The organism is Salinibacterium sp. NYA9b, from assembly GCF_976973725.1.
The window spans coordinates 2,730,456-2,784,937 of record NZ_OZ333476.1 but is presented as its reverse complement, the minus strand read 5'-3'; the positions used below and the strand labels follow the sequence as shown (position 1 = coordinate 2,784,937).

The window sequence follows — 54,482 nt, the reverse complement described above, 5'->3', positions numbered from 1 at the left end:
ACGGTGTCGTCATCGACCCCGAGGTGCTTTTCGAAGAGCTCGACGCTCTCATCGCCCGCGGAGTCGACGTCTCCAAGCTGCTGGTGAGTGCCAACGCGCACATCATCACCAACTACCACCGCACCCTCGACAAGGTGACGGAACGCTTCCTCGGCAAGCGTCAGATCGGCACAACCGGTCGCGGAATTGGTCCGGCGTATGCCGACAAGATCAACCGCGTCGGCATCCGAGTTCAAGACCTTTTTGACGAGAACATTCTTCGCCAAAAGGTTGAGGGCGCTCTCGACCAGAAGAACCACCTGCTCGTGAAGGTCTACAACCGTCGCGCGATCGAGGTTGAAGAGATCGTCACCGAGCTGCTCAGCTATGCCGACCGTCTGCGCCCCATGGTCGCCGACACCGGTCTGCTGCTGAACAAGGCACTCGACGATGGCGAGATTGTGCTCTTCGAGGGCGGCCAGGCCACGATGCTGGATGTTGACCACGGCACGTACCCGTTCGTCACGTCCTCCAACTCCACCTCGGGTGGCGCGGCTACCGGTTCGGGTGTTGCCCCCAACCGCCTCGAGCGCATCATCGGAATCGTCAAGGCCTATACAACTCGCGTTGGTGCCGGCCCGTTCCCGACCGAACTGCACGACGAGTCGGGCGAGTTCTTGCGCGCCAACGGTTTCGAGTTCGGAACCACCACCGGGCGCCCGCGTCGCTGTGGTTGGTACGACGCCCCCATCGCCCGCTACACAGCGCGCGTCAACGGCGTCACCGACTTCGTGCTCACCAAGCTCGACGTGCTCACCGGCCTCAAGACGATCCCCGTCTGTGTCGCGTATGACGTTGACGGTGTGCGCTTCGACGAGATGCCTGTCTCACAGTCCGACTTCCACCACTCGGTGCCGATCTACGAAGAGTTCCCCGGCTGGGACGAAGACATCACCGGCGCACGCACCTTCGAAGACCTGCCCAAGAACGCGCAAGACTACGTGCTCGCCATTGAAGCAATGAGCGGCGCCCGCATGTCAGCCATCGGCGTTGGCCCCGGCCGCGACGAAATCATCGTTCGTCACGACCTCGTCGACTAAGCACTTCTGCAGTTAGCTCGCAGCCAAGCGGCACGCACCGGAGAGATCTGGGGCGTGCCGCTTCTGCGTGGGCGGGCGGAGCGTATGACGTGCCGATGGGGAGCCAATCGGGGATTGCTGGACTGAACGGCCGTAATCGGTGGGTGAAAGTCCGAAAAGCGCGGGTGTGGGGACTCCGCAGGGTGGGAGTATTTGTGAGTGACCGTAACGCGCCCGCAGCCCCGCATCCTTCGGGGAACCTTCGTCTCCGTTGAACCCCTGACCGAAGCGCACCTCGCTGACCTCTGGCCCGCCCTCGGTGTGCCCGCGGTCTTCGCGGGTGGCTACGGTGGCGGCCCTGCCGGGTTGCCTGCCGACGAAGCATCCTTCATCGAATGGATGCGCGCCGGCTACTTCGGGTACGCCGACCGGATGCCGTTCGCGGTGCGCTTGAATTCTGCGGCTGGTGTCGAAGGCGGCCCCGACGCCGGCCGTCTTGTCGGCGTGAGCACCCTCGGAGACCTCGACGAGAAGAATTCCAACGCTCACCTTGGCTGGACCGCCTACGCACCGAGCGTCTGGGGCACCGCGGTGAACCCTGAAACGAAACTTCTGCTGCTTGGCTTCGCCTTCGACAGCGGCTACAACCGCGTGCGGCTCCAAGCTGACTCGATCAATGCCCGTTCGCGCGCCGCCATTCTCAAGCTCGACGCCACCTTCGAAGGCATCCAGCGCCAACACCTGCTGCGGGCCGACGGCTCGTGGCGCGACACTGCCGTGTACTCCGTAATCGACACCGACTGGCCTCGCGTGAAGGCCGGGCTACTCGCGCGCCTCGAGCAGGAGCCGCGCGCGTGAGCGCCCCCGTTGCTTCCGCTGGCCGGGTCGAAAAGCATGACACGGCATCCCCGCTCGGAACCTGGTTGCGGTTTGCCGCAGCCGGACTGGTCTGGGGCTCCAGCTTTCTCTTCATGAAAGTGGCGCTGGATGGCGTCAGCTTTGGGCAGGTCGCCTGGAGCCGCGCGGTACTCGGTGCGCTCGCGCTCGTGGTCGTGTTTGCGGTCAGCCGCCGTAGACTCCCGCGCCAGCCCATCGTCTGGGCGCACTTCACAGTGCTCGCATTCCTCTTCGCCGTGTTCCCGTACTTGCTGTTCGTGTGGGCTGAGCAGTACGTGAGCTCGGGCCTCGCCAGCATCTACAACGCCACAACGCCCATCATGACCGCGATCTTTGCGACCCTCGTGTTCCGGGTAGAGAAGCTCACGCGCTCGCAGATTGCGGGCGTTACCCTGGGCATCTTTGGCGTGCTCGTGATCATCGCGCCGTGGCAAGCCGGCGACATCAGCGGCAGCCTGCTGGGCCAGCTCGCGTGCCTCGGCGCAGCACTCTGCTACGGCGCCGCGATGAGTTACCAGCGCAAATTTGTGGCGCCCTACAAGGTGCCCGGCGTCACCTCCGCAACCATGAACATCGGCATTGCCGCCGTCATCTACCTTCTGCTGACTCCGCTCGTCGCGACCGGCCCGGTGAACCTCACCCTCCCCGTGGTGGCCAGCCTGCTCGCCCTCGGGGTGCTCGGCACCGGCATGGCCTACGTCTGGAACTACCGGGTGCTCGCCGAATGGGGACCAACCCGCACCTCGACCGTCACCTACATCACGCCCGTGATCGGCGTCATCCTCGGCTTCGTCATCCTCAACGAAACGATGTCGTGGCATGAGCCCGTCGGCGCCGTGATCGTGCTGGTCGGAGTGCTGTTGGCGCAGGGGCGGATCGCGCTGCCCGGGGCGCGAGCTCGCGCGGTATAGAGCGCGGGGAAGGCGGGCGGCCGCGCATAAAGTTTTCCTATGAATCCGGTAGGCAAGGGCTGTTTCAGCGCGGTCTGGCAGTGGGGGTCTGGGAAACTTGAGCCGTGTCTTCCCCCTATCTCGTGCGCCGTATCGGCGTCGGTGCAGCAGCCCTCGGCGTTGTAGCGGCCATCACCGCGTTCGTCATCATGGCCTCCCCGGTAGCCGAAACAGCTTCGTCGGCCGCTGAGGATGTCGCTGCCGCCGTCGCAGAAACCCCCGAGGTCCACGCGGTCAGTGCCACTACCGGCACTCTTGTTGGTGGGGAATCGATCACCATCACGGGGGCAGCCCTCGACGATGTCACCGACGTTACCTTTGGCGGAGTCGCCGCCACCGACGTCGTCATTTCGGACAGCGGAACTCTCACCGCGACAGTGCCCTCGGCTGTCGACTTTCAGCCCACGACAGTCGCCATCGAAGTAATGGCGGATACCGTGCCGGTTGCCGCTGCAGCCGCCCTCGACTACACCTACGAAGCATCCACCCCGGTCGACAACCAGATGCAGTACTTGATGGAGCACTGGGAAGACTACAACGTCGACGAATACGGCGACCTCAACTCGGTCGGTGGTGACTGCGCCAACTTCGCGAGCCAATCCTTGCTGATGCGCGGGTGGACCATGACCGCCGACTGGTTCAACTACGACGCCGCTGCCGACTGGAGCGGAGCCTGGGGTTATGTGCCCACCATGGAGAACTGGTTGATCTCCAACCCCGAGCTCGGGGCAACCCAGTTGAGCTTCGACGAGCGCGACCAAGTGAAGGTCGGAGATCTCGTTGTCTTCGACTGGAACGACAACGACTTCCTCGACCACATTCAGGTCGTCTCCTCAGTGGAGACCGTCGACGGCAAAAACGTCATCAAGATGGTCGGCCACAACCTCGACACCAACTACCGCGACCTCGACGAAACCATCACCGTCGACCACCCCGGCGCTACCGGACACTTCTGGAGCATCCCGTAACGAGCGGCGGTCTAGCGTTCCTGCTCGCTACCCGTTCAGGGCAGCGTCGACGATCGCTTTGGCTTCGGCCTGCACGAGTCGCAAGTGCTCGGCGCCCTTGAACGATTCGCCATAGATCTTGTAGACGTCTTCGGTGCCACTCGGGCGGGCGGCGAACCACGCAAACTCCGTGGTCACCTTCACCCCGCCGATCGCAGCGCCATTACCCGGAGCCTCCGAGAGCTTCGCCGTGATCGGGTCACCGGCGAGTGCGGTGGCCGCGATCGCAGCCCCACTCAGCTTGCCCAGCTTGGCCTTCTGCTCTTTGGTAGCCACGGCATCCACACGTTCGTAGGCCGGGTCGCCAAATTCTTCCACGAGCTCGGCGTAGAGAACGGATGGCGTCTTGCCCGTGACTGCCAGAATCTCGGCGGCCAGCAGGGCGAGCAAAATCCCGTCTTTGTCGGTCGTCCAGACGGAGCCGTCTTTGCGCAGGAAGCTCGCGCCAGCGCTCTCTTCGCCACCGAACGCGACAGATCCATCGACGAGTCCCGGGACAAACCACTTGAAGCCGACGGGCACCTCGATGAGGTCGCGGCCCATGGCGGCAGCAACCCGGTCGATCATGGAACTCGAGACGAGGGTCTTGCCGACCGCGGCATCCGGGTTCCAGCCCTCGCGGTGCGTGTAGAGATACTGGATGGCAACGGCCAAGTAGTGGTTGGGGTTCATGAGGCCGCCGTCGGGCGTCACGATGCCGTGGCGGTCTGCATCGGCGTCGTTGCCGGTGAGGATGTCGAACTCGTCACGGCGAGCAACGACCGAGGCCATGGCCGACTTCGACGACGGATCCATGCGAATCTTGCCGTCCCAGTCGAGCGTCATGAAGGCCCACGTGGGGTCAACGTCGGGGTTCACGACCGTGAGATTGAGGTCGTACTTTTCCGCGATGAGCTTCCAATAGTTGACGCTCGCACCACCCAGCGGGTCTGCCCCGATGCGGATGCCGGCTGTGCGAATCGCATCGATGTCGATGATGTTCTCGAGATCGTCAACGTAGCGCCCGCGGAAGTCGTAGCTGCCCGCTGCCGTGTTCTCAGCCCCGGCGTCGCCCACATGTTTCACGGCCGTGTTGCCGTCGGCGATGATTGCGTTCGCGCGGTCCGCGATCCAGCCGGTCGCGTCGCTGTCGGCGGGGCCACCGTGGGGCGGGTTGTACTTGAAGCCGCCATCGCGCGGCGGGTTGTGGCTCGGGGTGATGATGATGCCGTCGGCAACATCGCCGTTGTCGGCAGCGTTGTACGCGATGATTGCGTGGCTCAGCGCAGGCGTGGGCACGAAGTCGTCGAACTCGTCTTTTAGTGCGAGCACACCGTTAGCGGCGAGCACATCGAGCGCCGTGGTCTCGGCGGGCTGCGAGAGCGCATGGGTATCGCGTCCGATGAACAGCGGCCCCGTGATGCCCTGGCTGGCACGGTATTCCACGATCGCCTGCGTGATGGCAGCGATGTGCACTTCGTTGAAGGCGGTGTCGAGCGCGGAGCCACGATGGCCGCTCGTGCCGAACACGACGCGCTGCTCGACGATCGAGACATCCGGAACCAGCGCGTAATACGCCGCCACCAACTCGGTCACATCAATGAGGTCGGATGCCTGGGCTGTCGTGCCTGCGCGATCGTTCATGCGTTCCAGTCTTTCACCTTCGCTCGGCGGTGCGCGCGTCATGTGGCAAACACGCAGCCTTCAGAACCCCTAAAGTCGTTGTATGGCAGCAGGAGATCAGGCCCACAACGACAACGTCGACCCCGAAGTGCGCGAGCAACTTTTGGGCGCTCGCCGCAGCATTGACAACATTGATGCGGCCCTCATCCATTTGCTGGCCGAGCGCTTCAAATACACGCAACAGGTCGGTCGTCTCAAGGCCACCAAGGGCCTGCCCGCGTCAGACCCGAACCGCGAGCGCGACCAGATCGCCCGCCTCAAGTCGCTCGCCGAAGAGTCGCACCTCGACCCGGCGTTCGCCGAGAAGTGGTTCAACTTCGTCGTTGCCGAGGTCATTCATCACCACGAGCAGCTCGCGTCGGGCAGCGAGCCCGACTCGAGCAAGTAGCGCGCCTAAGGCGAGCAGCCCCGCTACTCGCTGAGGTTGTCGCTCAGCACATCAAGCACGAGCGCTCGCGTCTGATCGGCCGTCTCGCCCAGCTCTGAGGCGACAAGCCCGACGAGCGACTCCAGCAGAATCGTGTGCGACACCCGCGAGGTGTGCTCCAGCTCATGACGGAACGACCCGGTCGCCGGCGCAATCACGATCGCGTTGTCGGCAAGTTCCACGAGCGGCGACTGCGCAAACGACGTCACCGCAATCAGGTGTGCTCCCGAGGCGCGAACGGCGCGAGCGGAACGCAGCGTTGCCTCATTTGCGCCACTACCGCTGATCACCACACAAGCATCCTCGGTGGCAAGGCCGCGGGCAGCAATCTGCTGGCCAATCGCATCCGCCACATACTCCGACGGTCGACCGACCGCCGTCAGCCGCATGGCCAGATCGCTGGCTTGGGCCGACGAGAGTCCATTAGCGATCACGAGCAGGCGTCGAGCGGTGGCGATGCGTGTGATCGCCGCATCGAGGCCGTCACTATCCAACGCGGCTGTGATGTGCGGCAGGGCAGCGGCGAGAGCATCCACTTCGGCTCGGATGCGGCCAAGCGCACCCTTCTCGTAGGTGACATCGCGCGCCTCGGTTTGGGCAAGCTCGCGCGTGAGGGCAACCCGCAACTGCGGGTACCCGCGGTAGCCGAGACGTTGGCAGGCACGGATGACGGTGGACCGAGCAACGCCGGCCCGGTCGGCGATCTCTTGAGCCGTGTTTTCGACCGCGGCTGCCGGATCATCGAGCAACAGTTGAATGAACTTGTCTTCACTCGGAACGAGCGCGTTACGCACCGTCGCGATGCGCGCGGTGGGCGATGCGTCAGAGTTTCCTGTCCAATTCATGCCAGGCGTGCTCCTTCGGTGATGCGGCGGCGGATGCGACCCGAAATGGCGTCGATGGTCATCGTGACGACCACGACAACAATCAACAGCATCCCGACAGTCGACCATTCTCGGTACTGAGTGTAGGAGGTAAGCATGTCACCGATGCCGCCGACACCAATCAAACCGAGCACGGCTGACGAGCGAACATTGATCTCGAAGCGGTAGAGCCAGAACGACATGAACTCGGGGCTGGCCGATGGCCACACTCCCCAGCGCACCACCTGTGCCCACGAACCACCCGCAGCGCGAGTTGATTCGATCGGGCCGCGGGGCACTCCTTCGATGGATTCGTAGCCCCACTTGCCCAGGGTGCCAATGCCATTGATGCCGAGCGCGATTGCCCCGGTGAGGGGAGTGAGCCCCGTGACCGAGAGGATCACAATCGCGATGATGATCTCGGGCACCGCACGAATGAGGGAGAACCCGACGCGCAGCACGGCGCGCACGGGCGCTGGCCCGAAGTCGCGGGCGGCCACGAAGCTCAGTGGGGTGGCGAGCAGGATGCCGATGACCGTGCCGACCCACGCCATTGCGACCGAGCGCCAGGTCTGAAACAGTGCTTCGGGCAGCTTCGTCCAGTCGGGGCTTGCGAACATCAGCCACGTGTAGCGGGCGATCTCGGCGGGCAGATCGAGCAGGCGATCCCATTGGATGTCGACCGACCAGAAGGCGGCAACCACAATTGCGGTCGTCACTAGCCAGAGCGCGTTGCGCAGGGTGCGGCGTGGCCGCGGGGGAGCCGTGAGAGTCACACGAGCCTCTTTCGAATCGATGACGACACCACGTCGATGACGACGACCACCACCAAGATTTCCAGGATGATGAGCGACAGTTGGTCGTAGCGGTAGAAGGTGCGCACGGCGTCAATCAGCAGGCCGAGACCACCGGCACCAACAAGGCCGAGAACCGTGGATGCTCGCACATTGAGTTCGAGCACATACAGGCTCTGGTTGGCGAAGGCCGGCCACACGTCGGGCAGCGCTGCGGCCCGGTTCACTTGCGCTCCTGTGCCACCGGCAGCGCGCGCGGCTTCGAGCGGGCCAGCATCGTTGCTTTCGATCGCTTCAGACACCAGCTTGACGATGATGCCGACGTTGAAGAGCACGAGCGCGATGATGCCGGGCAGGGCGCCGACGCCGACCATCGCGACAAGAATGGCGGCATAGAGCAGTTCGGGCACCGCTCGGATGACGTTCAAGATTGTGCGCACAATCCCGCGCAACACCGGGTGCGGGTTCGTGAGCCGCGCCGCCCACAGGCTCAGCGGGAGCGAGATCAAGGCTCCCACTGCGGTCGCGATCACCGCCACCTGCAGGGTTTCGAGCAGCGGCGCGAGAGTGCGCGGAAAGAACGACCAGTCAGGAACGAGCAACTGGGCAATCTTGCCTGCACCGTTCTGCCAATTGCGAGCAATCGCATCAAAGGAGAAGGCGACTCCCCACTGCGGGCTGAAGGTAATGATCGTGATCACGAGCACGACAGCCACGGCAACCCAGGGCTTCCAGCGTCCTCGCGGGCGCGGCGGCACGGTCAACGCGGCGTGCGCTGAGCCTGCTGCGGGAACGGATGCCGGGGTGGGACCGGGCGTCGGCGTTGCGGTCGTCATTCGCCCAGCACATCCTCCGGCGCGATGCTGCGCCCGTAGATGGCCTCAAAGTCGGCGTCGGTGGCGCTCGCCGCAGGGCCGTCGTAGACGACCTCGCCAGCCCGAAGGCCGATCATCCGCGTCGTATAGGTGCGGGCAAGATCCATGAGGTGCACGTTCGTGATGACGGTGATGCCGAGAGTGCGGTTGATGCGCCGCAGGTCGTTCATCACCGCGTGGGCCGTTGGTGGGTCAAGGCTGGCGACCGGTTCATCGGCCAACATGAGGTGCGGTTGTTGGGTGAGGGCGCGCGCAATGGCAACCCGCTGCTGCTGACCGCCCGAGAGGCTGGATGCCCGGTCCCAACACTTGCCCAGAATGCCGACGCTCTCGAGCGCTTCGAACGCGAGCTGCTTGTCGGAGGCGTGATGCAAGCCGAGCAGGGTGCGCCAGGTCGGAGTGTGAGCGAGCCGCCCGACAAGCACGTTGTCGAGAACACTCGCGCGACCGGCCAAGTTGAAGCTCTGGAAGATCATGCCGATTCCGCCGCGCAGGGTGCGCAAGTCGCGACCTCGAGTCGTCGCGAGGTCACGGTCGCCGACCGTGAGGCTGCCCGATGTGACGGGTACCAGGCCGTTGATGGTGCGGATCAGGCTCGACTTGCCCGAACCCGACAGGCCAACGACAGAGACCATTTCGCCGGCGGCAATATCGAGGGAGACATTCTTGAGCGCGGTCACACCGTTGCCGTAGCGCACGGTGAGATCGCGCATGCTGATTGCCCACGACGCAGCGGCCGGAGTGGTGGCTCCGGCCGCTGCGCTGGGTGCGGGAATGCTCAATTACTGAAGACCAAGCTTCTCGGCGGCACGAGCCACAACATCAAGCGAGGCCGGGTCAGCCGGAGCAAGCTTGGTGATCGAGTAGATCGACTGCAGAACCTCCGAACCGTCTTCGGTGTTCGAGTAGTCCGCAAGCGCATCCGTGATCTTCTGCTGAAGCTCAGGAGAGAGGCTGCTCGTGAGAGCGACACCATCGTTGGGGATCTCCTCGCTCAGGGCGAAGACAACGACCTCTTGGCCAACATCCGGAACGTCACTCGTGACGATGTCGCGGGCATCCCAGAAGCTGAAGCCCACTTCGGCATCACCGTTGTAGACGGCGAGAACGCTCGCGTCGTTGGCAGTGACGGGAACCTGCTCGATGTCGGTGTCAGTGTTGATGCCGGCCTCTTGCAGAGCAAGAATGGGGTAGATGTAGCCAGCGGGCGAGCCGGGTCCGAGAAGGGCAACGGTGGTTCCCACGTCAATCTTGGTGATGCTGTCGAGACCGGCAGGGCCTACGAGAGCGTCGGCGCCGTTGCAGAACAACTTGCCATCGCGCTCAACGGGCTCGTCGTCGCAGTACTTGTCTGGATTGTTCGTCATGAACTGAGCCGGGTAGCTGATGTTGCCATTACGTTCGGTCTGCAACACAACGCTCGCGTCATACATGTCGTTGGCCTGCCAGAGCTGCAGCGACGGCAAGAAACCGATCTGCGCCTGATCGGCACCCATTGCTTCGACGGCGGCCTGGTAGTCCTTCGAGACAACACCGGTGACCTCCATGCCGAGGGCTTCGGTCAAGTAGTCGGTGAGGGGTTCGGCGGTGGTGACAAGTTCGCCCTGGTCTTGCGAGGGAACGAGAGCGAGCACGAGCGACGTCGGGTCGTTGGCTTCAGTGCCTTCGGCACTGTCGGCACTCGTGCTGCACGCGGACAGTGTGAGAGCAGTTGCGGTGAGAGCAACGCCGGCAACCAGTGCGCGAGATTTTTTGCTGAGGGTAATCACGGGTGTTTCCTTTCGAATAGCTAGTTGAGAACTGCGGGTGGTGCGGTGGTGGAGGGTTATGCAGTGGTGGGTGGTGCGGCCTGCGTTTCACGGTGGGTTCCGTGAATCCAGGAGTTGAGGGCCTCGTACAGTTCGCCGAGGGTCGCAGCCGTGAAGTCGGCGAGCGGGTGTGGAGCGTCAGAGAGGAAGGCGGTAGTGGCTCCGCGGCGGTAGGCGGGCTCAAGGTCGTTGGCCCAGATGTCGCCGATGCTGAGAAGCGGGCCGGCGGGCATCCATTCGTCGAGCACTGCGTCGAGGCCAGCTGGTTTGCCGACGCTCGTGTAGATGTGGTCGAAGTAGTCGGTGAGGCCGAGCGCGTCGAGCGTCTCAGCGATGCGGATGTCGGGGGCGTTCGTGGCGAGCACGATGGTGGCGTGCTCGCGAGCGGTGCGGAGAAACTCAGCGAGACCGGCGGGAGCGGTGACGGGCGCGGCGTCAGTGGCGAGCAGTTCGCGGCTCGCGAGGTAGGCCGCGTTGTGGGCGTCGGGGGCGACGGGCAGCGACTCTGAGGCGAGGCGAACGAGTTCGTAACCGTCAGATGCTTCGGCGAGAGGATGCCCGGGCTCGCGCAGAAGAGCGGTGCTGACGGCGCTCAGAAACTCATCGGCCGCAGCGGGAGTGAGGCTCGAGGCGATAGCGCGGGCGTAGGCGATGATCGGGCCATCGCCGAGGGCGATGGTGCCATCGAAGTCGAAAACGATGGTGTGTGTGCGGGGGTGAGTGGCTGCGGTGGACATTGCGTCCAAGATATAAGACAGTCAGTGACGATTGGGCCATTTCAGGTGAACGGGAGGTAAATCATTCCCGGGACATGCCCCGACGAGCCTACGATCAAGGAGTGGACGAACAGCACCTCACCCTCGCCGAACTCGATGCGAGCGCTCGCCGCATCGCCGCCGTGACCGGCGAGCGGGCGGCATCTCGAGCGCGCATTCACGCGATCATTACCGGGGCACTACCGTGGCTTGCTGACCAGATCTGGGCCGACCGTGCCGAGGGGCGATTCGCCGAATGGGCGCTGTCGACGGCGATCGACGAAAACACCGGCGAGGCCGTCGTCTCCCGCGAACTGTTCGAGGTGCTGCACGATCTCGCCGGGCTTGAGGCACAGTGGCCGATCGGCAACGCCGGCCTGCTGCACTGCTACGGCTACCTGCTTTCGACGGCAGCCACCCCTTATGGGCTCAAGCGCGACCGCTGGGTCACGAGCGAGTTGGCCACCGCGTTCGGTCTCGTACCCGACGCATTCAGTCCGTGGACGGGCAGCGAATCGTTGCTGAGCCGGGTCGCGCACGTGATTGTTCCCGTGCTCACTAACCCGCCTGCCGAAGCGCTTGCCGTGCATACTGCGATCACCCAACCGGATGCCGCAGGCGTCTCCCACGCGACACGAACGGTGGTCGTGCAGCGGCACGGTGTCGCAGCTCTGGCCTATGGATTCGTGGTGCAGCACGCAGGGGTTCGCGTGCTTCGGCCTGTGACGGTGTTCCCGGTTTCGGCATCCTCCGACTGGCTCGCGGAGCTCGCCGCCGACGTCTCTCAGTTGCGCTTCAACGCCGTGGGGGCGGGCTAGCGCGCGGCAAGCAGTAAGCAGTGCGCGGCAGGCTAGACCGCGCGGATGCCGTGCTGGTCGAGCACGTCGAGGAACGTTGTCGGTTCTGGCCGCACCCGGTGGTTGTCGGTGTGTTCAGCCCACAGCACTGTTCCGGTGGCGTCGGTGATGATGACGGTTGGTACGACGGTGTCGCCGTTGGCTGGGGCTCCCGCGCTGAACATGACGGGGGTTCCGCCGGACTGCACGATGTCGAGCACGGCGGCGGCCGAGGCATCCGCATCGATGTAATAAGTAACCGGGATGTCGAAGCGTTCGGAAAGTTCGACGGTGTCTTCGGGCTTTTGCGGGCTGATGATCGCGACAGCGACGCCGCGGCGGTCGAGCTCGCGATACTGGTCGGCGATTTGGGCGACCTGGGCCATGCAGAACGGGCACCAGTTGCCGCGAATGAACATGATCACGTGCGGTTGGTGGGTAAGTACGCTGCTGTCGATGACAGTGCCATCCACGGTGGTGAGCGGGAACGACGGCAGTGGTTGCCCGACCGTGACGGGGCCTGCGGAGGTGTGCTGCCCCGAGTACCAGTAGTTGTAGCCGAGAATCACGGCGAGCCCGAGAACGGCCACGAGTACGGCGAGCGGCCCGGCGAGGATGGCGGCAAATATTGCCACCGCGGAGACAGCAAGCTGAACCCACGGATGCCGGCGCTGCACGACAACGACGCGCGTCATCAACAGTGCCAAATAGAGCGCGTACGCAACCCACGGCAGGGCGGCGGCGAGCCACCACGGTTGTGCCTCCGTGATGGCGCGCAGGATGACGAGCGTGATCACCCCGAGGGCGAGCGCGGCGGTGACTTCTCCGTAAACCCTCTTGATGGTCTGCACGCTAGGCGCCGAAAGCCTTCGCAAGCGTTCCTTGGTGAGCGGTGAGCAGTTCTTCGAGGGTCAGGGTGAACTGGTCCTGGATTTCGAGGGCGGGGGAGGCGGCATCCGTGACTCCGATGCGCACGGCAGGGTAGCCGCGGCCTTCGCAGAGTCCGCGGAATTTCACGTCGTCTTCGCGCGGGATCGAGACGACCATGCGGCCGGTTGATTCGCTGAAGAGTGCGGTGGCGGCGTCGATTTCGTCACGCTCGAGCAGTTCGCCCAACCAGACGCGAGCGCCAACGCCGAAGCGCATGACAGATTCGGCGAGAGTTTGAGCGAGCCCGCCGTCGGCGAGGTCGTGGGCGCTGGCGATGATGTTTTGCTCGTTGCCGGCCTTGATGAGGTCGGCGAGGCGACGCTCGGCAGCGAGGTCAACCTTGGGCGGCAGACCACCGAGGTGGTCGTGAATGGTGCCAGCCCAGGCTGAACCGTCGAGCTCGAGCGAGGTCGTGCCGAGCAGGTAGATGTTGTTGCCTTCGTCTTGCCAGCCGCTCGGGATGCGCTCAGCAACGTCGCGGATCAGGCCGAGTACTGCGACCACAGGGGTCGGGTGGATGGGCACATCGCCGGTCTGGTTGTAGAAGGAGACGTTTCCGCCGGTGACGGGGATTTCCATCTCGAGGCAACCGTCGGCGAGACCTTCAACGGCGCGGCTGAACTGCCACATCACTTCGGGGTTCTCGGGGCTACCAAAGTTGAGGCAGTCGCTGACGGCGACCGGGTTGGCGCCGGTGGCGGCAACGTTGCGGAAGGCTTCAGCGAGAGCGATTTGGGCTCCGGCGTAAGGGTCGAGCTGGCAGAAGCGACCATTGGCATCGGTCGCGACGGAGAAACCAAGGCCACTCTCTTCGTCGATGCGCACCATGCCGGCGTCATCCGGGAAGCTCAAGGCGGTGTTGCCGAGCACGTAGCGGTCGTACTGGTCGGTGATCCAGCTCTTGTCGGCCAAGTTCGGGCTCGCAAGCAGCTGCAGCATTTGGTCGCGCAGTTCGATGCCGTCCTTGGGGCGGGCGAGGCCGGATGCGGTGTCGGCCTGAAGCTTGTCAATCCACTTGGGGTAGACGACGGGGCGGTCGTAGACGGGGCCATCGATGGCGACGGTGCGCGGCTCGACGTTCACGATTTCTTCGTCGTGCCAGTTGATGATGAGGCGGCCGGTGTCGGTGACTTCACCGAGCACGCTGGTTTCGACATCCCACTTTTCAACAACCTTGAGGAAGCCTTCGAGCTTCTCGGGCTTCACGATGGCCATCATGCGTTCTTGGCTCTCGGACATCAGAATTTCTTCTGCCGTGAGGGTGGGGTCGCGCAGCAAGACCTTTTCGAGTTCGATGAACATGCCACCGTCACCGTTGGAGGCGAGCTCGCTGGTTGCACAGCTGATGCCGGCGGCACCGAGGTCTTGGATGCCCTCAACGAGGTCGCCCTGGAAGAGTTCGAGGCAGCACTCGATGAGTACCTTTTCGGCGAAGGGGTCGCCGACCTGAACGGCTGGACGCTTGGTCGGGCCGCCCTCTGAGAAGGAATCGGAGGCGAGGATGGATGCTCCGCCGATGCCATCGCCACCGGTGCGGGCACCGAACAGCACAACCTTGTTGCCCACGCCGCGAGCGTTAGCCAGGTGCAGGTCTTCGTGGCGCAGCACTCCAACGGCCAGCGCGTTGACGAGCGGGTTGGCTTGATAGACGGAGTCGAAGTAAGTTTCGCCACCGATGTTGGGAAGGCCGAGGCAGTTGCCGTAGAAGCTGATGCCCGAAACGACACCCTTGGCGACGCGAGCGGTGTCTGGATTGTCGATGGCGCCGAAGCGGAGAGCATCCATAACGGCAACGGGGCGGGCACCCATGGAGATGATGTCGCGGACGATTCCGCCAACGCCAGTTGCTGCGCCCTGGAAGGGTTCGATGTAGCTGGGGTGGTTGTGGCTTTCGATCTTGAAGGTCACGGCCCAACCTTCACCAACATCGATGACGCCAGCGTTTTCGCCCATGCCGACCATGAGGTTCTTGGTCATGTTCTCGCTGACCTTCTTGCCAAACTGGCGAAGGTAGTTCTTCGAGGACTTGTAGGAGCAGTGCTCACTCCACATCACGGAGTACATGGCAAGCTCGCCGCTCGTGGGGCGGCGGCCCAGAATTTCGCGGATCTTCGCGTACTCGTCTGGCTTGAGGCCGAGGGCGCCATACGGCTGCTCTTTCTCGGGCGTAGCCATCGCGTTCGATACCGTGTCGGCAACATGCTGGCGGGAATTGGTTGAGACGTCAGTCACGAGGGGCTTCTCCCAGAAGATTGTGGATGCCGGGGTGCTCACGCCGACAAGCTCCAGTCTACCTAGGTTCGCTGATCTCGTCCCCGGGGCGGGGCGCGGTCAGCGGTTGCCCCAGGGGTTGACCAGTTGCACGCCTGTGTCGGTGAAATCTGCGGTATTTCGGGTTGCCAACACGGCGTCGTGCTGGCGGCACACAGCGGCGATTTGTGCATCGAAGGTGCTGATCGGTCTGCCCGCACGGCTCCGGTTAGACACGATGTCTGCATACTGGCCCGAGGAGTCGAGATCGAAGGCAAGGACGAAGCCGGCGAACGTCTCAGTGAGTAGTGACTCCATCCGCTCTCCAACATCCTGTTTTCTGCGGCCACTGGGTAGTAGTGCAACGCCAGCTCGCACCTCGGCTGCGGTAAGCGCTGTGATGACGAGGTCAGTTGAGTCTTGGGCATCAATCCACGCGATGACCGCCGGGCTCGGTGTTGGTCGTACAAGTTCGGAGATGACGTTTGTGTCGAGAACGATCACGCGCTGAAGTCCACCGCGCGTGCGGGTTCATCCCGAGTTGGGCTCTCCAGATCGACTCCACCAATCTCGGCGAATTGATCACGGATGAAGGAGCCGAGACCGCGCGGAGGTCGCCGTGCGCTTACCCCAGCCGCCAAAAGTGCTCGAGCTTCGGCTTCCATAGAGCGGCCGTGCTCGGCGGCCTGAATGCGCAGGCGTGCTTTCACATCGTCGTCTAGGTCGCGAATCATCAACGTAGCCATCAGATGCTCCTTCGTTCGGATCATTGCAATGCTAGCACTGATAGCATTCAAGCCACTCGTGCATATACTCAGAACGCCATCAGAATGAATCCCGCAACGATGCTCAGGAGGCCGACTCCGGTAAGGATCGAGCCGATAAGGAGGGCGCTGTTCGTGTGACGGGGTCGCGCAAGACTCCACCGAGAGGGATGGCACTGGTCGTAGTGCAGAGTGACTTGGGCGCCGACATCCATGAGGGGAACTTCTGACGGCTCGTGAAGGGCGGAGTGCTGTTTGCCATCGCTATCGGACCAGCGGAAGCCCTGAAAGCCGCCGGCTTCAAAAACCTCGGCACTGGTCGCAACCCATTTGCACGCCCGCAGAGCGAGAATCCACCCCAAAAGAAGTATTGGGATGCCGGGGACGAGTCCGACCCACGACATCGTTTCGAGCACCGTTCCCCACGCGCCATCAGGTCCGGTCATTCTGCAATATTATCGGCTGTTCGCTGCGGAGATCACGGCGATCGTAGCCATCGCGGAGATCGCAGGCGTGACGCTACGCGAGGGTGAGGGTGCGGCTACTCGTGCCGATCGTGAGTTTCTGACCCCAGCCGACGGAGAGATGGTCTGCTTCGATGCCATCCCCGAAGAGAACGAGAGTGTCGGACTGAACAACGACCTCGAGGCGCTCGGTGCTGGTGAGAGTTCCGTCAGTGAGCGAGCGCCCAGTGGAGGGCGATGGCCAGGCCTCGCGGATGTACCAGCGCAGATGGTCGGAGCCTGCCGGCGGAAGCTCCGCGGTCAAGAAGCGATCCGAGGCGATGGAGGTTGACCATCCGGTGCTTCCCGTTCCGGTGGCGATGATGATGCCGGAGGAGGATTGCTCCTCGCGCGCACCGTTGGGGAGGGTGATCGCATACCGCGCCGACTGATGGCCGCGGTTGCCGAAGTACAACTCGTTGAGCGCGACGAGCCGCTGCCCGTCGTCGAGTATGCCCTCGACCATGGTGCGCTGGCTGAACTGCAGGCGGCGATGGATGGTCGCTTGTACGAGCTCCACGGCATCGGAGGGGGCGAACCTCACGAGCGCGCCCGAGTTGCGTGCGGGTTCGGGATCGATGCCGATCACTGGTTGCCCGGTGAGGTATTTGGCGACGTTCGCGACGAGCCCGTCTTGCCCAATGATCACCACGATGTCTTCGGGCGAAAATGGGTAGCGGTCGAGATCAGCGCGCTCCACCCGTGCTTGCCGCAGCTCGGCAGGAAGCGCTGTCGAGACCGAAGTAAGTGCGGAAGCGAGCACTTCGTGCCGCTCCCGAACCTCCTCAATGCTGCGACCGCGCGACTTGAGAAAGAACTCGGCCTGCCCCGCAGTGGAGTGCCGCTGGAGTAGTTCGGTGTATTCCGTGCGTCGATGAACAAGAACGACACGGGGCGCGAGCGCCATCGTTAGTCCTTCTGCGTGCCTGCGATGCGGCTCAACGCTTGGCTCAAAACGTCAGGCGACAGGTTTACGGTGCCAATCTGCGGCAGGTGCTCTGCAAGAGATTTCGCGGCGAGAGCAAGCAGAACGCCGGATTCGATACCCTCATATGCTGCAAGTCGCGCCTTCTCTGCCTCGGCTGCCGCGGCGCCCCTAACTCGAACGCTGTCTGCCGCGCTCTCAGATTTCACCTTCTCGGATGCTGCGGATTCGGTTGCTCGTTTGAGGGCGTTTGCGCCCTCTTGACCGACCAGGAGTTCCTCACGCTTGGCGAGTTCGATCTTGCTTTGCAGTTCGTTTTCGGCGATCGCACGCTCGCGCTCGACGGCAACAGCGCGACGCTCGAAGGTCGCCTTGTCGGCATCCTGCTGCACCTGCTCCCGCACGGGAGTCTCGAGAGCAGAAGCGAGTTCGGCCTGGGGCCGGATGCTCACGACGCGAACGCCGATCACGAGGATGGATGTCTCGGCGAGACGCTTGTCTGCGGCAAGCCCGTCAGTCATCGCTTGGCGCACCGTCGGCAGGCCAGCCGCCAATAGGTCGAGGAGCTTCATGGTCGCGATGCTTTCCAACGCGTACTGCTGGGCGAGCTCAGTGATGCGGGAAGCTACCTGTGCGAGTGGATCGGAGATCCATTGGCCGGTCTGGGTGTCGATGGCGAAGTCGATGCGGCGAGCAGCAAGGCTGGGGTCTGCATACCGATAGGTGATGGTGGCTCCGACAGCAACATCCTGAAAGTCGATGGTGCGCGCATGGAAGACCAGCGGCAGCTCGTTCTCGGCGGTGGGAACCTCGCTGATCGCGGCGGTCAGCGCGCGAAAGTTGAAGGCGACGCCGACGCCTTCGTGCGCGACCTTGCCCTTTCTGAGGTGAACGATGTGTGCCGTGGGAGTGCTGCGTAGGTGTCGAAACAAGCCGTGCTGGCGGATATAGGCCATGTGAGTTCCCCTGCAATATATTGAGTAATCGTCCGTCTCATACCTTAGGGGAATCGGGGCGCTCGGGCTCACGCATTGTGATCCGCCACCTATACACGCTGTGACTGATCGCGAGTGTGAGTCGAAAGTAGAGGCGGTTGTGACCGGGCAGGAAAAGTCGGAAGTGTGACTGCGTCGGCAAAAGCCGTGCCACCCGGCACCATGTGTGCGAACACCGTAGGGTTCGGCTGTGGGCGCCGGGTGGCGCGCTTAGTGACTAGTTGTAGAGCATTCCGCCGTCGACGAGCAGCACCTGGCCGGTGACGTAGTCGGAGTCGGCTCCGGCAAAGAACGAGACGACCTTCGCGACATCCTCGGGGGTCTCGATGCGGCCGAGCGCGATGCCCTCGACGTTTTCCTTGAGGTTCTGGCCGCGCGGCTTGCCGTTGATGGCGCTGAGCTTTTCGTCGATCAGGTCCCACATGCCGGTTCCGACGATGCCAGGGGCGTAGGCATTGACGGTGATGCCGCGGGGTGCGAGTTCTTGGGCGGCAGCCTGGGTGATGCCACGGACGGCGAACTTCGATGCCGAGTAAGCGCCGAGGATAGGGAAGCCCTGGATGGCGGCGATGGAAGCGGCGCTGACAATTTTGCCGGCGTGACCCAGTTCGTCAAATTTTGCGACCGCGGCTTGGATTCCCCAGACGACGCTGTTCACGTTGATGCTGAAAATCTTCTCCAGCTCTTCTTCGGTGATCTCGAGCATCGGAGTGACCTGTGCGATTCCCGCGTTGTTGACGATCACGTCGAACCCGCCAAGCTTTTCGGCCGCGGTGTCGACGGCAGCGAAAACGTCGTCGCGCTTGGAGACGTCTGCGGCGACGAAGATTGCTTTGCGTCCGAGGGCTTCGATTTCTGCGACAACACCGGCTCCCTTTTCTGCCTGAAAGTCGAGGTCGGCAATCGCGATGTCGAAGCCGTCGTGGGCGAGCCGGAGTGCGATACCCCGTCCGATTCCTTGTCCAGCTCCGGTTACGAGCGCGACTTTGTGTGAAACGGTCATGGTATTTCTCATTCCTGATTCGGGCATGGTGATCGCCAAGTTGACGTCGTTGGCCCGGAGCCCGGACGGTGCCGGTCAGGCAACCATCAGGACTCTTTCAGGCTACGCCCGGCTCCTGAGTGCCTCATGGGGCCGCCGTAACAGAGCGCGGCCCAGCCTCGAACCAACCGACCAGATTGTCGAGCGGTCGCAGCATCGCACAGAGCCGAAGCCGAGTGGGTGCGTGTATCTCGTCGTGGAAGGGAGGTTTGGTTGGCGCGTCGGCTCCCGTCCTTCGTGCTCATGAATAGTTCGCTACTGCGCGCTGCGCACCTCGCGGGCGTAGGTGCGGTCGTAGCCCACGACACAGACCGTCGTGAGAAGCCCGCCGAACAGCGCAAGGGGCACAATCCAAGCAACCATGCCCAGCACCCAGAGGGCAAAGGAAAGCACCGAGAGGCCGCCGATCAGTACTCCGAGCAGTATAAGAAGCGCGATGCCCCGAGGTCCGGCAGGGAGACTAATGGAGAGACCGCTACGCTTGCGAAAAATCAACTCGACGCCGACCATGATCCCAATACTCGCCGCCACGGCGAAGAACACACCAGGCAAGCCGACTACAGGCGCGCCGAGGAATAGTGCCGCGGCCAATCCCTGCGCCGGAGCAGCCCACGGGGTCTCGGCGGTCATCCGCACGCCCAGCCGCCGCCGATCCGTCTCCACGGCCAAGAGCGCATCGCGGGCGCCAAAGTTGCTCTCCATGCTGTTGAGTCAATCACTTGCCAAGGAGGTGAACAACGTCTCGGGGTTGTTGATCGATTCGAAGCTGCAAGCGGTGTCTGTCTCGGACGGCAAGTGTGCTGGAATAGCGGCATGCCTCATCACGTCGCAGTGGGCGCTCTTGTTAGCTCGCAAGGTGTTCTTCTCGCCCACCGTCGAGCTGATCTTGCTTACTATCCCAACTGCTGGGACTTCCCGGGCGGTCACATCGAGAATGGCGAGACTGCAGCCGAGGCCCTCTCTCGCGAACTTCACGAAGAACTCGGAGTGACGGCGACCATCAACGGCGAACCGCGACTACGGGTCACCGAGGAGCCTGAAACCCCAGAAGGGTTGCTTTTAGACCTGTGGCTCGTCACGGAATGGACGGGAACAGTTGGGAACTTGGCACCCGACGAGCACGACGAGTTGCGCTGGGTCTCCAGAGAACAACTTGGTGACCTTCAGCTTGCGCACGAGGCGTACCGGGAAGTCATTACTGAGCTAGCCGTACCGCGGGATCAGCGCGGCCGCCGGTAGAGGGTGATCTCCGTACGTATTTGTTCTGCGAATCAGAAGTAACGGAATGCCGCCGTTCAGTGGCAGTAGACACAGGTTCTGCAACGCCTGACTAGAGTCTGAGAATGGCAGTTGAGCTGGCGTACGAACTTCACACGAACCCTGAAAAGCCAATAATCGTGTTCCTGCACGGTGGCGGATGGACAGGGTGGGCATGGGATCGTCAGGTCTCCGCACTTTCGGGTTACCAGTGCGTCACGGTCGATTTGCCGGGCTCGGGGGAGAGTGCCCATATTCCGTGGCGGTCCCTCAATGAGACGGCAGACAGTGTGGCTCAGCTGATATCCGAGGTGGCTGGCACGGAGCGCGTCCATGTTGTCGGACTATCTGTGGGCGGTGACGTCGCCCTTCGACTCCTAGACCGGCATCCATCGAAGATTAGGTCTGCGTTCATCTCCGGCGTTGTTACATCGAAAGTAACCGGGGTTCCGCGAGCGATACAGCAGGTCGCGTCACTCATCGCGGGCACGCGCGTATTTCACCGGCTTGCCGCCAAATCGATGGGATTGGTCGACAGCCGACGCGAAGAATTTCTCTCCACAGTCCCTAGATTTTCGCGATCGAGCTACACACGCATGGTTCGCGACGTCTTCGCTGGAGTTCCTCTCGACGGGCTGGCGGCCTGCGCCGTGCCCACACTCGTCATCGCTAGCGAGAAGGAACCTCTACTTGCGGCGGAGTCAGCGCGCGATGTGTCGTGCATGATGCCGAATGCGGTGTCGGCGATCGCCAATGGTGTCGGCCATGCCTGGAATATCCAGTCGCCTGAACTCTTCAATTCCTCAGTCGATGCGTGGTTTTCTCAGCACGCAGTGGTTTCTGGCCTTTCGGTCATTTGAGCAACCGTTTCCTGCAGTGAGACCTCGCCCCGTGCGTCGCAGGTGCAACCCCATTTACCGGTTCGGTTTACCCCGTTACCTTTGAGACATGGAAGCTGATTGGATCGAACACCGACGCTCGGGCGATCAGGAGCGAGTGGGCTGGATGAAGCCCGTCGGCGAGGGATTCGTCGCCATCGATCTGTTGGGGCGTCCGCGAACAGACGTCGTGGACTGGATGCTCGCAGAAGAAACTTTGGACGAACTGGGGCTGGGTTACCTTGCCGACCCGCATGAGCTGCGATTGGATGACGGAACCTGGCTGCGAGTGCGGATCGCCGAGCTGTCATCCGGCGAGATCCGCGTAAAGAAAGACGACTGGGGCAATATGGAGGCAACCCAGCTCTACTACTCGCTGACATTCCCGGTCACAGAGGATCAACTTCGGGCGCTGTCTCGCTGAAGAATTCCTTAGCGCCGCGGTTCGCTGATCTCATCTCCAGCGATCAGGCGGCTGAGGTTCCGTTCCATGCCGTCGAGGAGGCCGGGCGAAATACCGGCGGGTGGCCGAGTGCTGTTGAGTGCTGAGCTGAACGCCGCGAAGGTTTCTGTGACCGTTTTTTCGATTGATCTCGGCGTCATGACTCCCCAACTTGTGGCTTCGTTGATGAGCCTTTCGGCGCTAATGCGGCGGTGGTCGAATTGCCCATCGATCGCTAAGGCCATGGTCCAGTCGATACGGCCTGCTTGGTGGAGGTTGGGCACCGAGTCGTAGAGCTGGGTGAGGGTGTCTTCGCCGGGGAGGTGAAGGATTCCGGTGTTCTTTGCGTGGCCATCGTTGTCGCCAACGAGCACCCGGTACGTGAGCTGGCGCAACCACTCCGAGAGCGGGTTCTCTCCGTTTAAGCTTGCCGCAGCTTCAGCGATCCTCGCTGCGCTGGGGTGTTGCGGGTTCGCGGGCCAGTTCTTGTCTTGAAACTTTGAGCTCGCGTTTACCCAGTCGAGGCCGAGGGCCTGCGCGCAGTCTTCTTGGTGAACGAGGGTGACAGTTTCTCCGACGACGGTGCGGTCAAAGCGTTCGATCGCCAGATAGGAGGTTTGGCCGACTGTGTGGAGTTCGCTTTCGAAATGGGAGAGCCCCATGGCGCGAGTGAGTTGGTGGCTGAAATATTCGTCCGCGATCACGTGAGGGCGCGATGACACTTGGGGCTTGATGATGTGGGTGGAATGGGCGCTGCCGTGCGGCTGAAGCCAGCCGTCTCCGAAGTTCGCCAACAGAAGTTTGGGCTGAAAGCCGGGGATCATTGAGCGGCTGTCATCTCGCTGCCCAAGGTCGTGATCCTCAACTGCCCTCTTCAGCATCCGGTTCAGTTCGGCGTCGCTCAGCGGTTCGTAGGATGGCGAGCTCGAGGGATTGTCTCCGGCCGGGAGAAAGGTCAGGGCGCCGGCGATCGAACCACCGAATTCGAGAAGGATGCCGAAAAGATCGTTCGGTTGTATCCCGCGCTCCGAAGCCATCGCTTCGCGCTGGTTGCCCTCGGGCCCGTAACCTCCGAGGAACCGTGACACCAGGTTCACGTCGGTTCGAGCGCCGGGGATGGTGGTGAAGCTTTCGGTTAAGCGCACTGCACCGGGCTGATAGTCCGCAGCCCATGTGAGTCGGACTTGCTCGGCAGAACCCCGTGCGGCCCGAGTTAGCGTTCCGATGCGCTGTTCATGAAGAAATACTGCGAGTTCACTCGCCATCGCGTGCTCCGGCCTCGCTCTGGGCCTCGTCGGCTTCGGAGCTCTGACGCGTCAGTTCGTACGTGACGGTGACGCGGATGCCGAGCTTATTGAGGGTGCGGAACAGCCTCGACGCGAAGAGGTTCGGTTTGCCGGATTCGATTTCGCGCAGGTAGTTGCGCGAGAATCCCAGCGTTTCTGCGACGTCCTCTTGGCGGATGCCCTGTGCTTGCCGTGCAACCTTCACGACGGCGCCGAGGTCCTTGAAGTTGGTGATCCCAATGGTGGGCATCGGATGCTCCTTCCCTTTGTCCCTGCCAGACCCGAAACTACGATGCACGGATAACAGTGCATTGTGCGATGCACGTTTATCCTAGCATTATCAGATGCATCAATAAACGTGCATTGCGTGTGCTCTACCCTTCGCGGCGGGTTGACCCGCGGCTACGATGCGACGCTGATAACCAGTACATCGGATGCGGTAGACAAAACGAGAATGTAACCTCGCGTGTACGTACCCAAGGTGGTACATTCAACGTATGGACACGATGCTGCACGCGATCTCGGACGAAAGCCGTCGAACTTTGCTCGCCCGCCTTCGATTGGGGCCGACTAATGTCACCGAGCTCGCAGCGCTTCTTCCGATTGCGCGCCCCGGTGTTTCTCGCCATCTCCGGGTCTTGCGTGAAGTTGGGTTAGTGGATGTTCACAACGAAGCGCAGCATCGCATCTACTCGCTGCGCCCCGAGCCGCTCCAAGAGCTTGACGAGTGGCTGGAAGAATATCGCGCGCTGTGGGAACACCGCCTCGACGCGCTCCACACTGAGGTCGCACGCGGCAAAAAAGCGAAGTCGCTCGCGGTAAACGAGAGAAAAAGGAATAGCGATGCCTGAAGGATCCGGAGTTACGAAAATTCTGGGCAGTTTGCGTGAGGTGAACGGCGCAGGCGTCGTTCACGTTGAGGACGTCTATGCGACGAACATCGACGACCTGTGGTCCGCAGTTACCGAGCCAAGCCGACTCGCGCGTTGGATCGTGACTGTGGATGGCGATCTCACCATTGGTGGAGAGTTCAGCGCCACGTTTACCAGCGGCTGGGAAGGATCCGGCCGCGTTGACATTTGCGAGTCACCCCGACACTTGCGAATAACGACCTGGTCGGATGACGATGCACCCGGCGTGATTGACGTCACGCTGGTTGAGGAACCGGCCGGCACGAGGCTAATCGTCGAGGAGTCTGGCCTGCCGCTCGATGTTTATCATCACCACGGTGCAGGCTGGCAAACCCACATCGAGGATCTCGCCGCCTATCTTGAAGGTCGAGAAACATCGGACTGGGGCGCTCGCGCGACAGAGCTCTCCACTACCTATCGGGATATGACGGTCGGTCGGTCGTCTAGCTAGGAGACCGTCGGCCAACTCTCCTGCCGAAGGGGCCCATGGCAGACTATGCGGCATGAATCTAGACGATGAGCTTGACCGGATCTTCGCTGCCAGAGACCGGGAAAACATGCAGCCAACAATAGATTCATTGCTTCCCCTCTACGCCTCGCATTCCCAGAACGCACGAGTGCTGTACGAGGTGGGCGGGGCGTATGACACGGCTGGCCAGGAAGAAGCAGCCCGGGGTTTTTACGAGCGCGCTCTCGCCGCCGGGCTGGAGGGCGATCTGCTCCGCCGTTGCTACGTTCAGTACGGCTCGACGCTCAGAAACCTGGGCGAATACGACAAATCTCGTGCGGTATTTGCAACGGCTCGCACAGCATTTCCGGAGTCCTCTGCGTTGGGTGCTTTCGAGGCGATTACGCTGCACGCCGCCGGGCGGCATGATGCGGCCGTCGCAGCGCTCCTCGATCTAGTGGTGGAGTTCGTTCCTTCTCCCGACATCGACCGGTACAAGGCAGCGATCAGCGGGAACGCGGCGTATATCCGTTCTTTAGAAGGGACTGGGGGCGAGCTCTAGGCTTCGCGGTAGGCATCGATCGCTGGCCCTCAGTGCTCTAAAAATTGACGCCGCCGAGACCGCTTGAAGGGCCAACGGTTCGCGCAATCAGCTCAGTTCAGTTCAGCCAGCGCCGAGATCGCGGCGAGATGCCCGTCGAACGCCGCCTTGCCGGCGGGTGTCAGCTGCACCGTTGTCGTGAGTCGACTGTCGTCGCGCTGCGGCGAGGTTTGCTTGGATGTCGTTGCATAGCCGAGCTCCACCAGGTTGCGGATTGTCTTAGAGAGGCTTGCTTCGCTCATCCCCAAAATGTCGGTAAGGGTGCGGAACTCGGCGGAGTCCACGGGGCGAAGAACCGCGCACAAGCGAAGTCTCGTAGACGCGTGAATTGACTCATCGAACCGGGGTTCAGCGGGCATGAAGGAGTTCTTTCGCCATGGTGCGGCTGAGCATCCGGAGTCCGACGATCATGACGACCGCGGCTAGCGCCGAGTTCAAGGCGATCGATCCGGAGAGCTCTGAAAACATGATTCCGAGGGATGCGCCGAATAGCGCGACTTCAACCGTCACGAGCACAATTACGACCGCGAGGCTCTTGCGCCCCACGGGTCTCATGATCGAAATGCCCATCCTCTTGTCGCACTCCTTGTCGAGCGCGGTGGAGGCGCTGATGAGGAGGACGCTAATGAGGGTCACGATCCACATGCTGCCGGTCAATGGCGCGGCAACGATAACTGCGGCGAGCGCGGCGGAGGCGAGGGTGTGCCACCACGGATGCTGTGCCACGCGTTGGGCGAGCGACTGTCGATCGGCAGCGATGAGATCCAGCTGCACATTCGCGTTATCGCTGTCTTCGCTTCCGGAGTCACTTTCCATGGGGTTGAGTGTATCGCTTTCCATCTCGGAAAGTAAGAAGTGATCAACATTCGTCACGGTGCTCGGTCCTGCGGCCGGCAGGGTGTGTCGGGAGTGGCCGTTGGGATCACGCTGAAGCTAGACCGCGGCGAGATCGAGGGAGCGCTTGCGGCCTGGGAGCGCGAACCAGCGGCCGTCGTGTTGCCCGACGCGGATCGGATGCGCGAAGGCGGTCGTCACGTTCTCGGTGGTCAGCACCTGTTCGGCTGGCCCGGCCTGAGAGATCCGACCATTCGCAATTAGCGCGGCATGGGATGTCGTGGAGGGCAGTTCTTCGAGGTGATGCGTCACGAGAATTGAGGCCAGTCGCGGAAAGCTGTGGGTGAGCGCGTCGACCGTTTCGAGGAGTTGCTCGCGTGCCGCGACATCCAGCCCGGTGCTGGGTTCGTCGAGAAGGAGTAGGTCTGGTTCGGCGATCAGTGCGCGGGCGATGAGTGCTCTGCCGCGTTCTCCTTGCGACAGCGTCGGCCAGCGGTGGGCATCCTTGCCTGCCAGCCCCATCTGTTCGATGAGTTCTGACGCGCGTTGGGTCTGCTGCGCGCTGGGGTCCCATCGTGGGGGAGTCTCGAGGGATCCGGTGAGGCCGGTGAGTACGACATCCCGAATCGTGAGGGGTGCGTGAAGCGGATGACGCGGGTTGACGTGCCCGATCGAGCGACGCAGTGCCTGCAGTTCGACCCGGCCGAGGCGTTGCCCCAGGATGTCCACTGTTCCGGAGGTCGGGTGCGCTGAGGCGCCAACGAAACCGAGGATGGTGCTCTTGCCGGCGCCGTTGGGCCCGAGGAGCGCCCAGTGTTCGCCCGCGCGCACGGTGAGGTCGACCTCGTTCAGGATGGTGCGCTCGCCGCGGCGAAAGGTGACGCCGCGCAGCTCGACGACGGTGGGGTTGCTGTTCACGGAGGTGCTTTCGTTCATGAAGGTGCTGTCGTTCGTGGTGGTGCCGTCGCTCACGAGAGGGCTCGGTGCACGCCGGTGAGGTGCGCCCGGCTGCACTCTGCAGCGGCGGCTGGGTTTCGTTCGGCGATCGCTTCGACGAGAGCGGCGTGGGCGGCTTGGTCTGCCTCGTAGTCGTGGATCGGGCGCAGCTTCAGCATTTCGATCATCGCTACCCGCACTCGCGGCACGAACCCGTTGAACAGTTCGAGCAGCACTTCATTGTGGGATGCCGCGACGACTTCCTGATGAAGCGCCATGTCGACGTCAGCGAACTCTTCGGCAGAGTGGTGCGAGCCCGAGCGGCGGGCGAGTGCTCGACGCATCGCCCGCAGGTCTGATGGGGTGCGCCGATGCGCTGCGAGTGCGGCAGCTTCGGCCTCGATTGCGACCCGAGCCTCGATGACGGATGCGACGGAGACTCGGCGCAGCACGACATCCCAGTCCTCGGCGATGTTGGTCGAGATCACGAAGACGCCCGAGCCTTGACGGCTTTCGAGCACGCCTTGACCGGCGAGTTCACGGATGGCCTCCCGCAGTGTAGAGCGCCCGACCCCGATCTCGGCGGCCAGTGTCGTCTCGCCCGGCAGCTTGTGCCCCAGGGGCCACTCGCCGGCACGGATGCGCTCAAGCAGGACTTCGGCCGCTTGCGCTGCGAGCCGACCTTGTTGCACTGCTGGCGTCATGCAGGTGCTCCGATCACTGTGTTTGTCTGCCTCGCAACTCTACACCTCAGACAAGTTGCACGAGCGTACTCGGTGGCGTGATGGGGTAGCGGCACAAAACAGGTTGGGAGGATTCGCTCCTCACTCGGTCGCTGGGGGAGGCATAGCTGAGAAGCCCGGAGCTATTGCCGATATGGGTGGGTCGGGCTAGCATTGTTGGTGCCTCCCGTTACGACGGGTAAGGAAGAAGACCTTAGAACCCCAGCCGGACGACTGGATCTAGGGTCTTTCGTTTTTGTCGGTCGAGGGTTCATCGGGAACGGGGGATTCTGAGGTGTACCGGTGAACTACGAAAGTCTGCGACAGGGCCTCAAGGTGACTCTTCTCGCCTAGATAATCGGAGTTGATCGCGCCGAGTACAGCGTCAGCGATCCACAACAGCGGCTCGTCGCCGCCACGAAGATGAGTGATGCGTACGCCCTTGGATTGGCCAGAATTCTGCACACCAACAATGTGGGCGCGATCTAGCTTGTCCTGCTTGGGGCTGCGGCTTTCCAGCGTGACGTCCTGGACATTCATCGCGGTCATCTCCGAATAGAAATCACCAAGGCACTTTCGGCGGAAGCGTTCAGTTTTCGTTTGCCGTGTGGAACGATGCGCAATCACTACGTTCATGGTCCCCAGCCCACTAAGCAACGTGATGATCCGACGTCGTCTGGACTCGCTTTCATCGGTCCAGTGGAGTTTTATCTGACCGGGCAACAGCAGGGGACGAAGCTTCGCTCGCACGTCTTCGCACTCGTCGGCTGGCACGAGAGCCGCGCCGATCAGGTACTCCTGCTGGCGCTCTCCGCGGTTTGCGGACGACTCGTCGGCGAAGGCGCGAAACTGAATCGGGGATGGCACCCCTGCTACGGTACAGCGCTTGATCTCGCCCGACGCAGAGGCGTCAAGAACTGTGGAGTCGGGATCACGAGAGGACAAAATTCACCACAAGTTGTCTTGAGTTACTCAAAACAACTGATACGGTCGTAGCCATGGAAACAGTGACGGATGCGGCGCTCGCCGACACTCTGCGAGAGGCCGGTCTGAAAGTGACCGAGCCCCGCGTCGCTGTGCTCAGCGCCCTCACTGACATCCCGCACTCGGATGCCGACACAGTGTTCGGGGCTGTGCTGCCGAGTTTGCCCGGCACCTCCCTCCAAGCCGTGTACGGAGTGCTGGCGGCGCTGACGACGGCGGGCTTGCTGCGCAAGATCGAACCGGCAGGGTCATCCGCTCTCTATGAACGCCGCATTGGCGACAACCACCACCACATCGTGTGCACCGAATGCAGCGCCGTGCGCGACGTCGACTGTGTTGTTGGCCACGCGCCGTGCCTCACGCCATCCGAAGCCGGCGGCTTCACCGTGCACACCGCCGAAGTGAACTTTTGGGGAGTATGCCCCGATTGCCAGAGCGCTCTCAACCAAAAGAGCGCAGACTAAAGAACACAGACAGAGCTGTCTACGCTGTCGACCGACTTTCCATTTCGCCCCTAACAATCCCCACACAAAGGAGACATCGTGACAGAACCCACGAGAACCCAGGCCGGCGCACCAATTGGGAGCGACGAACATTCGCTCACGACAGGTCCTGATGGCGTAATCGCGCTGCACGATCGTTTTCTGGTCGAGAAGCTTGCCGCGTTCAACCGCGAGCGGGTGCCGGAGCGCAACCCCCACGCCAAGGGTGCTGGAGCATTTGGTGAGTTCGTCGTCACAGAAGACGTCTCTCGTTTCACCAAGGCTGCCGTCTTCCAGAAGGGTGCAACGAGCGAAACCATTCTGCGTTTCTCGTCCGTAGCCGGAGAACAAGGTTCGCCCGATACTTGGCGCGACGTGCGCGGCTTCGCACTGCGTTTCTACACCACCGAGGGAAACCTCGACATCGTCGGAAATAACACTCCCGTCTTCTTCATTCGTGACGGCATGAAGTTCCCCGACTTCATTCACTCGCAGAAGCGCCTCGGTGACTCCGGTCTTCGCGACGGCGACATGCAGTGGGACTTCTGGACCCTCTCGCCCGAAAGCGCCCACCAGGTCACGTACCTCATGGGCGACCGCGGCCTCTCCAAGTCATGGCGCCACCTCAACGGCTACAGCTCGCACACCTACCAGTGGATCAACGCCGAAGGCGAACGCTTCTGGGTGCAGTACCACTTCAAGTCCCGCCAGGGTGTTGAACTGATGGAAGCTGCCGAAGCCGAGCGCATCGCCGGAGAAGACGCTGACTACTACCGTCGCGACCTCTTCAACGCCATCGCCGACGGCGACTACCCCACCTGGGATGTCTCCGTTCAGGTCATGCCGTACGAAGAAGCCAAAACCTACCGTTTCAACCCCTTCGACCTCACCAAGACGTGGTCGCACAAGGACTACCCGCTGATTCCGGTTGGCCACTTCACGCTCAACCGCAACCCGGAGAACTTCTTCGCGCAGATCGAGCAGTCAGCGTTCTCGCCGTCGAACATGGTTCCCGGCACCGACATCAGCCCAGACAAGATGCTGATGGCCCGTGTGTTCTCCTACCCGGATGCCCAGCGCAACCGCATCGGAACCAACTACAACCAACTGCCGGTGAACCAGCCGCACGCCTCCGAAGCGCGCAACTACCAGCACGAAGGTTCCATGAACTACAAGATCGGTGACGCTGCAGCACGCACGTACACACCGAACTCGTATGGCGGACCCGCAGCTCAGCCCGAGCTTGCCGGCGAAGGTGGCTGGGCGACCGACGGCGAACTCCTTCGCGCAGCAGCAACCCTGCACTCCGAAGACGACGACTTCGGCCAGGCCGGAACGCTCTACCGCGACGTCTTCTCCGCAGAGTCGAAGGCACGCTTCATTGAAACCCTCACCGGACAGGGCCGCGGCATCACCGTTCCCGAGATCCTCGAGCGCTTCTACTGGTACTGGACAAGTGTGGATGCCGGCCTCGGCGCCACCCTGCGCCAGACCGTTCCCGGCAACGGCGACACCCCCAACGAGGAAGCTGACCCCGTAGGAGTCGGCCCCGCCGAATAACACTGAGGTGAAACGGCAGCGCTAACGCGAAGTCGAACACCGGATGCCCGGTCCCCGAAAGTTGGGGGCCGGGCATCCGTTGGTTAAGGCTGCAGGTGTCGCCTGTGCTGGAGGTGTCGCAGGTGCCGCGCAACAGAGCGAGCGCCGCCGAGAGCGAGTCCGGTGCTGGCTAGGCCGCGAGCCCCAGGCCCCCATCGATGACAGCGACCGTGCCGCCGACGTACGCGATAATGATGACCGCGATTCGCGCAGCGCGGTGGCTGACGTGCCGATTGAGCACCTCTCCAAATACGAGCCCGACCAACAGTGAGCTGATGATGATGACCCAGCTGAGAGCATCCAACTCAGGAAGCATGCCGCCAGAAAAGAGAGCCTTCGTAACGAGTGAAGTGACGCCGACAATCACAAAGTAGGGCTGAAGTGTGGCCGCAAAGTTCACTTGTGGCCAGCGCATGATCACCGCATAAATACTGATCGCCGGACCGCCGACGCCCGCCGCTGTATTCATAAAACCGGATGCCGCCCCGGCAAGGATCGCGGCCGGTCGCGCCGGCACCACGCGCTCCGAGCGCCTAATGAGCAGCGTCGCGGTGAGGGCAACGAGCACCAGGATGCCAATGCTGAGCTGAGTGATCGGACCAGGTAGTCGTGTCACAAGAAACGACGCGGGCACGATCGTGACAACAGCCGGAATCGCCAACCATGCGAGCGTGCGCCATTCGATGTGTCGCCACACCCGCGGGATGATGAGCGCTGCCGATATGACACCGCAGAGGTTCACCACCAGCACACCGTCGAAGGGGCCGAGCAAGATCACGATCAGCGGCGATGCGACGAGTGCGAAGCCCATCCCGGTGATCCGTTGCGAGAGTGCTCCGATGAGAACAGAGAGCGCGACGAGAGCAAGCACTGACCAAGACTAGAGCGCTGCCGCGCGCATGCTTGCCATCCGGCGAGAAACAGGTGCCGAGCTGGGGTTCTGCGTTAGAGCGTTTTGGAGTAACAGACGCTCAGAGGCTCGCCCACGTAGGCGCCGAAGTTCTCGATGCGCGTGTAGCCCTCGCGCTCGTAGAAACGCATCGCATCGGGCTGGGCCGTTCCCGTTTCGAGAACGAGTTCGGTGGCCGACTGAGCGCGAGCCCACTCTTCGAGCCCCTTGAGCACCGCGATGGCGATGCCGGTGCCGCGCTGAGCAGGCGTGACATACATGCGCTTCACTTCGAAGTTGCCATTGTCGAGCTCGCGGAGCCCACCACAACCGGCAGGAACGCCATCGACATAGGCGATCAAGAAGACGACAACCGAGTCAGCATTGGGCTTAACGCCGGGTTCGCTGTCTTCGGTTCCGTACCGCGCAGTGAGCTCGGCACGCTGCGCTGAACGCAGCATTACCGAGTCGGCGTGCTCAAAGGGAACGCTACGGAGTTCGAGTTCGTAAGTGTCTTCCACGTCAGAATCCTAGTCTGCGTGTCGCCGAGAACCTGCCGAGAGCGTTCCAGAACGCTAGAGCGGGCTGGGGAAGATGCCCTGATGGCAGATCATCCAGGTCATGTCGTTGGGCGTGATATCGCTCATGTCGGGGAGCCCAAAAGTCTCGTAACCATCGCCGCCGTAGGTGGTGCCGATGAGTGAGAAGAGCGCTGGGTTGGAGGAAGTATTGAGAAGGCGGCCATCAGCGACCAGACCATTGCCGGCGTATGCCGATGCCGTCAGGGACAGAGTGCCGAGAGTGCACGAATTACCGGGACTGTCTCGTGCTGCGCCCGTACGGGTGCCAAACTCTGCGGCAAGGAGCGAGTTGCCGGCGGGTCCGGTTGCTCCCGTTGCGCCGGTAAGGCCCTGGACGCCTTGTGCTCCGACTGCGCCGGTATCGCCCACCGGACCTCGCGGTCCCATGGGGCCGACTGCACCATCAGCGCCCGGTGCGCCTAGGGGGCCGGTGTCGCCCCGGTCGCCGGCGTCGCCCTTAGGGCCCTGCGCTCCGTTGGCTCCGGTGAGGCCCGCAGCGCCGTCCGCGCCGGTCGCCCCGGCGGCACCGTCAAGTCCGTCGGCACCCTTAAGTCCATTAGTGCCGTCGGCACCGTTGAGCCCGTTGGCACCAGCCGCGCCGTCACTTCCGTCGGTGCCGTTCGTACCATCGACGCCATCGGCGCCGGCGATCCCGGTTGACGCAGCCTCCGTCGTGAACACTGCCTCAACGAATCCGGCACCGCACGAGTCGGCGGCATCAATGAGCTTGATTGCCGAGGCGGTCGTGTCGACGCAGGCCTTCTGCAGCGCATCCGCAGAACTGGCTTGGGTGGTGCAGCCGGCGAGCATCACGGCGGCAATGGCTGCCCCGGCAAACAATCGAAGCGAACGTGACGGTGTGCGGGGCGCTAAAGACAAAGAGGGGATCCAGACGTGGAAGAGGTGCGACGATCAGCCAAGGGTTGATACAAACATAACGAAGTTCTCTCAGTTAACTCAAGTGGTCTCGGCCCCCAGTGTGGGGGTGCGACGGACGGTCTACCTGCCTGCCATGGTGGGTGGGCACAGCTACAGGGTGCAGAATTCGAATCATGGAGAATGCGACCGGCGACCTGCAGAGCGTGGGCAGAGTGCCGATGAGGGATGCAGCCGTGCCAGTGGCATTGGCAGCCTCGGTTCACGCCTTCGATGACGCGGTTCGCGCTGTTCGCGCCGGCACAGTCAATGCCGACACAGCCTCCGCTCAGCTCGTCAGCCTGCTGACCGATAAAGAACTGCTCGGTCTGCTCGACGGTGACTCTCCGCGGCGACTCTTGCCGTTCATCCCGGCCCTTCTCGGGCGGCGACCATTCGTGGCCGGTGCGGTATCTCGGCTCGGCATCCCCGGCATCCGGTTCAGTGACGGTGCTCGCGGCGTCGTCATCGGCGCGGCTACAGCGTTCCCGGTCACAATGGCGCGGGCAGCAACGTGGGATCCTGCTCTCGAGGAGCGAGTCGGGGTGGCAATCGGCGCCGAGACCCGCGCGCGGGGCGCCAACTACTCTGCCTCGGTGTGTGTGAATTTGCTGCGGCATCCAGCTTGGGGGCGTGCGCAGGAGTGTTACGGAGAAGATCCCGTGCTCGTCGGGCAGATGGGCTCGGCGCTCACCCGGGGCGTTCGTGTGCACACTATGGCGTGCGTGAAGCATTTCGCGCTCAACTCAATGGAGAACGAACGCTTCGAGGTCGACGTCTCTGTCGACGACCACGCGCTGCATGAGGTGTATTTGCCCCACTTCAAAGCGGTGGTGGATGCCGGAGCCGACTCAGTCATGAGCGCCTATAACCGGGTGCGCGGCGAGTACATGGATGTCAATCGCGCCCTTCTTACCGATGTGCTGCGAGACGAGTGGGGCTTCACCGGTTTCGTCACGAGCGACTGGGTGTTCGGCACTCACGATGCTGTCGTCAGCTTGCAAGCGGGAATGGATGTCGAGATGCCCCTGCGGATGCTGCGGGCGCGCGCTCTGCCTGCCGCCCTGCGCAGCGGGGAGCTTGACCGCGCGACCGTGCTCGAGTCTGCTCACCGCATTCTGCGCACCAGCATTCTGCATGCGGCAACGCGCGAGCAGCCGGAGCCGAATGTGAGCGTCATCGCCTCTGCCGCGCACCGGGCCCTTGCCCTTCAGGCCGCAGCAGAGTCGATCGTGTTGCTCAAGAACGATGCCGTCGGTGAGGCACCGCTACTGCCATTGGCGCCCAGTACGCGGCGGCTCGCCGTTATTGGGCGACTCGCTGACCAAGCGAACCTGGGCGATCATGGCTCCTCGCGCGTTAGACCGCCATCCTCCGTTTCTCCGCTTCAGGGCTTGCGTGAAGCGTTCCCCGCGGCACTGATCACGACCGCCACAGGCAAAGACGAGAGCGCTGCGGCGGCGCTCGCGGCTCAGGCAGAGGTCGCCGTCGTTGTCGTGGGGCTCGACCAACACGACGAGGGAGAGTCGGTCGTTACGGGGGGCGTCGACGTGGGGATCCTCGGCCGCGCTTTCAACTCTGGTCTCTCTCGCCGTATCTTCATCGGGCTTGCGCACCTCGCAGCACGCTTCGTGCGCGGCGGCGACCGGAGCTCGCTTGAGCTTCGACCCGCCGATGTGAGTCTCATCCGTGCCGTTACCGCAGCCAATCCGCGCACCGTTGTGGTGCTTATCGGCGGTAGCGCGATCCTGACCGACGAGTGGCGGGATCGCGTTCCTGCGCTTGTCCTCGCCTGGTACGGCGGCATGGAGGGTGGGCATGCCCTCGCGAGTGTACTCACGGGAGAGGCCGAACCCGGAGGTCGGTTACCGTTTGTCATACCGAGCGACGCGGCGCATCTGCCCCCGTTTGATAGCGCAGCAAAGGCAGTCGTGTACGACGACCGATGGGGCCAGCGCCACCTTGACGGCCAAGGCATTGCTCCCGCGTTCCCCCTCGGATTCGGGCTGGGCTACACGACCATGACGCACAAGCTGCTCGACCACACTTTCGCTGACGAGGGCGGCACCGCTCGCGTTCTCGTGACCAATACCGGCGACCGCGACGGATCCACCGTCGTTCAGCTGTACGCCGGTGATCTGGCGGACGAGCATCCGATCGCTCAGCTTCTCGGATTTCAGAAGGTCACCCTGGCGAGCGGCGCAGAGACAACCGTGCAGGTTGCGTTGGATGCGGGGCCGACGTTGCAGCGTGATCCGAGCACCCGGCAGTGGCACCCGCGAGCGGGCGAGTGGGCGCTGATCGCCGCTCACCACAGCCCCTCACGCTGGGCTGGAGCAGTGCCGTTGCGGCCCGCCGCGAACTAGCGGCCTACCGCCTGCGCCTGCGCCTGCGCCTACGCCTGCGACCGCGACTGCGCGTGCGGAAGTGCGTCGATGCGAACACGCAGCGCCTCGTCGTTGCGAAGCACTGCCCGAATCAGTCGGCGGCCCTCCCAGCGCACCGAGGCGAGCCTCTGGTCGGGCCTCAGCACGAGCTCTCCCTCGCCCGACGCGTACCGCTTCTGCAGGTCTTCCAGCTCATCTGCTTTCAGAAGCGCCACCGTGCTGTTGTCTGTGGGATCAGTCAATCGAACGAGGGCGGAGTCTCCTCTGAGATCGCTCGCCACCATTTGTCGTTCGCTGGCGGCAAGAATAGCTTTTTGAGCAGCTCGAGTCACGACGATCGGCCGGGCCGGGCCATCGAGCAGGCCGGTAAGAACGTCTGCCGCGGCATCCGGTCGGCCAGTGCTCTTCGCTGCCGCTTGCATCCGTTCGAGGCGACCAGGTTCGCGCACGATCTGGTCGATCTTCCAGCCGAGGGTGGTGACGTCGTTGCAGCGAACAGCGGCACCCTGTTCCATCAGGTAGTCGCCGTTGCGAACCTCTTGCCCCGGGATGGGGTTCACCAGCACCATGGGCAACCCTGCCGCCATGCATTCGGAGGCCGATAACCCACCCGGTTTGCCCACGAACAGGTCGGCGCTTCTGAGCAATGCGGGCATCTCTGTCGTAAACCCCAGCACGTTAAAGCGATCGTCAGCCCCGACGAGTTTCTCAATGCCCGTGCGAGTCTCCTCATTGTGCCCGCACACGACGGTCGCTCTAAAAGCCGAGCGCATATGCAGTGTCTGCCGCACCACCGCGATGGCGTAGTCCCCGCCCGCTGCACCAGCAGAAATCAAGATATGGGGGATGTCGTGGGCGACGCGGTCGGGTTCGGCATCCGAATACGAACTGATCGGGATGCCGGTTGCTGCCACACGGTCGGCCGGCAGGCCGAGCGCCATCAGCTCGATTTTGCCTTCCTCGCGCGCCACATTAAACGAGTGGAATGCGCTGGTCAGCCAGAGGCCTTGAGGGTCGTAGTCGGTCGTGACAACCGCCGTTTTGGCGTCGATGACTCCGCGCATGAGGAGCGTGGCCATGAGTTGGGCGGGAAGGAAGTGTGTGCTGACGATGGCGGTCGGCTGAAAGCGTTTGATCGCCCGAATCACAGGAAGAGAGTTGGCCTGGGTCCAGGGGTCGATCGGTCCGCGGCGCCAAAACGGGGCGTCGCTGACGTCGTAAGCCCACTCGAGCAGCCAGGGCAAGCCTTTCGCCAGCACGAAATAACCCTTGCCCAACACATCGCGGTAGAGGGCACTGCTGACCTGCAAGACGTCGAGCACCTGCACTTCAGCGACATCGGTGCGCGCATCGCAGGCTTGGCGCACTGCTGCTGCGGCACTGTTGTGGCCCGATCCGACGCCGGCAGAGAGAATCAGTACCCGTTCCCCGGAGTCAGCGTCGGGGCGGGCAGTCGGGGTGCGGGGCATGGAGAAATGATAGTCGAGCAGGGGGTGGCTCAGCAGGCTGTGTCTCAGCCGGCTCCGTGCGACTCAGAGCCAGCGGTGATCGACGGTCGCAGCACGCGCCGCCTCAGCAAAGCGGGCGAACCGTTCGCGCTCCACAGCGTCATACGTTTCGGCGGCAACGGATGCTTCGAGCCGGTCAATTTGCACAGCCACCGCCGCGGACTGCTCGGTGCGTTGCGCGCGGTAGCCCACCTCCTGCAGCAGTTGGAACAAACGCTCAACCACCCCGGGGTCGCTCGCGCCATAGCGTCGCGGCTGGGTCATCGCGATATCGAGCAGGCTCACGAAGTCGTGGGGTTTGATGATGACGCGCACGATATTGTCATCGTCGGTGAGCCCGCGAGACTGAATCTCAAGGTCGGCAATCGAGCAGAGCGTCGCCGAAATGTGCCCCAGCGTGTGCACGGCCGTCGTGGGGTCGTTGACTCCGGGGGAGAGTGCGCGGGCGGTGATGTCGACGAGTTGCCGGATGCCGAAACCAATATCTTGGCTGGCCGTGCGCTCGTAGGCGAGGCTGACGGCGCCGACCAACGCACTGTTGATGGTGGCGCGTTCTTCGTCATCCATGTGGCGCATGGGGTCACGCGGCCACCAGCGCAGCACCGGGGTGCCGCTGACCACGTGATGGCCGACGGTGTGTTCTTCGCGCGCCACGATGTCGTGTTTGATCGCGATCGTCAGCAGGCGTGAGCGATCACTGGAACGAATGAACCCGGAGCGCTTGGCGAGGCTCAGCTCGATGCGCTCGGCGGGCGGCCACTCGGGCAGTTCCGTTTCGCCGGTCGCCATTGTGGATGCCACGAGCTCAATAGTCTTGCTGGTTTCGAGGTAAACCTGCCGCATCGTCGTCTCAATGCGCAGCTGCCGCGCGAGGTGCGCCAAGAACAGCGTGAGCATGACAACACTCGCCAAGGTCAGGAGCGACGCCAACGTCACCGCAAGGCGCGGCACGATCGGGTCGATGGTGTCATCGCCATCCTGAACCGTGCGCAACACCGTGAGGGCATAGGCGAAGGTTCCGACGAACACCGAGAGCGTCCAGTGCACGGTCTGGTCTTTGAGGAAGGTGCGCAGCACGCGCGGGGATGCTTGGCTGCTCGCCAGCTGCAGGGCAACGACAGTGAGGGAGAAGGTGAGGGAGGTCGCCGTGATCAGCGAACCCGAGATGGCGGAGAGCACGGCACGTGCACTTTCGGGGCCGCCGGCAAACAGGAATCGCTCAACGCCGACCGGCAACGATGAGTCGACGGCGCGGTCGATGAGGGGGAGCACGATGCCCAAGATCACGGCAATGATGATCGACATAGTAGGCAACGGCCACAGCTCAGCGGCGATGCCTTCGCGCACGGTAGCGATCCACCGGCGCAGGGAATTGCGGCGTGCACTCTGTGTTGCTAGCTCGCTCATGACTTCCCTCTCGAATCGCCCTAGTTAATCACGTCAGCCTTTGTTGTGGTGCCTGCCCCTAGGCTGGAGCAACGCCAATGAAAGGAAATCACTCGATTGTTTGAATGGGTATCGTGGCTGGGTCTTGCCGTTGCTGTCGTCATTGCGCTTGTCGCCGTCGTCATTGCCGTCGGGGTGATCTCTCTCATTGTGCGCGGCATCGCGCGGCTTCGGCCGGGGGTTTACGCAACCTTGGCTCCGACTCGCCGCCGCCTTCGCGTGCTCATGGCCTTGCTTGCCGTGTGGGCTGCTATCTCGATCACTCTTCCGGTGGAGAGCATGCGCGACGTTATCGATGGTGTTCTGCTCGTGCTGGTGATTGCCACTAGCGGGTGGGTGCTGATCGCCGTCATCAACCTTTTGCTCAATCGCACCCTCACTCGATACCCCACTGACGTTCCCGACAACCGGGCCGCTCGCCGCATCCGCACCCAGATTCAACTGATTCGCCGCATCCTCGGAGCGGTCATCATCATCGTCACGATCGGCGCCATCCTGTTGACGCTCCCCGGTGCCGAAGCACTCGGCGCCAGTGTGCTCGCCTCTGCTGGTCTCGTCAGCGTTGTGGCCGGTATCGCCGCGCAGTCCGCTCTCGCCAATGTCTTTGCCGGAATGCAGCTCGCCTTCAGCGACGCCATCCGAGTGGATGACGTTGTTATTGCCGACGGCGAATGGGGTCGCATCGAAGAGATCACCCTCACCTACATCGTCGTGAGCATCTGGGATCAGCGCCGCCTCGTGCTGCCCTCCACGTACTTCACGACAACGCCATTCCAGAACTGGACGCGTAACGCCACCGAACTTCTCGGCGAGATCAACTTCGATCTCGACTGGCGCGTCAACATCGACCAGATGCGCGTGCACCTCAAGAAGATCGTCGCCGAATCCGACCTGTGGGACGGCCGCACCGCTAACATCCAAGTCGTGGATGCCACGGGTGGCTTCGTGCGCGTTCGTGTGCTGATTAGCGCCGCTGACTCTGGCGCCCAATGGGACCTCCGCACCCACGTGCGCGAAGAGATGGTCGGATGGCTGCAGCAGAAAGACTCCGCCGCCTTGCCGCGCACTCGCGTGCTCATGGTCGACAACGAAGCCCGCGGTCGCACCAAGGGCTCGGTTGAACCCCAAGAGCGCGGCCTCTTCAGCGGTAGCGCTGAGGCCGACGCTCGTCGTCAAGAGTTCACGGGAGCGATTCCGGTTCAAGACAACGTGCCCGAGAACCTGGTTGGCCCAGAAGAGACCGATGCCGATGAGGCTCAGACTTCCACCGCCAAGCGCGTTACCAACGACTAGGAGTCATTCAGGATGCCCGGCCTCGACAACGCTGTCAGTTCCCCGCCACTCAGTTCACGCAGCTGGGGGTTGGTGCCGGCAGCGCTGCTGAGTGGATCGGCGGTGCTGATGTTCTCGCTTCGGCTTCCGCTGCTGGGCTATGTCGTGGTGGCATTGGCGCTCGCCGCCGCGTGGTTCACCGACAGCCGCAAGCTCACTGAGGGTCTCGCGAAAGACCTGCTGCTGATCGCGGTCGGTATGATCATCGTCTCCACGGTGTCGGTCGAAGCCGACATCAGCTGGGGCAACTTCTTTCTGCTGGGGTTTGTGCTGGCTGCGGCCGTTGCCGTGCCCTACGCACTGTCACGGTTTGTGTTCAAAGACCGCCTCATCCGCTTTCCGTGGCGGGGCGGATGGCCGTGGAACCGTGTTCAGTGGGGTTACCTGTTTCTCGTGCTCTTTCTCGGCTGGCTCATCTTGCCGTTCTACTTCATCACGAGTGGGGTCTACCTCAACTGGCCCATCGTCACGACGCCCGACGAGATCGGTCGGCTCTTTGTCGGAGTGAACGCGGTGGGCACGTGGGATGAGCTGTTCTTCATCCTCACCGTCTTCGTGCTCTTCCGCCGGCACTTCCCGGTGTGGCAGGCGAACCTGCTGCAGATGGTGATTTTCGTAGCGTTCCTGTGGGAACTTGGCTACCAGTCATGGGGCCCACTGCTGACGATCCCGTTCGCCCTGCTGCAGGGCTGGATCTACTCGACCACCAAGTCGCTCGTCTACGTGCTGAGCGTGCACCTACTATTTGACGCGGTGGTCTTCCTCGTCATTGTGCACGCCAGAAACCCGGGAGTGATCGGGTTCTTCCTGCTGTAGCGAGAAGTTACTCGTTGCCGCCGGGAGGGCCCGCGATGAGCAGAACGACGTAGAGCAGAATGACGGCGCCCGCGATTAGGGCCACCAAGATGTACGGGTGGTTCAAGAACCACCGCATCGTGCGGTCGATCCAGCCAGCATCACGCGGATGATCGGATGCTTCCTTGCGCCAGTCGCCCTTCAAGCGACCCGTGCGTGCAAGCCACAGCTCCACCGGAATGGTCGCGTACGGAATCACGGCGCTACCGATGGTGAGAACGGCGGTGCCGACGCTCCAACGCTGGTTCACCGTCAACAACACGGCCGTGGCACCGTAGGCGAGGAAGACGAAACCGTGGATGGCCCCACCGATCGACACCGCGACATCCAGCCCCGCCGTAGCGCGCAAGATGAGGCCGGTGATGAGCAGAGTCCAGGTGACCGCCTCAGCGAACGCAAGGACGCGGAACAGTGACTTGGGGGTCGCAAACATGGAGCCGAGCTTTCAGTATTAGGCGTTGGCCATCAACGAGCTGATCGCGCTCGTGAAGAACGTGAGGCCGTCGGTGCCCGAACGCATCGCCGCGCGAGTGTCTGGGCCAAAGCCAGGCTCGGTCGCGTGCTCGGGATGAGGCATCAGGCCAACAACGTTGCCACGGGCATTCGAGATGCCGGCAATGTCATTCGCCGACCCGTTGGGGTTGACCTCAAGGTAGCGGAACACAACCTGGCCTTCACCCTCAAGGCGGTCAAGAGTGTTCTGGTCGGCAATGTAGCCGCCCTCACCGTTCTTGAGCGGGATGATGATCTCTTCGTCTTCTTTGAAGCCGTTGCTCCAGGCAGTGTCGATGTTCTCGACGCGCAGCTTCTGGTCGCGGCAGACAAAGTCACCGTGGTCGTTGCGCACAAGACCACCGGGCAGAAGGTGCGATTCCACCAAAATCTGGAAACCGTTGCAGATGCCCAGTACAGGCATTCCGGCGTTAGCGGCCGTGATGACTTCGCTCATGATGGGCGAGTGGGCTGCGATTGCGCCGGCACGCAGGTAGTCGCCGTAGCTGAACCCACCGGGCAGAACGATGGCATCCACGTTCTTGAGGTCGTGGTCGCCGTGCCACAGAGCTACCGGCTCACCGCCACCCAGCTTGACCGCGCGCTGAGCGTCACGGTCGTCGAGCGAACCCGGGAAGGTGATGACTCCGACGCGCACTATGCGCCCTGAGCGTCGTCGGCACCGCGAGCCTCGCCGACATAAATCACGTCTTCGATCACCGTGTTGGCAAGAAGATCGTTGGCGATCTCGCGGGCCTCAGCCAGCAGTTCGTCAGTGATCGGGCCCTCAACGGTGAGCTCAAAACGCTTACCGATGCGCACCGCGCTGAACTCGCTCTTGTCGAGACGGACGAGGGCGCCGGCTACGGCCTTACCCTGAGGATCGAGGATTTCAGCCTTAGGCATTACCTCGACGACAATAATTGGCACCGAATCACTCCATGATTTCGCGCGGGCGGATTGCACCAAGTCTAGCGGAGGCTGGTGGTGCGCCAGACTGTACCCATGGACATTGACCGCGCAGTGCAATCTCGCATCGTTCGTACGCTGGTCGCGGGGCAAGTGCTCGCCGGGCTGGGTCTCGGAGCAACCGTTGCCGTCGGTGCGATTCTGGCTGCCGATCTGGGTGGCGAGACGCTCTCGGGCGCGGCAGCGACTTCCAGCACCTTGGGTGCAGCACTCGTGTCGATTCCGCTGGCACGACTTGCTCAGCGTTGGGGGCGGCGGCCTGCGCTGGCTCTGGGCGCGGGCGTTGCGGCCGGCGGTTCGCTCATCACCGTGATCGCGGTGGGCGTCGCGTTCTTCCCGCTCCTCATTCTTGGATTTGCGATGCTCGGTGTCGGAACGGCGGTCGGCCTGCAGGCGCGCTTTGCGGCGACGGATGTCGCGGCTCCGGCACATCGTGGTCGTGACCTCTCGCTCGTTGTCTGGTCGACCACGATCGGTGCCGTCGCCGGCCCCAACCTGATTGGTCCCGGCGAAGCGATTGCGCAGTGGCTGTCGTTGCCCACCAACACCGGATCGTTTGTCTTCGCGATCGCCGCGCAGCTCGCAGCGATGGCGCTCTATCTCGTGGCGCTGCGACCCGATCCGCTCACTCTCGCTCGCAACCGCCCCGTCGATGCTGCGGTTGCTGCGGATGCCGGAATCGTGCGCGGTCGTGGCCCGTTGGTTTTCGCTATCGCTGCTATCGCGATCAGCCATGCGGTGATGGTCTCGATCATGGCAATGACGCCCGTGCACTTGAGCCACCACGGAGCGAGCCTCACGATCATCGGCTTCACCATCAGCCTGCACATCGCCGGTATGTACGCACTCTCGCCCGTATTCGGTTGGGCGAGTGACCGTTTCGGGCGCATCCCGACAATACTTATTGGGCAAGGGTTCTTCGCGGCATCCGTCGTGGTCGTTGCTCTGGGAGAACTCAGCAACACGGCTGTCACCGTCGGGCTTGTGTTGCTCGGGCTCGGCTGGAGCGCATCAACCGTTGCGGGCTCGGCACTCGTCGCCGACCTTGCGACCGGAAAAACGAAGCTCCGCATTCAGGGTCGCAGTGACACCATCATGAGTCTCGCCGGTGCCTTCGGCGGAGGGTTTGCGGGGCCCATCCTCACTCAGGTTGGCTACGCCGGTCTCGCCTGGGGTGCCGGAATTCTGGTGCTGGTCGTTACGGTGGCCGCGCTTGTCGTCTGGCGAAGCGCTGCTGTTGCCGCAGCCGAAGAAGTATTGCTCGACGACAAAGTCACCTCATAACAAAGGCCTCTCCGCGCAGTGCGCAGAGAGGCCTCGTCAGGAAATCGCGAGAGCGCGACTACTGCTGGAGTGCAGCCTGAAGGTCGAAGGTGAGGGTCACGTCTTCGCCGAGAAGAACGCCGCCGGTTTCGAGAGCTGCGTTGTAGTTCACGCCGAAGTCGGTGCGGTTGATCACAGTGCTGGCGCTTGCCGCCGCAATGGTCTGGCCGTAGGGGTTCTGGGCGATGCCGCCGAACTCGCCCTTCAGGGTGACAGGCTTCGTGACGCCACGGAGGGTGAGGTCACCCTCGATGGTGAGGTCATCACCGTTGATTGCGACCGAGGTCGACGTGAAGGTGGCGGTGGGGAACTGCTCAACGTTGAAGAAGTCGTTGGTGCGCAGGTGACCGTCGCGGTCTGCCTGGTTGGTGTTGATCGTCGCCATGTCGATCTCTGCCGTCACCGAATTCTCGGCGGGCGTTTCGGAGGTGACGATCGTGCCCGAGAAACCATCGAAGCTTCCGCGAACCTTGCTGATCATGAGGTGCTTAACGGTGAAAGAAACCGTCGAGTGAGCGGCATCAATCTGCCAGGTGCCGGTGGTGAAACTGGGGTGTTCAACGAGAGAAGTAGTCATGTAAATCGGCAACTCTCGGTAGGGTCGATTCATTCCGCGAACGCGGGTCTGTTCGCTGGGAGCGTTACTCGGTAATCATCGAGGCCACCCACAGCATCCGCTGCCCAATTGACGAGCGACAGTAGGTAGGCTCGCACTATGGACACCACGGGACTCGACGAATTTCTTGAGCACAACGACTTCTCTGGCACGGTCCTCATCAAGCGAGGCAACGCCACTATTTACGAGGCTGTCGCCGGCAAGGCCAGCCAGCGCTGGGATGTGCTGAATACGCCAGATACTCGCTTCGACTCGAGCTCGATCACGAAACTCTTCACGAGCGTGGCGGCGCTGCAGCAGGTCTCGAAGAATGACCTCGATCTCGAGACATCCATCCACCACTATGTTGACTTGGCCGACACCGAGATCGACCCGGCCGTGACGCTGTTGCATGTGCTCACCCACACGAGCGGCATTGCGGATGACGTAGATGAAGAGGAGGGCGAAAGCTACGCCGACCTCTGGGCAGAGTTCCCGACCTACACAATTCTTGAGCCCGCCGACCAACTTCCCACCTTTGTGAACAAGGAGTCGCTGGCCGAGCCCGGTGTCGAGTGCGTCTACACCAACGCGGGTTACGTTCTGGCGGGCCTTGCGCTCGAGAAGGTTACGAAGACCGACTACCGCCAGTACATTTTCGACGAGGTTTTCACGCCGGCCGGCATGGTCGACTCGGGGTTCTATGACCGTCGGGATGCCGCACCGCGCGTTGCCGAAGGCTGGGACTACATCGATGGCCGCTGGGTTTCCAATATCTACAGCGCCCCGCCCATTGGTCTGCCCGATGGCGGAGCTCACGTCACCGCCGCCGACCTCATTCGCTTCATTCAGGCTGTGCGCAACGGCGACCTTCTCGACACCGAATTCACGGAAGAGTTTCTCACCCCACAGGTGCAGTACGACGAAGAGACCTGGTACGGCTTCGGTCTTGAATTCGACATGAATGAAGACGGCACCGTGCGCAGCTACTTCGCCGACGGTGTGAGCCCCGGCGCCTCCGGAATCGTTCGCCACTACCTCGAGAACGGTCTCGACGTTGTCGTGCTCTCGAACTCCGAAGAGGGCGCCTGGCCGGTCATCCGCGAGATCGACGAACGCCTCGGCGGGTAACCTGTCGGTTCGCTAGCTCGCGCTACTGCGCGGTGCTGACGTGAATCGTGTTGGCCCACGGGTCATCGAAGCTGAGGGTCTGACCATCGTGACGCAGCGGGATGCCGTGGTGGGTCATCCGTTCACCTAATGCTCCGAGGTCGTCGGCGCTCGGCACCGCAATGTCGACTTGGGCGAGTCCGAGTGCGGGCAGCCGCGGACCGGCGCCGCTCGAGTTCCACGTGTTCATGGCCATGTGGTGGTGGTAGCCGCCGGCGCTCACGAACACGGCGCTGCCGGGGATTTCGGTGGTCGCTTCGAAGCCGAGCTGATTGACGTAAAACTCGCGGGCAGTTTTCACGTCACCGACCTGCAGGTGCACGTGGCCGACGCGGGCGCCACCGATCACGGGCTGCTCGATGGCAGCCTCAGTGAGGTTCTCCTGAAGGAAGCCGTTCGGGTCGAGAAAGAGGGTCGCCATTTCGACGGCGCCGTGGGTCCAGCTCCATTGGGTGCGGTCGCGATCCCAGTACAGTTCGACGCCATTGCCTTCGGGATCGGTGAAGTAGAACGCCTTGCTCACGAGGTGGTCGGCGCTGCCGGTGAACGTCTTCGGGTAGCGAGTGGCGACCGAGTACACGGATGCCGCCAGTGCTTCTTCGGTGTCGAACAGGATGGCCGTGTGGAACAGCCCGGCATCGCGCGGGCTCGCGTGCGTGAGCGCGGGCGAATGCGTGAGGATCACGACAGGCGTGGTGCCGCGACCGAGAACGACCGTGTCAGAAGACTCGCTGAGCACGGTTAGCGCCACGGCATCCCGGTAGTACGCGGTGAGCGCGTCGAGGTTCGCGACGCTGAGCGTGACCGCGCCCATGGCGGTGTCGGCGGCGAGGAGATCGGTCATGACCGGTACAACCTTGCCGCCAACAGCGGTATTCCGAAAGCTCTGGGGGAGCGGGCGGGCAGAGCTAGGCGGCGGCGCTCACACCTTTAAATTCTGCAAGCTCGCGCAGGCCAGCAGCCAAGCGCGAGACGCCTTCCCGGAAGATTTCGTCGCGGCCGTTCGAGCCGTACATGACGCGAATGTAGCCTTCGCCGACGTTGCCGAACCAGTTGCCGGGCGAGACGCCGAGCTGCTGGGTCTCGACGAGGTGCTTGACGACTTCGAGCGAGGTGCCGAGTTCGGAGATGTTGACCCAGTGGTAGAAACCACCGGCCGGCATCGTGACGCCCACGCCGGGGATGCCCTGGAGTGCATCGAAGATGGCGTGGCGACGCTGGTCGTAGATCGTGAACCACTCATCCGTGTAGGCGGGGTTCTCGTAGGCGGCGGCAACACCGTATTGAGCGAAGGTGTTGGTGGGGCCGACGTAGTTGAACGTCGCGATCTTGAGCAGCGGCATGATCTCGGCCGGGGCTACAAGGTAACCAACACGGAAGCCGGTGAGCCCGAGGTCTTTCGAGGTGCCGAAGACGGTGAGGGTGCGTTCGCGCATTCCGGGCAGAGTCGCGAAGTTCACATACTCAGCTCCGTCGTAAACCTGGCGTTCGAAGTCCTGGTCAACGATCACTCCCAGGTCGAACTCTTCAGCCAACGCGGCGAGTTCCATCAGGTTCTCGCGGGTGTAGACGGTGCCGGTCGGGTTGTTGGGGTTGGTGATGACGATGGCGCGAGTGCGTTCCGTGATGCGCGAGCGGAACTCATCCATCCGCAGGGCGAAGCCATCCTCTTCGTAGGTCGGAACTTGCACACACACCGCACCCATCTGGTGGATGTCGTTGATGTTCTCTGCGAAGCCGGGGCTTGTGACGAGAACCTCATCGCCCTGACCGGGGCGGATGCAGATGCGAATCGAGAGGAAGAGGGTGAATGCCGAGCTGGGGCCAACCATCAACTCCGTTTCGGGGTCGATCTCCATCCCGTTGAAGTCCCACAGCTTGTTGACGAGCGCCGTCTTCAGGCGAGGCTCGGCGTACCCGTTGTCGAGCGAGTAGTGCGTTTTGCCGTCATCGAGGGCCTGCTTGGTGGCATCGATCACGTGGTCGGGCAGGCACTTATCTGGCGCGAACGGATCCGCGCCCATCATCATGATCCGACGCTCGGGATCGAGCCCTGCATAGAGGGAAAAATCGGGAGCGGCGAGGTCTCGCCACGAATCATCAATGCGCACGGAGCTACTTTCTGTTGGAGCGGTTATTCGTCAATGCCAAGAATGTGAGTGAGCGGTGACGTGTCGTTGACCCGGCCGAGACTGATCATCGCTTCGACGCGCTGAAGGCCAGCGACGGCTCCCAGTTTTTCGAGTAGAAGGGTCTGCAGCTCGGCATGATCTTTCAGGCGGAAGCGCGCCATCATGTCGTAGGTACCGCTCAGGATAAGAATCTCAGTGAGGGAAGGAATTGCCTGCAGGGCCTCGATGACGGTCAGCATTTTGGCATCCGACGTGATCTTGATGGGGATCACGACGAGCATCGGGCGGCCCATCGCTGACCAGTCCATCTCGATGCTGCGGCGGCGAATGACACCCGTGCGTTCGAGGCGGGCAACGCGCTCGCCGACGCTCGGCGCCGACATCCCGACCAGCGCGCCGAGGCTGCGTAGCGAAACGCTGGCGTCTTCGTGCAGATGGCGGATCAGCTGAAGGTCAACCGTGTCGAGCTCGACCTTGGGTGTGCTCTCTTCGAGCAGGTCAATGATCGTGGAGGCTTCGGCTGCTGCGACGGGATCAGTCATTGTTCGCGAACCCGTTGGCCTCAAGGTTATTGAGCAGGTCGAGCGTGAACTGGATGTGGGTGAGGTAGTCCTCGAGGTAGCCGTGTTCGTTGTAGCCGTGCATGTTGCCCTCCGGTCGCAAAGTTCCGGTGGGTGAGATCAGGGGAGCCCCGAGATGTTCAAGGAAGAATGCTCCCGGTCCGGAACCAGTCATCACATCGTAGATGACGGGTTCTGCTTCGAAAGCTTTTGTTGCAGCTTCGAGAACCGAGACCGCGAACGGAGTGTCGACCGGAGAGAATGCAGGCTGCATGGTGCGGATGAGGTTGACCTGAATATCGGGAGCGGTGTCGCCGAGGAAGGTCTTCACGGCATCGAAGCACGCGTGCGGGTCCATTCCCGGAACGAGCCCGAAGCGAACCTTCGCTGTGCCCTTCGCCGGAACGCTGTGGCTGACGCTGGGGTCGATATCGAAGCCCGAGAGGCTCATCGACGGGGTGAAGATGAAACGTTCCTTCAGCTCTGCCTCGGGCAGATCCTTCAGCGGGCTGATGCCGGGGAGGCTGATGGCATCGCCGGGAAGCGAAAGCTCCTGCGTGCGAGCCTTGGCTGCGGCATCCGGACGCAACGCAGAATCCGTGAAACCGGGAACGGCGATGAGGCCGTCCTCGGTGACGAGAGACGTGATCGCCCGCATCAACTCGAGCGGTGCGGAACGCAGAATCTGCGAGTACGAGGGGTGCTGATTGGAGGCCAGGATGTTCAGGCTCAGGCCGATCTCCATGCCGCCACGGCATCCGAAGCCGACGGCGGGGCGACCATCGTCTTCACGAAGGTAGCTCTCCCACAGCACTGCGTCGGAGGTGAGGCGTTCGGCATTCTCGGCCAAGACGGTTTCGAGTCCGGGGCTACCGATCTCTTCACAGGGGTCGGCGAGGTAGATCATGCTGTACGGCAAGCCGCCCGGGTGATCTTCGATGAACAGTTCGAGCGCGCGCAAGCGGCTCGTGACATCGGCCTTGTCGTCGCACGCACCGCGGGCCCACATGGCGCCGTCGCGGATTTCTGAGTCGAAGGGGCCAGAGACCCACTGCTCGAGGTCGCCGACGGGCTGCACGTCGTAGTGGTTGTAGAGCATGAGCGTTTTGTCGCTCGCTCCGGGGAAGTAGGCGACAACGACCGGCCCGTAAGCGGGAATCTCGATGCGTTCGACGCGCTCGCTGAGCCGGCGAAGCTTCTGCTCCAACCAGTCAGCGGCAGCCTCAATTGCAACACGATCACTCGCCACAGAGGGAAAGCGACAAAATTCCTGCCATTCGCGGATGCTCTGCTCGCGCTCGGCATCAATGCGGGGGTCGCGCACGATTAGACTCCTCGGGAAATCGCGACGGGGGTGAGCTCGTACGGGTAGTCCGTAATGCGCTCGGCGCCGTCTTCGGTCACGAGAACGATGTCTTCGAGGCGCACGCCGCCGAAGCCCTGGCGGTAGCAGCCGGGCTCGATCGCGATGACGTCACCGGCAACAAGCACGGCGTCGTTCTGGCCGAGGCCGGGAGCTTCGTGAACTTCGAGGCCGATTCCGTGGCCGAGGCTGTGGAAGTAGCCCTCGTTGAGAACCTCACCCGGCTTCTTGGTGAGCTGCGTGGGGTAACCAGCGTTGCTGATTGGCTCGCACGAAATGCGGTGCAGTTCGGCAACGGGGAGACCGGGGCGGATGGCCGCGAGTGTGTTGTCGAAGGATTCCTTCACGATGCGCCAGTACGTTGCGAGCTCTTCGTTGATCTCGCCCTTGACGAAGGTGCGGGTCATGTCGGAGTTTCCACCGGACTCGGTGTCGCGGGGGCAGATGTCGACCGTGACGGGCTCTTTCTCAAAGATTTGGCCCGAGCCAGCGTGGTGGCCGATGCAGGTTTGCTCGCCGTGAGCCACGATGAGGCCGGCGTCTTCGCAGCCGTTGCGCAAGAAGGCGGCGCGGATGCCCGTCTTCAAGTCTTCACACGTGAGGGGCTTGCCGTCGACGAGTAGTCCGCCATCGGTGTCGATCGTTGCGGCTTCCATCTGGGTGGCGACGTGGGCGACGCCTGCTTCGGCAGCGATCTGAGCGCGGCGCATGCCGGCGAGTTCGGCCGGCGACTTCACGCGGCGGCGCATCTCGAAGAGGTGGTTGTCGACGTTCAGCTCGATGCCAGCAGCACGCAAGTGATCGGCGACACCGAGCGGGAAAGTGGAAGGAACGCTGGCGCTCGTCACGCCGGTGCGGGTGCAAGCCTCAACCAGGCAGTTGAGTTCGGCGAGGTCGGGGCCCTGTCCAGCGGCGCGGAAGTCATCGAAGCCGAGCTCTTCGAGCGGGAAGACGGTCATGTTGTCGACGTCGCGCATCCGGGCCGCTTCAAGCGACTTGATGGCGGTGTAACGCTTGCCATCAACCTCGATGTAGAGGAAGGGGTCGTGCACCTCGTGGGTGATTACGTGCCGCATGTCTGCGGACATCGTGCTCGAAAACATGAGGATAGGAGCGCTCGTCATCGTCTCTACTTCTTTCTTTGCTCGGTGCGGCTGAACGCCGTCATGGCGAAACCTTACGGTATCCGCATGAAGGCAATGATAGGCCATGTGACGGTTTTGTAAATTGTTTGTAAGGCAACTAGTCAATACAACCTAACAACGAGATAACATTATGACACTTTACGTTAGGTCGCTGTTTCATAGCCCTAAAGTAAATCCAACGCCCGGAGCCACTCACTGTTGGCACCGTAGGCGCTCACTGCACAGGAGGAAGCATGAAGACATCACGTTTCGGGTTGGGCGCTGTCGCGCTCGCCTCGGCGGTCTCGCTCACTCTCGCCGGCTGCGCTAGCAGCGATGGCGGAGATTCAGGCGACGTCAACCAGATCATCACCACCAATGGAAGCGAGCCGCTGGGCCCGCTCATCACCACGGGAACCACCGAAGTGGGTGGCGGCAAGATTCTGACCAACATCTACGCGGGTCTCGTTTCCTACAACGCCGATGGCAGCATCAGCAACGACGTCGCCGAGTCGATCGAATCGGAAGACGGCCAAAACTGGACCGTCACGCTCAACGACGGCTGGACCTTCACTAACGGTGAAGCAGTCACCTCACAGTCATTCATCGATGCATGGAACTACGGCGCGACCTTCAGCAACGCGCAGGCGTCCTCCTACTTCTTCGACAACATCGAAGGCTTCAACTACGAAGAAGACGCGGAGCTCACCGGCCTCACCGCCGTTGACGACCTCACGTTCGAGGTTGCGCTCAACTCTCCTGAAGCTGACTGGCCGCTGCGCCTCGGCTACACCGCCTTCATGCCGCTGCCGACCGTAGCGTTCGAAGACATGGATGCGTACGGCGAAAGTCCCGTCGGTAACGGTCCGTACATGTTGGACGGTGACGACGCGTGGGAGCACGACGTTCAGATCGCTCTCGTCACTAACCCTGACTACGACGGTGTGCGCACCCCCGCCAATGGCGGAGTTACGTTCAAGTTCTACACCTCGCAAGAATCCGCTTACGCGGACGTTCTTGGTGGCAACCTCGACATCCTCGACGCTGTACCCGACTCGGCATTCGGAATCTTCGAAGACGAGTTCGGCGACCGCGCCATCAACCAGCCTGCAGCCATCTTCCAGGGCTTCAACATTCCCTTCTACCTCGAGCACTTCAGTGGGGAAGAGGGAGAACTGCGTCGTGCCGCTATCTCGATGTCGATCAACCGTGACGAGATCACCGATGTGATCTTCCAAGGAACCCGCACTCCCGCAACCGACTTCACGTCGCCTGTTGTCGATGGCTACTCGGACTCGCTCGCCGGTGCTGAGGTGCTCGAATTCAACCCCGAAGAAGCTCAGAAGCTGTGGGCCGAAGCCGACGCGATCTCGCCCTATGGCGACACCGTGTTCGACATCGCCTACAACGCTGATGGTGGACACCAAGGTTGGGTGGATGCTGTAGCTAACAGCATCAAGAACACGCTCGACATTGAGGCTGTTGGAAAGTCGTACCCCGACTTCAAGTCGTCGCTCGAAGACCGTGTAGCGGGCACGCTCACCGGTGGAACTCGCGCCGGATGGCAGGCTGACTACCCGTCGCTGTACAACTTCCTTGCTCCCCTGTACCAGACCGGTGCCGGCTCGAACTTCGAGGGCTACAGCAGCGCCGAGTTCGATGCACTCATGAAGGAGGGTGCAGCAGCGGACTCGGTCGATGACGCAACTGCTCTCTACCAGCAGGCTCAGGAAGTTCTGCTCACGGATCTGCCCAGCATTCCGCTGTGGTACTCCAACGCCACTGGCGTCTCGGCTGACACCGTCGAGAACGTTGAGTTCGGTTGGGATTCAGTTCCGCTGTACTACGAAGTCACCAAGGGCTAATAGCTCTCACGTGAACTAGCACCAGGGATCAAGCCCGGGTCGACTTCGGTCGGCCCGGGCTTTCTTGTTGCCCGGGGCCGTTTCCCGGGCGCGCGCGGGGCGCGGGAGCTGTTTTCTGGGAGTGTGCTGGTGCGCTTGACCTAGAGTGCGCTCCAACTCTTAGAGTCACAAGCATGATCTCCCTCGAAGAAATGACCGCCCGCCAACAACCTCTCGAATCGATGTTTGGCTACCGCAGCACAGCATCCGAAGTAATTGCCGGATTCGACCTCGCCGGCAAAACCGCCGTCGTCACCGGTGGCTACTCGGGGCTCGGCTTCGAAACAGTGAAGGCGCTCGCCGAAGCGGGCATGACCGTGATTGTTCCCGCTCGTCGTCCAGACAAGGCAGCCGAAGTGCTCGCCGGTGTCACTGGTGTGCAGATTGAGGCGATGGACCTCGGCGACCTCGACTCCGTTGCCGCTTTCACCGCCGGGATGCGCGACGCTGGCACTCCCGTTGACCTCATGATCAATGCCGCCGGGGTCATGGCAACACCCGAGCTGCGCACGCCGCAGGGCTGGGACCTGCAGTTCGGCACCAACGCGCTCGGCCACTTTGCGCTCGTCGCCGGCCTCGAATCCCTGCTTCAGGATGGCGCGCGAATCGTGTCGTACTCGTCGGTTGGCCACTGGCGTTCGCCGGTGAACTTCGACGACATCAACTTCGACTCCACCGAGTACGAGCCCTGGGTCGCCTATGGTCAGTCGAAGTCAGCGGATGCCCTGCTCGCTGTTGCCCTGGATGCTCGCTTGGCTGGCCGCGGCATCCACGCGTACTCGGTGCACCCCGGTGGCATCATGACCGATCTGCAGCGCAACATGCCCCGCGAAGAACTGCTTGCTCGCCAGTGGATCGACGAAGACGGCAACCCGAATCCGCTCTTCAAGACGCCTGCTGAAGGTGCATCGACCGGACTCTGGGCGGCTACCGCTCCCGAACTGGCCGAGCGCGGCGGCGCGTATTGCGAAGACTGCTCCATCAAGGGCATCGTTGCGGATGACCACGCCGACATGACGACCGGCGGCGCCAAGCAGTGGGCGGTTGACCCTGCTGCGGCCGAGAAGCTCTGGGCGCTGTCGGTTAAGGCGACCGGCTTGGATCCCTTCAGCAGCTAGGGCTGCAGAGTCTTTCGCATCTGCTGGGTGGTGACGGTGTAGCCCGACGACCCATAGAGCTCGACGGCGGGGGTGTTATGTCCGAAGACGTTCAGTTCTAAGGCGGGCACGCCGGCCTCCAACACAGCGGCTTCGACTGCGGCCAGAAGTGCGCGACCGAGACCGGTGCCTCGGCGACCTTCCACCACTTGGATGTCGAACAAAAATGCCAAGTCGGGTGACCCCTGCGGGTGGTCGAGGCTGACCCACGCGTGCCCGATGGTCACGCCAGCGGCATCCGTTCCCTGAAGGAACAGCATGCGCGGGGTGTCGAATCCCTCGGGCAGTAGCCGGGCATTGTCTTCGATCGCGCGGCCAACGGAGCCCTCGAGAGCCCAGCGCCCAATCGCCACTTGCTCAGCGGCAAACTCTGCCGTCGTTGCACGTTGCCAGGCCGCGAATTCGCTTGCGGTCATGGCGCGAACATTCACTGTCGTCATGTCTTCATGATCGCAGGATGTCGGTGTGCAGCACAGCGGCGCTCGGTGTTTCGTCGTGGTTGTGGCCGAGCACCGCTGTGGCGACGCGCTAGCTCGGCTCGAAGGTCGGGTAGTCCGTGTAACCCTCGGGGCCGGAGCCGTAGAAGGTGGCGGCGTCGGGGGTGTTCAGTGGCAGGTTTTCTTGCCAGCGGTAGACCAGGTCGGGGTTTGCGAGGGCCGGGCGGCCCACGACGACACCCTCGGCGTGACCGTCGCGCACGAGGCTGAGGGCCTCATCGCGAGTTGTCATCTGCTGGAAGCCACTGTTGAGCAATACCGGTCCGCCAAAGCGCGTGCGTAGTTCTTGCACGAAGGCGCCGGTGGGTTCGGCGTTCAGCACGCTGAGGTACGCAAGCCCTAGTGGGGCAAGGCCGTCGGCTAGCGCGCCGTAGGTCGCGAGGGCGTCTGCGTTGTCTGTCTCGAGGGCGTCTTGGATGTTGTGTTGCGGCGAGATGCGCAGGCCAACGCGGCCAGCGCCGATCGCCTCCGCTACCGCGGTCGCGACCTCGATCACGAAGCGAGCGCGGTTCTCGGGGGAGCCGCCGTACTGGCCCTCTCGCTGATTGGAGGCGGGGGAGAG

The 54,482-nt window shown here is 62.6% G+C and carries 60 protein-coding genes (2 of these 60 cut by a window edge); 21 read left to right on the top strand and 39 right to left on the bottom strand.

The window, feature by feature from the left end; genetic code table 11:
- The 4 genes from ACWFSR_RS13430 to ACWFSR_RS13415 all read left to right on the top strand — a co-directional run.
- Positions 1–1,079, top strand: partial view of an adenylosuccinate synthase gene (locus ACWFSR_RS13430; RefSeq protein WP_197106697.1) — the 3' portion only. It extends 208 nt beyond the left edge of the window; 1,079 of the gene's 1,287 nt are visible here — the last part of the coding sequence; the start codon falls outside the window, past its left edge; its stop codon occupies positions 1,077–1,079.
- 198 nt (positions 1,080–1,277) lie between these two features.
- Positions 1,278–1,916, top strand: coding sequence for a GNAT family N-acetyltransferase (locus ACWFSR_RS13425; protein ID WP_447522627.1), 639 nt, complete (start codon positions 1,278–1,280; stop codon positions 1,914–1,916).
- Positions 1,913–2,866 (top strand): DMT family transporter, encoded by a 954-nt coding sequence (locus ACWFSR_RS13420; protein WP_447522626.1) that lies wholly within the window; start codon positions 1,913–1,915, stop codon positions 2,864–2,866. The genes ACWFSR_RS13425 and ACWFSR_RS13420 overlap by 4 nt, the downstream gene beginning before the upstream one ends.
- 104 nt (positions 2,867–2,970) lie before the next feature.
- Positions 2,971–3,873: an amidase domain-containing protein gene (locus ACWFSR_RS13415; protein WP_447522625.1), complete on the top strand. Its 903-nt coding sequence runs from the start codon at positions 2,971–2,973 to the stop codon at positions 3,871–3,873.
- 27 nt (positions 3,874–3,900) lie between these two features.
- Here the strand turns inward: ACWFSR_RS13415 and pgm are convergent, their stop codons facing one another.
- Entirely contained in the window at positions 3,901–5,535 is a 1,635-nt protein-coding gene (gene pgm / locus ACWFSR_RS13410; RefSeq protein ID WP_447522624.1) for a phosphoglucomutase (alpha-D-glucose-1,6-bisphosphate-dependent), read from the bottom strand.
- An 82-nt stretch (positions 5,536–5,617) separates the two neighbouring features.
- Between pgm and ACWFSR_RS13405 the strand changes: the two genes are divergently transcribed.
- Positions 5,618–5,962, top strand: a complete 345-nt coding sequence (locus ACWFSR_RS13405; protein WP_447522623.1) for a chorismate mutase — start codon at positions 5,618–5,620, stop codon at positions 5,960–5,962.
- A gap of 23 nt (positions 5,963–5,985) precedes the next feature.
- Here ACWFSR_RS13405 and ACWFSR_RS13400 read toward each other — a convergent pair whose 3' ends face one another.
- Genes ACWFSR_RS13400 through ACWFSR_RS13375 form a run of 6 tightly spaced genes read right to left on the bottom strand, consistent with a single transcriptional unit; the run spans position 5,986 to position 11,078 of the window.
- Positions 5,986–6,846: a MurR/RpiR family transcriptional regulator gene (locus ACWFSR_RS13400; RefSeq protein ID WP_197109306.1), complete on the bottom strand. Its 861-nt coding sequence runs from the start codon at positions 6,844–6,846 to the stop codon at positions 5,986–5,988.
- Positions 6,843–7,640 (bottom strand): phosphonate ABC transporter, permease protein PhnE, encoded by a 798-nt coding sequence (gene phnE / locus ACWFSR_RS13395; protein WP_447522622.1) that lies wholly within the window; start codon positions 7,638–7,640, stop codon positions 6,843–6,845. Before phnE (ACWFSR_RS13395) ends, ACWFSR_RS13400 begins: the two co-directional genes overlap by 4 nt.
- Positions 7,637–8,494, bottom strand: a complete 858-nt coding sequence (gene phnE, locus ACWFSR_RS13390; RefSeq protein WP_447522621.1) for a phosphonate ABC transporter, permease protein PhnE — start codon at positions 8,492–8,494, stop codon at positions 7,637–7,639. Before phnE (ACWFSR_RS13390) ends, phnE (ACWFSR_RS13395) begins: the two co-directional genes overlap by 4 nt.
- A complete protein-coding gene (gene phnC, locus ACWFSR_RS13385; RefSeq protein ID WP_447522620.1) occupies positions 8,491–9,315 on the bottom strand; it encodes a phosphonate ABC transporter ATP-binding protein in 825 nt (274 codons plus the stop codon). The genes phnE (ACWFSR_RS13390) and phnC overlap by 4 nt, the downstream gene beginning before the upstream one ends.
- Entirely contained in the window at positions 9,316–10,302 is a 987-nt protein-coding gene (gene phnD, locus ACWFSR_RS13380; protein WP_447522619.1) for a phosphate/phosphite/phosphonate ABC transporter substrate-binding protein, read from the bottom strand. It lies immediately after the preceding gene.
- A gap of 56 nt (positions 10,303–10,358) precedes the next feature.
- On the bottom strand, positions 10,359–11,078 hold the full coding sequence (locus ACWFSR_RS13375) for an HAD family hydrolase (RefSeq protein ID WP_447522618.1): 720 nt from the start codon (positions 11,076–11,078) through the stop codon (positions 10,359–10,361).
- 101 nt (positions 11,079–11,179) lie between these two features.
- On the opposite strand from ACWFSR_RS13375, the gene ACWFSR_RS13370 reads away from it, so the two are divergent.
- Entirely contained in the window at positions 11,180–11,914 is a 735-nt protein-coding gene (locus ACWFSR_RS13370) for an amino acid deaminase (protein WP_447522617.1), read from the top strand.
- A 32-nt stretch (positions 11,915–11,946) separates the two neighbouring features.
- Here the strand turns inward: ACWFSR_RS13370 and ACWFSR_RS13365 are convergent, their stop codons facing one another.
- The 9 genes from ACWFSR_RS13365 to ACWFSR_RS13325 form a co-directional block, all read right to left on the bottom strand.
- Positions 11,947–12,783, bottom strand: a complete 837-nt coding sequence (locus ACWFSR_RS13365; protein ID WP_447522616.1) for a peroxiredoxin family protein — start codon at positions 12,781–12,783, stop codon at positions 11,947–11,949.
- Position 12,784: 1 nt separating this feature from the next.
- Positions 12,785–15,037: a phosphoribosylformylglycinamidine synthase subunit PurL gene (purL, locus tag ACWFSR_RS13360; RefSeq protein WP_447523452.1), complete on the bottom strand. Its 2,253-nt coding sequence runs from the start codon at positions 15,035–15,037 to the stop codon at positions 12,785–12,787.
- Positions 15,038–15,193: 156 nt separating this feature from the next.
- Positions 15,194–15,616, bottom strand: coding sequence for a PIN domain-containing protein (locus ACWFSR_RS13355; protein WP_447522615.1), 423 nt, complete (start codon positions 15,614–15,616; stop codon positions 15,194–15,196).
- Positions 15,613–15,858: a FitA-like ribbon-helix-helix domain-containing protein gene (locus tag ACWFSR_RS13350; RefSeq protein ID WP_447522614.1), complete on the bottom strand. Its 246-nt coding sequence runs from the start codon at positions 15,856–15,858 to the stop codon at positions 15,613–15,615. The genes ACWFSR_RS13355 and ACWFSR_RS13350 overlap by 4 nt, the downstream gene beginning before the upstream one ends.
- A 68-nt stretch (positions 15,859–15,926) precedes the next feature.
- The gene (locus ACWFSR_RS13345; RefSeq protein ID WP_447522613.1) at positions 15,927–16,322 is read right to left on the bottom strand and encodes a hypothetical protein; all 396 of its coding nucleotides are present in this window, start codon (positions 16,320–16,322) and stop codon (positions 15,927–15,929) included.
- Positions 16,323–16,395: 73 nt separating this feature from the next.
- A complete protein-coding gene (locus ACWFSR_RS13340; protein WP_447522612.1) occupies positions 16,396–17,286 on the bottom strand; it encodes a hypothetical protein in 891 nt (296 codons plus the stop codon).
- A 2-nt stretch (positions 17,287–17,288) separates the two neighbouring features.
- Positions 17,289–18,260: an SPFH domain-containing protein gene (locus tag ACWFSR_RS13335; RefSeq protein ID WP_447522611.1), complete on the bottom strand. Its 972-nt coding sequence runs from the start codon at positions 18,258–18,260 to the stop codon at positions 17,289–17,291.
- 256 nt (positions 18,261–18,516) lie between these two features.
- On the bottom strand, positions 18,517–19,302 hold the full coding sequence (locus ACWFSR_RS13330; protein WP_447522610.1) for an acetoin reductase: 786 nt from the start codon (positions 19,300–19,302) through the stop codon (positions 18,517–18,519).
- A gap of 294 nt (positions 19,303–19,596) precedes the next feature.
- A complete protein-coding gene (locus ACWFSR_RS13325) occupies positions 19,597–20,043 on the bottom strand; it encodes a hypothetical protein (RefSeq protein ID WP_447522609.1) in 447 nt (148 codons plus the stop codon).
- A 111-nt stretch (positions 20,044–20,154) separates the two neighbouring features.
- Between ACWFSR_RS13325 and ACWFSR_RS13320 the strand changes: the two genes are divergently transcribed.
- The 3 genes from ACWFSR_RS13320 to ACWFSR_RS13310 all read left to right on the top strand — a co-directional run bounded on the left by ACWFSR_RS13320 (position 20,155) and on the right by ACWFSR_RS13310 (position 21,900).
- Positions 20,155–20,580 carry an NUDIX domain-containing protein gene (locus ACWFSR_RS13320; RefSeq protein WP_447522608.1) on the top strand — a complete coding sequence of 142 codons (426 nt, stop codon included), beginning with the start codon at positions 20,155–20,157 and terminating at the stop codon, positions 20,578–20,580.
- A 104-nt stretch (positions 20,581–20,684) separates the two neighbouring features.
- Complete coding sequence (locus tag ACWFSR_RS13315) at positions 20,685–21,458, top strand: alpha/beta fold hydrolase (RefSeq protein ID WP_447522607.1); 774 nt, start codon at positions 20,685–20,687, stop codon at positions 21,456–21,458.
- Positions 21,459–21,546: 88 nt separating this feature from the next.
- Positions 21,547–21,900, top strand: coding sequence for a hypothetical protein (locus ACWFSR_RS13310; protein ID WP_447522606.1), 354 nt, complete (start codon positions 21,547–21,549; stop codon positions 21,898–21,900).
- Between the two features lie 8 nt (positions 21,901–21,908).
- On the opposite strand, the gene ACWFSR_RS13305 is transcribed toward ACWFSR_RS13310, so the two are convergent.
- Together ACWFSR_RS13305 and ACWFSR_RS13300 are read right to left on the bottom strand one after the other, a co-directional pair.
- The gene (locus ACWFSR_RS13305) at positions 21,909–23,183 is read right to left on the bottom strand and encodes a type II toxin-antitoxin system HipA family toxin (protein ID WP_447522605.1); all 1,275 of its coding nucleotides are present in this window, start codon (positions 23,181–23,183) and stop codon (positions 21,909–21,911) included.
- On the bottom strand, positions 23,173–23,454 hold the full coding sequence (locus ACWFSR_RS13300; RefSeq protein WP_197109314.1) for a helix-turn-helix domain-containing protein: 282 nt from the start codon (positions 23,452–23,454) through the stop codon (positions 23,173–23,175). The genes ACWFSR_RS13305 and ACWFSR_RS13300 overlap by 11 nt, the downstream gene beginning before the upstream one ends.
- A 247-nt stretch (positions 23,455–23,701) precedes the next feature.
- On the opposite strand from ACWFSR_RS13300, the gene ACWFSR_RS13295 reads away from it, so the two are divergent.
- The 3 genes from ACWFSR_RS13295 to ACWFSR_RS13285 are packed head-to-tail and all read left to right on the top strand — an operon-like array spanning position 23,702 to position 25,125.
- The gene (locus ACWFSR_RS13295) at positions 23,702–24,055 is read left to right on the top strand and encodes an ArsR/SmtB family transcription factor (RefSeq protein WP_447522604.1); all 354 of its coding nucleotides are present in this window, start codon (positions 23,702–23,704) and stop codon (positions 24,053–24,055) included.
- Complete coding sequence (locus ACWFSR_RS13290) at positions 24,048–24,566, top strand: SRPBCC family protein (protein ID WP_447522603.1); 519 nt, start codon at positions 24,048–24,050, stop codon at positions 24,564–24,566. Before ACWFSR_RS13295 ends, ACWFSR_RS13290 begins: the two co-directional genes overlap by 8 nt.
- 52 nt (positions 24,567–24,618) lie before the next feature.
- A complete protein-coding gene (locus tag ACWFSR_RS13285; RefSeq protein WP_447522602.1) occupies positions 24,619–25,125 on the top strand; it encodes a tetratricopeptide repeat protein in 507 nt (168 codons plus the stop codon).
- A gap of 92 nt (positions 25,126–25,217) precedes the next feature.
- Here ACWFSR_RS13285 and ACWFSR_RS13280 read toward each other — a convergent pair whose 3' ends face one another.
- From ACWFSR_RS13280 to ACWFSR_RS13260, 5 genes are all read right to left on the bottom strand, one after another.
- On the bottom strand, positions 25,218–25,523 hold the full coding sequence (locus ACWFSR_RS13280) for a transcriptional regulator (protein ID WP_447522601.1): 306 nt from the start codon (positions 25,521–25,523) through the stop codon (positions 25,218–25,220).
- Positions 25,513–25,980 carry a hypothetical protein gene (locus ACWFSR_RS13275; protein WP_447522600.1) on the bottom strand — a complete coding sequence of 156 codons (468 nt, stop codon included), beginning with the start codon at positions 25,978–25,980 and terminating at the stop codon, positions 25,513–25,515. The genes ACWFSR_RS13280 and ACWFSR_RS13275 overlap by 11 nt, the downstream gene beginning before the upstream one ends.
- A 117-nt stretch (positions 25,981–26,097) precedes the next feature.
- The gene (locus ACWFSR_RS13270) at positions 26,098–26,970 is read right to left on the bottom strand and encodes an ABC transporter ATP-binding protein (protein ID WP_447522599.1); all 873 of its coding nucleotides are present in this window, start codon (positions 26,968–26,970) and stop codon (positions 26,098–26,100) included.
- Positions 26,967–27,638, bottom strand: coding sequence for a FadR/GntR family transcriptional regulator (locus ACWFSR_RS13265; protein ID WP_197106675.1), 672 nt, complete (start codon positions 27,636–27,638; stop codon positions 26,967–26,969). Before ACWFSR_RS13265 ends, ACWFSR_RS13270 begins: the two co-directional genes overlap by 4 nt.
- 258 nt (positions 27,639–27,896) lie before the next feature.
- Positions 27,897–28,523, bottom strand: a complete 627-nt coding sequence (locus tag ACWFSR_RS13260; RefSeq protein WP_197109326.1) for a hypothetical protein — start codon at positions 28,521–28,523, stop codon at positions 27,897–27,899.
- A gap of 131 nt (positions 28,524–28,654) precedes the next feature.
- Between ACWFSR_RS13260 and ACWFSR_RS13255 the strand changes: the two genes are divergently transcribed.
- The gene (locus ACWFSR_RS13255; RefSeq protein ID WP_197109327.1) at positions 28,655–29,104 is read left to right on the top strand and encodes a Fur family transcriptional regulator; all 450 of its coding nucleotides are present in this window, start codon (positions 28,655–28,657) and stop codon (positions 29,102–29,104) included.
- Between the two features lie 78 nt (positions 29,105–29,182).
- Positions 29,183–30,682 (top strand): catalase, encoded by a 1,500-nt coding sequence (locus tag ACWFSR_RS13250; RefSeq protein WP_197109328.1) that lies wholly within the window; start codon positions 29,183–29,185, stop codon positions 30,680–30,682.
- 169 nt (positions 30,683–30,851) lie between these two features.
- On the opposite strand, the gene ACWFSR_RS13245 is transcribed toward ACWFSR_RS13250, so the two are convergent.
- The 3 genes from ACWFSR_RS13245 to ACWFSR_RS13235 form a co-directional block, all read right to left on the bottom strand.
- The gene (locus ACWFSR_RS13245; RefSeq protein ID WP_197106671.1) at positions 30,852–31,592 is read right to left on the bottom strand and encodes a sulfite exporter TauE/SafE family protein; all 741 of its coding nucleotides are present in this window, start codon (positions 31,590–31,592) and stop codon (positions 30,852–30,854) included.
- A gap of 74 nt (positions 31,593–31,666) precedes the next feature.
- Positions 31,667–32,131, bottom strand: a complete 465-nt coding sequence (locus tag ACWFSR_RS13240) for a GNAT family N-acetyltransferase (protein WP_197109329.1) — start codon at positions 32,129–32,131, stop codon at positions 31,667–31,669.
- 54 nt (positions 32,132–32,185) lie between these two features.
- Positions 32,186–33,070 (bottom strand): tail fiber protein, encoded by an 885-nt coding sequence (locus tag ACWFSR_RS13235; RefSeq protein ID WP_447522598.1) that lies wholly within the window; start codon positions 33,068–33,070, stop codon positions 32,186–32,188.
- A gap of 173 nt (positions 33,071–33,243) precedes the next feature.
- On the opposite strand from ACWFSR_RS13235, the gene ACWFSR_RS13230 reads away from it, so the two are divergent.
- On the top strand, positions 33,244–35,472 hold the full coding sequence (locus ACWFSR_RS13230) for a beta-glucosidase (RefSeq protein ID WP_447522597.1): 2,229 nt from the start codon (positions 33,244–33,246) through the stop codon (positions 35,470–35,472).
- A gap of 29 nt (positions 35,473–35,501) precedes the next feature.
- Here ACWFSR_RS13230 and ACWFSR_RS13225 read toward each other — a convergent pair whose 3' ends face one another.
- On the bottom strand, positions 35,502–36,962 hold the full coding sequence (locus ACWFSR_RS13225; protein WP_447522596.1) for an MGDG synthase family glycosyltransferase: 1,461 nt from the start codon (positions 36,960–36,962) through the stop codon (positions 35,502–35,504).
- Positions 36,963–37,025: 63 nt separating this feature from the next.
- Positions 37,026–38,408 carry a DUF2254 domain-containing protein gene (locus tag ACWFSR_RS13220; RefSeq protein ID WP_447522595.1) on the bottom strand — a complete coding sequence of 461 codons (1,383 nt, stop codon included), beginning with the start codon at positions 38,406–38,408 and terminating at the stop codon, positions 37,026–37,028.
- 96 nt (positions 38,409–38,504) lie between these two features.
- On the opposite strand from ACWFSR_RS13220, the gene ACWFSR_RS13215 reads away from it, so the two are divergent.
- On the top strand, positions 38,505–39,740 hold the full coding sequence (locus tag ACWFSR_RS13215) for a mechanosensitive ion channel family protein (RefSeq protein WP_447522594.1): 1,236 nt from the start codon (positions 38,505–38,507) through the stop codon (positions 39,738–39,740).
- 12 nt (positions 39,741–39,752) lie between these two features.
- Complete coding sequence (locus ACWFSR_RS13210) at positions 39,753–40,595, top strand: CPBP family glutamic-type intramembrane protease (RefSeq protein WP_197106665.1); 843 nt, start codon at positions 39,753–39,755, stop codon at positions 40,593–40,595.
- A gap of 7 nt (positions 40,596–40,602) precedes the next feature.
- Here the strand turns inward: ACWFSR_RS13210 and ACWFSR_RS13205 are convergent, their stop codons facing one another.
- From ACWFSR_RS13205 to purS, 3 genes are read right to left on the bottom strand one after another with little or no spacing between them, the layout of a single operon-like run.
- On the bottom strand, positions 40,603–41,067 hold the full coding sequence (locus tag ACWFSR_RS13205; RefSeq protein ID WP_447522593.1) for a DUF3817 domain-containing protein: 465 nt from the start codon (positions 41,065–41,067) through the stop codon (positions 40,603–40,605).
- Positions 41,068–41,085: 18 nt separating this feature from the next.
- Positions 41,086–41,784: a phosphoribosylformylglycinamidine synthase subunit PurQ gene (purQ, locus tag ACWFSR_RS13200; protein ID WP_197106663.1), complete on the bottom strand. Its 699-nt coding sequence runs from the start codon at positions 41,782–41,784 to the stop codon at positions 41,086–41,088.
- Positions 41,784–42,056 (bottom strand): phosphoribosylformylglycinamidine synthase subunit PurS, encoded by a 273-nt coding sequence (purS, locus tag ACWFSR_RS13195; protein ID WP_197106662.1) that lies wholly within the window; start codon positions 42,054–42,056, stop codon positions 41,784–41,786. Before purS ends, purQ begins: the two co-directional genes overlap by 1 nt.
- A 75-nt stretch (positions 42,057–42,131) precedes the next feature.
- Between purS and ACWFSR_RS13190 the strand changes: the two genes are divergently transcribed.
- Positions 42,132–43,379, top strand: coding sequence for an MFS transporter (locus tag ACWFSR_RS13190; protein ID WP_231599631.1), 1,248 nt, complete (start codon positions 42,132–42,134; stop codon positions 43,377–43,379).
- A 58-nt stretch (positions 43,380–43,437) separates the two neighbouring features.
- Here ACWFSR_RS13190 and ACWFSR_RS13185 read toward each other — a convergent pair whose 3' ends face one another.
- On the bottom strand, positions 43,438–43,995 hold the full coding sequence (locus ACWFSR_RS13185) for a YceI family protein (protein ID WP_447522592.1): 558 nt from the start codon (positions 43,993–43,995) through the stop codon (positions 43,438–43,440).
- 138 nt (positions 43,996–44,133) lie between these two features.
- On the opposite strand from ACWFSR_RS13185, the gene ACWFSR_RS13180 reads away from it, so the two are divergent.
- A complete protein-coding gene (locus ACWFSR_RS13180) occupies positions 44,134–45,144 on the top strand; it encodes a serine hydrolase domain-containing protein (protein WP_197109335.1) in 1,011 nt (336 codons plus the stop codon).
- A 22-nt stretch (positions 45,145–45,166) separates the two neighbouring features.
- Here the strand turns inward: ACWFSR_RS13180 and ACWFSR_RS13175 are convergent, their stop codons facing one another.
- The 5 genes from ACWFSR_RS13175 to ACWFSR_RS13155 form a co-directional block, all read right to left on the bottom strand.
- A complete protein-coding gene (locus ACWFSR_RS13175; protein ID WP_447522591.1) occupies positions 45,167–46,027 on the bottom strand; it encodes a VOC family protein in 861 nt (286 codons plus the stop codon).
- Positions 46,028–46,091: 64 nt separating this feature from the next.
- A complete protein-coding gene (locus tag ACWFSR_RS13170; protein ID WP_197109337.1) occupies positions 46,092–47,294 on the bottom strand; it encodes a pyridoxal phosphate-dependent aminotransferase in 1,203 nt (400 codons plus the stop codon).
- Positions 47,295–47,317: 23 nt separating this feature from the next.
- Positions 47,318–47,857, bottom strand: a complete 540-nt coding sequence (locus tag ACWFSR_RS13165; RefSeq protein ID WP_197109338.1) for an Lrp/AsnC family transcriptional regulator — start codon at positions 47,855–47,857, stop codon at positions 47,318–47,320.
- Positions 47,850–49,199, bottom strand: a complete 1,350-nt coding sequence (locus ACWFSR_RS13160; RefSeq protein WP_447522590.1) for a M20/M25/M40 family metallo-hydrolase — start codon at positions 49,197–49,199, stop codon at positions 47,850–47,852. The genes ACWFSR_RS13165 and ACWFSR_RS13160 overlap by 8 nt, the downstream gene beginning before the upstream one ends.
- A gap of 2 nt (positions 49,200–49,201) precedes the next feature.
- On the bottom strand, positions 49,202–50,362 hold the full coding sequence (locus ACWFSR_RS13155; RefSeq protein WP_197109340.1) for a M24 family metallopeptidase: 1,161 nt from the start codon (positions 50,360–50,362) through the stop codon (positions 49,202–49,204).
- A gap of 254 nt (positions 50,363–50,616) precedes the next feature.
- Here ACWFSR_RS13155 and ACWFSR_RS13150 point away from each other — a divergent pair, with 254 nt between their 5' ends.
- Together ACWFSR_RS13150 and ACWFSR_RS13145 are read left to right on the top strand one after the other, a co-directional pair.
- The gene (locus ACWFSR_RS13150; RefSeq protein WP_447522589.1) at positions 50,617–52,227 is read left to right on the top strand and encodes a peptide ABC transporter substrate-binding protein; all 1,611 of its coding nucleotides are present in this window, start codon (positions 50,617–50,619) and stop codon (positions 52,225–52,227) included.
- A gap of 173 nt (positions 52,228–52,400) precedes the next feature.
- Complete coding sequence (locus tag ACWFSR_RS13145) at positions 52,401–53,384, top strand: oxidoreductase (protein WP_447522588.1); 984 nt, start codon at positions 52,401–52,403, stop codon at positions 53,382–53,384.
- Here the strand turns inward: ACWFSR_RS13145 and ACWFSR_RS13140 are convergent.
- Both ACWFSR_RS13140 and ACWFSR_RS13135 read right to left on the bottom strand, forming a co-directional pair.
- The gene (locus ACWFSR_RS13140) at positions 53,381–53,863 is read right to left on the bottom strand and encodes a GNAT family N-acetyltransferase (RefSeq protein ID WP_447522587.1); all 483 of its coding nucleotides are present in this window, start codon (positions 53,861–53,863) and stop codon (positions 53,381–53,383) included. The two genes, ACWFSR_RS13145 and ACWFSR_RS13140, sit on opposite strands and share 4 nt — an antisense overlap.
- A gap of 88 nt (positions 53,864–53,951) precedes the next feature.
- Positions 53,952–54,482, bottom strand: partial view of an alkene reductase gene (locus ACWFSR_RS13135; protein WP_447522586.1) — the 3' end only. Its footprint extends 546 nt past the window's final position; only the last 531 of its 1,077 coding nucleotides appear in the window; its start codon lies beyond the right edge, outside the window; its stop codon occupies positions 53,952–53,954.

Coding starts and splice junctions, on each gene's coding strand:
- ACWFSR_RS13155 (WP_197109340.1), bottom strand. CDS start 50,362: ATGACGAGCGCTCCTATCCTCATGTTTTCGAGCACGATGTCCGCAGAC.
- ACWFSR_RS13175 (WP_447522591.1), bottom strand. CDS start 46,027: ATGACCGATCTCCTCGCCGCCGACACCGCCATGGGCGCGGTCACGCTC.
- ACWFSR_RS13180 (WP_197109335.1), top strand. CDS start 44,134: ATGGACACCACGGGACTCGACGAATTTCTTGAGCACAACGACTTCTCT.
- ACWFSR_RS13290 (WP_447522603.1), top strand. CDS start 24,048: ATGCCTGAAGGATCCGGAGTTACGAAAATTCTGGGCAGTTTGCGTGAG.
- ACWFSR_RS13185 (WP_447522592.1), bottom strand. CDS start 43,995: ATGACTACTTCTCTCGTTGAACACCCCAGTTTCACCACCGGCACCTGG.
- ACWFSR_RS13350 (WP_447522614.1), bottom strand. CDS start 15,858: ATGGCTACGTTGATGATTCGCGACCTAGACGACGATGTGAAAGCACGC.
- ACWFSR_RS13165 (WP_197109338.1), bottom strand. CDS start 47,857: ATGACTGATCCCGTCGCAGCAGCCGAAGCCTCCACGATCATTGACCTG.
- ACWFSR_RS13345 (WP_447522613.1), bottom strand. CDS start 16,322: ATGACCGGACCTGATGGCGCGTGGGGAACGGTGCTCGAAACGATGTCG.
- ACWFSR_RS13320 (WP_447522608.1), top strand. CDS start 20,155: ATGCCTCATCACGTCGCAGTGGGCGCTCTTGTTAGCTCGCAAGGTGTT.
- ACWFSR_RS13310 (WP_447522606.1), top strand. CDS start 21,547: ATGGAAGCTGATTGGATCGAACACCGACGCTCGGGCGATCAGGAGCGA.
- ACWFSR_RS13190 (WP_231599631.1), top strand. CDS start 42,132: ATGGACATTGACCGCGCAGTGCAATCTCGCATCGTTCGTACGCTGGTC.
- ACWFSR_RS13375 (WP_447522618.1), bottom strand. CDS start 11,078: ATGTCCACCGCAGCCACTCACCCCCGCACACACACCATCGTTTTCGAC.
- ACWFSR_RS13305 (WP_447522605.1), bottom strand. CDS start 23,183: ATGGCGAGTGAACTCGCAGTATTTCTTCATGAACAGCGCATCGGAACG.
- ACWFSR_RS13150 (WP_447522589.1), top strand. CDS start 50,617: ATGAAGACATCACGTTTCGGGTTGGGCGCTGTCGCGCTCGCCTCGGCG.
- ACWFSR_RS13280 (WP_447522601.1), bottom strand. CDS start 25,523: ATGCCCGCTGAACCCCGGTTCGATGAGTCAATTCACGCGTCTACGAGA.
- ACWFSR_RS13255 (WP_197109327.1), top strand. CDS start 28,655: ATGGAAACAGTGACGGATGCGGCGCTCGCCGACACTCTGCGAGAGGCC.
- phnE (WP_447522621.1), bottom strand. CDS start 8,494: ATGACGACCGCAACGCCGACGCCCGGTCCCACCCCGGCATCCGTTCCC.
- ACWFSR_RS13145 (WP_447522588.1), top strand. CDS start 52,401: ATGATCTCCCTCGAAGAAATGACCGCCCGCCAACAACCTCTCGAATCG.
- ACWFSR_RS13275 (WP_447522600.1), bottom strand. CDS start 25,980: ATGGAAAGTGACTCCGGAAGCGAAGACAGCGATAACGCGAATGTGCAG.
- pgm (WP_447522624.1), bottom strand. CDS start 5,535: ATGAACGATCGCGCAGGCACGACAGCCCAGGCATCCGACCTCATTGAT.
- ACWFSR_RS13225 (WP_447522596.1), bottom strand. CDS start 36,962: ATGCCCCGCACCCCGACTGCCCGCCCCGACGCTGACTCCGGGGAACGG.
- ACWFSR_RS13210 (WP_197106665.1), top strand. CDS start 39,753: ATGCCCGGCCTCGACAACGCTGTCAGTTCCCCGCCACTCAGTTCACGC.
- ACWFSR_RS13265 (WP_197106675.1), bottom strand. CDS start 27,638: ATGACGCCAGCAGTGCAACAAGGTCGGCTCGCAGCGCAAGCGGCCGAA.
- ACWFSR_RS13220 (WP_447522595.1), bottom strand. CDS start 38,408: ATGAGCGAGCTAGCAACACAGAGTGCACGCCGCAATTCCCTGCGCCGG.
- ACWFSR_RS13325 (WP_447522609.1), bottom strand. CDS start 20,043: ATGGAGAGCAACTTTGGCGCCCGCGATGCGCTCTTGGCCGTGGAGACG.
- ACWFSR_RS13285 (WP_447522602.1), top strand. CDS start 24,619: ATGAATCTAGACGATGAGCTTGACCGGATCTTCGCTGCCAGAGACCGG.
- ACWFSR_RS13205 (WP_447522593.1), bottom strand. CDS start 41,067: ATGTTTGCGACCCCCAAGTCACTGTTCCGCGTCCTTGCGTTCGCTGAG.
- ACWFSR_RS13400 (WP_197109306.1), bottom strand. CDS start 6,846: ATGAATTGGACAGGAAACTCTGACGCATCGCCCACCGCGCGCATCGCG.
- ACWFSR_RS13330 (WP_447522610.1), bottom strand. CDS start 19,302: ATGACCGTTTCACACAAAGTCGCGCTCGTAACCGGAGCTGGACAAGGA.
- ACWFSR_RS13315 (WP_447522607.1), top strand. CDS start 20,685: ATGGCAGTTGAGCTGGCGTACGAACTTCACACGAACCCTGAAAAGCCA.
- ACWFSR_RS13300 (WP_197109314.1), bottom strand. CDS start 23,454: ATGCCCACCATTGGGATCACCAACTTCAAGGACCTCGGCGCCGTCGTG.
- ACWFSR_RS13335 (WP_447522611.1), bottom strand. CDS start 18,260: ATGGCCTATATCCGCCAGCACGGCTTGTTTCGACACCTACGCAGCACT.
- ACWFSR_RS13140 (WP_447522587.1), bottom strand. CDS start 53,863: ATGACGACAGTGAATGTTCGCGCCATGACCGCAAGCGAATTCGCGGCC.
- ACWFSR_RS13340 (WP_447522612.1), bottom strand. CDS start 17,286: ATGGCGCTCGCGCCCCGTGTCGTTCTTGTTCATCGACGCACGGAATAC.
- ACWFSR_RS13295 (WP_447522604.1), top strand. CDS start 23,702: ATGGACACGATGCTGCACGCGATCTCGGACGAAAGCCGTCGAACTTTG.
- ACWFSR_RS13405 (WP_447522623.1), top strand. CDS start 5,618: ATGGCAGCAGGAGATCAGGCCCACAACGACAACGTCGACCCCGAAGTG.
- purL (WP_447523452.1), bottom strand. CDS start 15,037: ATGGCTACGCCCGAGAAAGAGCAGCCGTATGGCGCCCTCGGCCTCAAG.
- ACWFSR_RS13230 (WP_447522597.1), top strand. CDS start 33,244: ATGGAGAATGCGACCGGCGACCTGCAGAGCGTGGGCAGAGTGCCGATG.